Genomic DNA, 56,109 nt, shown 5'->3' with positions numbered 1-56,109 from the left:
GAGAAGGTCGTCGACGACCGGACCCTCGCCTACCTCGAGGAGTACCGGTTCACCGGGAGCATCACGGGCTATGCCGAGGGTGAGACGTTCTTCCCGTCCAGCCCGGTCCTCGTCGTCGAGGGAACGTTCGCCGAGGCGGTGCTGCTCGAGACCTACGTGCTCTCGGTGCTCAACCACGACTCCGCGATCGCGTCGGCCGCCTCCCGGATGACGAGTGCGGCCGTCGACCGCCCGTGCCTCGAGATGGGATCCCGCCGGGCCCACGAGGAGGCTGCGGTCGCGGCTGCCCGGGCGGCTGCCGTCGCTGGCTTCGCGGCGACGTCCAACCTCGAGGCCGGGCGGCGCTACGGCATCCCGACGATCGGCACCGCGGCGCACGCCTTCACTCTTCTGCACGACGACGAGGAGGAGGCGTTCGCCTCGCAGATCGCCGCCTTCGGGCCCTCGACGACGTTGCTCGTCGACACCTATGACGTCACGCGCGGCGTCGAGCGGGCCATCGCTGCCGCCGGGACGTCCTTGGGTGCCGTCCGGCTGGACTCCGGGGACCTCGGGGTGCAGGCCCTCGAGGTCCGCCGCCAGCTGGACTCGCTCGGTGCGCACGACACGCGGATCACGGTGACCTCCGACCTCGACGAGTACGCGATCGCGGCCCTCGCGGCGTCGCCGGTGGACTCGTACGGCGTCGGGACGAAGCTCGTCACCGGCTCGGGGGCACCCACGTGCGGCATGGTCTACAAGCTCGTGGCCCGGGAGGGGGCCACCGGCACGCTGGAGCCCGTCGCCAAGGCGTCGTCCGCCAAGACGAGTGTCGGTGGACGAAAGACCGCCGCCCGACAGCTCGACGACGACGGCCGAGCCGTCGCCGAGGTCATCGTGTCCGGTCCGGACGACGAGGTCGCCAGGTGGGAACCGCGGTCGTCCGACCTGCGCCCGCTGCACCACGCCCTCGTGACGGACGGGGTGGTCGACCCGCGGTGGCTCGGACACGCAGGCGTCGTCACCGGGGCGGCCCGGCACGCCGCGTCACGGGACGAGCTCCCCCGTGGGGCCCGGAGGCTGTCCACGGGGGACCTCGCGATCCCGACGACGACGCTGACTCTCGGCTGAGGACCGGCTACTTCTTCCCGACGAACCAGCCGCGGACGACCTCGACCCGGGCGGTCAGCTGGTCGATGCTCGCGAGCGGCACCTCGGGGCCGCCGCTGCGGCGCCTGAGCTCGTTGTGCACGGACCCGTGCGGCTGACCGGTGCGCCTGGCCCAGGCCGAGACGAGCTGGGAGAGCTCCTTGCGCAGCTCCGTGGCGCGTCGGTGCTCGAGCTCGGCACGTTCCGCCGACGCGCGGTGCGCGGAGCTCTTCCCGCTGAGCTGGCTGGCCTGGCGCTGCTTGAGCAGTGCCGTGACCTGGTCGGCGTCGAGCAGTCCGGGCAGGCCGAGGAAGTCGAGCTCCTCGTCGGACCCCATCTCGGCGCCGGTACCGAACTCCCCGCCGTCGAACAGGACACGGTCGAACGTCGCCTGGGCCTCGAGCATCTCGAAGGATCCTTGCTCGACGAGTCCCTCCGACGCCTTGGAGTCCCGGTTGGCCGCCGCCATGAGCGCGTCCTCGGGGTTGAACATGTCCCCGGACTCGGCCGCACTGAGCGGCTTGTCGAGCGCATGGTCCCGCTCGACCTCGAGCGTGTTCGCGAGGTCGAGCAGGTTCGGCACGCTGGGCAGGAAGACGGAGGCGGTCTCCCCACGCCGTCGGGCGCGGACGAACCGCCCGACGGCCTGGGCGAAGAACAGGGCCGTCGCCGTCGACGTCGCGTACACGCCGACCGCCAGGCGCGGGACGTCCACGCCCTCGGAGACCATGCGCACGGCGACCATCCACCGCTGCGTCCCGTCGGAGAACTCGTCGATCCGCGCGCTCGCACCGTCGTCGTCGGACAGCACGACGGTCGGCGACTCACCCGTGAGGCGGGCGAGGTGCCCCGCGTAGGCGCGCGCGTCGTTCTGGTCGGTGGCGATGACGAGGCCTCCGGCGTCGGGCACGCTGCGGCGCACCTCGCTCAGGCGCTTGTCCGCGGCCTCGAGCACCGCCGGGATCCACTGGCCGTTGGGGTCGAGCGCCGTGCGCCACGCCTGGGCGGTCATGTCCTTGGTCAGCGGCTCGCCGAGCCGTGCGCTCACCTCGTCCCCCGCCCGGGTGCGCCAGCGCATCTGCCCCGAGTAGGTGAGGAAGATCACAGGCCGGACGACGCCGTCCCGCAACGCCTCCCCGTAGCCGTACACATAGTCGGCTGCCGACCGCCGGATGCCGTCCTGCCCACGCTCGTACGTGACGAACGGGATGGCCGCGGTGTCCGACCGGAAGGGCGTCCCGGTGAGCGCGAGCCGGCGCGTCGCGCCCTCGAACGCCTCACGGACGGCATCACCCCACGACAACGCGTCGCCACCGTGGTGCACCTCGTCGAGGATGACGAGGGTCGGCCCGGCCGTCGTGCGCGCAGCGTGCAGCGCCGGGTTGGCGGCAACCTGCGCGTACGTGAGTGCCACGCCGTCGTACTGCGCGCCATGACGCCCCTGGCTGTTCTTGAAGTTGGGGTCGATCCGCACACCCACGCGCGCCGCGGCGTCAGCCCACTGGTGCTTGAGGTGCTCCGTCGGGGCGACGACGGTGATACGTCGCACGATCCCCTGCTCGAGGAGCTCGGTCGCGATGCGCAGCGCGAACGTCGTCTTGCCGGCACCGGGGGTCGCGACCGCGAGGAAGTCCCGCGACGGGTGCGTGCGGTACGCCTCGAGCGCCTCCGCCTGCCACGCCCGCAGCTTCGACGCCGTGCCCCACGGCGCGCGCCGCGGGAAGCTCGGTGACAGGTGCGACGCCGCTGCCGACGACGCGGCGTGCGGGACGGGGGTGACGGGCGGCCTCAGGGGGCTGCCGGCTGCTGTGCCGCGATGCTGGTCCAGATCCCCGCTCACTTGCCGTCGTCGCCCGGACCCGAGCCACCGGGCTCGTTGTCCTGCGGGTCGCGCAGACCGTCGTAGATCTCCTTGCAGATGGGGCACACGGGGAACTTGTTCGGGTCACGGCCCGGCACCCACACCTTGCCGCACAGCGCGATGACCGGCTTGCCGCTCAGGGCGGAGTTGAGGATCTTCTCCTTGCGGACGTAGTGCGCGAACCGCTCGTGGTCGCCAGGCTCGACCTCCTCGCGCGTCTCGGTGCGCTCGAGGGTGCTCGTCGACGTGCCGCCGCCGACGTCGCCGGGGTCGTCGGCGAAGGGATCAAGGGGGCCGGTGCTCATCGACGGGCGTGAACTCATGGCCACGAGTCTACGCGCGGCGGCGGGGACGGCTCGGCCGGATCACGTGTCCCCGCACCCGGTGCCGGGGCACCGTGGTGAGTGTCACGCCCCGGACGGGGCAACGCCTCATCGACGCGGCGGCACTTGTAGAGTCGAACGATGCCTGACGCCGCACCGACCGCCCGCGTGGACAGCTGGACATGGGCCGTCCGGCTCTTCCGCACCCGCACGCTCGCCTCGGCGGCGTGCCGGGCGGGCCACGTGCGCGTCAACGGTGACCGCGCCAAGCCGGCGACGCCCGTCCGACCCGGCGACGAGGTCCGGGTGCGCGGTGAGGGTCCGGAGCGGATCGTCGTGGTCTCCCGCGTCGTCGTGAAGCGGGTCGGCGCGTCGGTCGCGGCCGAGTGTCTCGTCGATCACACGCCTGCACCTCCCCCCCGGACCGAGGTCCCGGTCGCGGGCGTCCGGGACCGCGGTGCGGGCCGCCCCACGAAGCGGGAGCGCCGCAAGATCGACGAGATGCGGGGGCGCGGGTTGTCGCGCGAGTAAGGACGGCGGACGTGACGACCGCGGGAGGAGCGCGATGGACTGGCTCGGCTGGTTCGGGACCGGCGACTACGACGTCGCCCGGCAGATCCTGCAACGCGGCGTCGCGGCAATCTACGTCGTCGCCCTGTGGGGGGCCGTCGCGCACTTCCGCGCCTTGCTCGGTGAGCACGGCCTGCTGCCCGCGCCCGCGTTCCTCGCCCGCACGAGCTGGCGCACGGCGCCGACACTCTTCCGCTGGCACTACTCCGACCGTGCCCTCCTCGTCGCGGCCTGGACCGGCATCGCTCTCGCGCTCACGGTCGTGACCGGCTGGGCACAGAGCGGCCCCCCGTGGGTGCCGATGCTCGTGTTCCTGCTCCTGTGGGGGCTGTACTTCTCGATCGTGGCGATCGGGCAGACGTTCTACGCCTTCGGCTGGGAGATGCTCCTGCTCGAGGCAGGCTTCCTCGTCGCGTTCCTCGGGTCGGACGAGGTCGCCACGCCGATCCTCGTCATCGTGGCCTCGCGGTGGCTCGTGTTCCGGCTGGAGCTCGGCGCCGGTCTCATCAAGATGCGGGGCGACACCGCGTGGCGGGACCTCACGGCGCTCGACTACCACCACGAGACCCAGCCGATGCCTGGTCCCTTCAGCTGGCACGCGCACCACCTTCCCCGGTGGTGGCATCGCGTGGAGGTCCTCGGCAATCACGTCACCCAGCTCGTCGTACCCTTCCTCCTCTTCCTCCCCCAGCCCGTCGCGTCCGTGGCCGGTGCGATCGTCGTCCTCACCCAGGCGTGGCTCGTGGTCACAGGGAACTTCGCGTGGCTCAACGTCCTCACGATGGTCCTCGCGTGCAGTGCGATCAGTGACAGCACGTGGGACCGGCTGCTCCCCTGGTACACCGACGACGGCGCCGTCGCTCCCGTGCAGCTGCCGTTCGCCGTCGTCGTCACCGGGGTCGTCGCGGTGCTCGCGGTCCTCAGCTACCGTCCTGCGAAGAACCTGCTCTCCCGGCACCAGCTCATGAACGCGAGCTTCGACCCGTTGAAGCTCGTCAACGCCTACGGGGCGTTCGGGAGCATCACGCGGGTGCGCCACGAGGTCGTCGTGTCCGGCACGCTCAGCGACGACCCGGACGACGCCGACTGGCGGGAGTACGAGTTCCGCGGGAAGCCGGGCGACGTCGCCCGGCGACCGCGCCAGTTCGCACCGTTCCACCTGCGGCTCGACTGGCTCATGTGGTTCCTCGCGCTCGGCAGCCCCAGCGACCGGTGGTTCATGGTGCTGCTGCGCCGGCTCCTCGAGGGCGACGCCCGCACGCTGCGCCTGCTGTCGATGGACCCGTTCGACGGCACCCCGCCGCGAGCGGTCCGCGCGGTGCTCTACCGCTACCGCTACACCACACCGGCCGAGCGCCGCGCGACGGGGAACTGGTGGGTCCGCCAGGAGCTCGGCGAGGTCGTGCCGCCGGTCGGTGTACCCGACCACTGACCGGGGAGGCCGATCGCCGTTGGCTACGGGCCGGGAAGGCCCGGTTCGACGCTGGCCGGCGCCTGCCAGCGCAGCACGTACCGGTAGTACAGACCACGCCTGATCCGCACTCCCGGCAGGATCGAGCGGGCAGTCTCCCGGATGGACGACAACCCGTCCCGCGGCGCGGCGATCTGCACGTCCGGGTCCGCTGGCCGCCGCACCGCGTCGACGATCCGCACGACCGGCAGCGCCAGGCCGGAGATCATCCAGTCCGTTGCTGTGACGTTCGCGGCGAGCCCGACGACGACGAGGTGACCACCCGGCGCGACGAGCGCACGAGCCGCCTCCAGACCCGCGCGTGTGTCCATGTGGTGCAGCACGGCGACCATCGTCACGAGGTCGTACTGCTCCCGCAGCACGTCCGCGTGCTCCGCCGGCAGGGAGCCGGCTGCCTCGCTGGTCGCCTTCTCGGGCACGAGTGCACCGTGGGCCAGCCGGACGTCGGGCAGCCCGCGCGTACGGGTGCGAGCCGCTGCAAGGGCACGTGGGTCCGGCTCGAGGCCGGTGACCTCCGCGCTCACGGCAGCGAGCCGCTCCAGGAGCAGCCCGTCACCGCAGCCGATGTCGATCGCCGAACCGGGCCGGCGCTGCGCGAGGCGCAGGATCAGCGGGTGGTACGCGGTGTTGTGGTTCCAGTACTCGGGCATCGGCGCAGTCTGGCGCAGCCTGTCCGGGATGTCGAGGTTCGCGCCTCCCGCACGGCCAGGAGCGCCCGGGAACGCCACAAGGCCGCCCTCCGAGGAGGGCGGCCTTGTGGCACTGCGAGGGGATCTCTGGTGGAGGTGCGGGGAATCGAACCCCGGTCCGGTGACGCAAATCCAGGACTTCTCCGGGCGCAGTCTGCTACGGATTTTCTCGGCCCCAGCACTCACACAGACAAGCTGCTGACAGGCCCAGTCGTCTAAAAGTCCCTGCAGCGCCAACGACGAACGCTGCAAGCAGTGGCTCCCTAGATGACGCCAGGGACTGAGGCGGAAGCTACCTCAGGCTGACGGACTTCAGGACTCGCTCAGGCGGCGAGTGCGAAGTCGGTGCGCTTGGAATCGGCACCTATTGGTTTGCAGACATCGTTTACGAGATAAGTCTGCATCCTCGGCCCGCTTCTCCTCGAAACACGACCACCGTCGAAACCGATCACCCCCTGTGCAGTTGTCAACCACGTCCCGTACGCCTGTGGTGGCCGCGCGGGAAGCAGGTCCAGCATACGGTCTCAACGACCGGGGGCGCTCCTTTATTTCCGAGATCCCGGACAGGCGCTGCAGCGGGGGTCCAGCGGTCAGCGCAGCTCGCGGGCCCGGATCGCGCGGTGCGCCTCGCGGTTGTCCTGCTGCTCACGGAGCGTCTGACGCTTGTCGTACTCCTTCTTGCCGCGGGCGAGCGCGATCTCGACCTTCGCGCGGCCGTCGAGGAAGTACAGCTGCAACGGGATGACCGTGAAGCCCTTCTCCTTCGACTTCTGGTCCAGCCGGTCGATCTCGTCCCGGTGCAGCAGGAGCTTGCGCTTGCGCCGCGGCGCGTGGTTGGTCCACGTACCGTGCGCGTACTCGGAGATGTGCGCGCCCTCGAGCCACGCCTCGCCGCCCTCGATCGAGCAGTACCCGTCGACGAGCGACGCCCGACCGGCGCGCAGCGCCTTGACCTCCGTGCCGGACAGGACGAGGCCTGCCTCGAACACATCGTCGATGACGTAGTCGTGACGCGCCTTCTTGTTGCTCGCGACGAGCTTGCGCACGGGGCCCTGGTCGACCTTCTTGGGCGGCCGCTTGGAGCCGTCGGGCACCATGTACATCTTGGCCATGGCCTCACACCTCCAGGTGGTCGTCGGTTGCCGTGGGACGTCCCAGCGTAGATCACCGACCGCTGACGTCCCACGGATTTTGCTGGCGGCCGACTACCGCAGCATCGTCATGGGGTCGACGGTGCCACCGTTGACGTACACCTCGAAGTGGAGGTGGCAGGCGGTGCTCGTGCCCGTGTTGCCCGAGTAGCCCACCAGCTGCCCCTTCGACACCGACTGCCCACCCGAGACGGCGAAGCTCGTGAGGTGGTTGTAGCTCGTCATGAGGCTCGAGCCGTTGACGTACCCGTGGTCGACGAGCACCTGGTTGCCGTAGCCGCCGCGGTACTTCGCCCACTGCACAGTCCCACCCGCAGACGCGTAGATCGCCGTCCCGCAGTACGCGCGCAGGTCGGTCCCGGCGTGCAGCCTGCTGTATCCGAGCACGGGGTGCAGCCGCCAGCCGTAGCTCGACGTCACGTACGGGACGGAGGTCGGGTAGCTGAGGACCGAGCCTCCCCCGGAGCTCGGTGGGGCTGGCGCCGGCGCGGGCGCCGGTGCGGGCGCGGACGACCCGGGCTTGGGCTTGGCGGCTGCCGCCGCGGCCGCGGCCGCCTGTCGGGCCGCCTCCTGCTCCGCCGCGATGCGCGCTCGTTCTGCCTCCTGGAGGCCGATGATGTCCTGGATCTCCGTCGTCAGGGTGCTGCCCGCCGCAGCCAGCTCGTCCTGGCGCTGCTGCTCGATCGCCTTGCGGTCCTCGATGGTCTGCTTCTTGAGGGTCTGCTCCCCCACGAGCCGCTCCACCTCGGTCTTCGCGTCGGCCGCGGCCTGCTCCGCCTCGTCGGCCTCGACGACCTTCGCGTCAGCCTCCGTCTTGAGGTCGGCGATGGCGACCTCGACGGCTTCCAGCCGGACCTCGCTGTTCTTCGACACCGCCTCCGTCTGGCGGAGCTCGTCGAGCGAGGTCGTCTGGGTCCGCATCGCGGTGGACGCCATGGAGTACTCGCTGATGAACTCCTCGGTCGTCTGGGCTCCGACGACGAACTCGAGGCCGGAGAAGCCCATGTCGCCCTTGGCTGCCTGGCGGGCCATCTCAGCGACACCATTCCGGGCATCCGATGCGGCGGTGGCGTTGGTCTCGATCTCCGCTGTCAGCGTGACCTTCTCGTCCTGCGCGTCCACGAGGCGCTGCGCGAGAGCGTCGGCCTCACGCTGGGCCGTCTCGAGGGTGGCGGTGGCCTGCACCAGGACGGCCTCGGCGACGGGCAGCTGGGCCTCGACCGTCTGGAGGTCGAGGTACGCCTGCGCGAGCTCGGTGTCCGTCTCCGCGAGGTCGGCGGTCGTCTGGTCCAGCGCCGCCTTGTTCGCGTCGGCCTGACGCTGCGCCTCGGCGAGCCGGTCGTCGAGGTCGTCCGCGGAGGCGGGCAGCCCTCCGAGACCGACGAACAACCCGAGACACAGGACGGCGGCGAGGACGGAGCGGGCCTTGTTCATGTCAGACCTTCGTGTAACGGCGCAGGGTCACGATCGAGGAGATCGCGGCGAGCAGGAACGCGACGCCGATGAGGATCGGCGCGATCACGAGCACATCGCTCGTCGTGACGTAGGGGATCCACTGCACCGACTGACCGAGCCAGTCCTCGATGAGGAACCGCACACCCACCCAGAGCCCAGCGACCGCCATGAGTGCGCCGATGGTCGCGGCGATCGCGCCCTCGAGCATGAACGGCAGCTGGATGAAGAACGTCGACGCCCCCACGAGCCGCATGATCCCCGTCTCCCTGCGCCGACTGAGTGCAGACAGCCGGATCGTCGTGGTGATGAGGAGCACCGCCGCGACGAGCATGACCCCGGCGAGTCCCGCCGACAGCAGCGTCATGCGGTCGAGGACGAGGAACAGGGGCTCGAAGATCTGCCGTTGGTCACGGACCTCCTCCACGCCGGGATGCCCGGTCAGGACGTCGTTGATGACCTCGTACTGCTCCGGGTCCGTGAGCTTGATGCGGTAGGACGCGTTCATGTCGTCCTCGGTGACGCTGTTGAACCACCACCGGTCGGCGAACTGCTCCGAGAACGTCACCCAGGCCTCGGCCTTGCTCTCGAACATCACCGTGTCGACCTCGGGGGCGACCTCCGGCGACTCGAGAAGGTCGGCGACGGCCGCGATCTGGTCCTCCGTCGCCTCACCGCCGGCGCACGTCGGGACCGTCGAGCCCTGCGGGCAGAGGTAGACGCTGATCTCGACCTTGTCGTACCACTCCCCCTTGAGCTTCGCGATCTGCATCTGGGTGAGCACGGCGGCGCCGACGAAGGTCAGCGACACGAACGTCACGAGGATGACCGAGACGGTCATCGACAGGTTGCGTCGAAGACCGATGCCGATCTCGGAAAGGATGAACTGGAAACGCACGTGTGATCTCCTCAGCGGGCCGAGCCGTAGACACCGCGGGACTGGTCACGGACCAGCTCACCGCCGGACAGCTCGATCACGCGCTTGCGCATCTGGTCGACGATCTCGTCGTCGTGGGTGGCCATGACGACGGTGGTCCCCGTCCGGTTGATCCTGTCGAGCAGCCGCATGATCCCGAGGGACGTCGTCGGGTCGAGGTTCCCGGTGGGCTCGTCGCACAGGAGGATCGAGGGGCGGTTGACGAACGCGCGCGCGATCGCCACGCGCTGCTGCTCACCGCCCGAGAGCTCGTGGGGCCGGCGCTTCTCCTTGCCAGCCAGGCCGACCATCTCGAGGGTCTCGGGGACGGTCGTCACGATGTGGTGGCGCGGCTTGCCGATGACCTGGAGGGCGAACGCGACGTTCTCGAACACGGTCTTGTTCGGGAGCAGCCGGAAGTCCTGGAACACCGCCCCGATCTGGCGGCGCATCATCGGCACCTTCCAGTTCGACAGGTTCTGCAGGTCGCGCCCGGCCACGAAGACGTTCCCGGACGTGGCGCGCTCCTCACGGAGCACCAGACGCAGGAACGTCGACTTGCCGGAGCCCGACGCTCCGACGAGGAACACGAACTCGCCGCGCTCGATCTCGAGGGACACGTCGTCCAGAGCCGGCTTCGCGCCACGCGCATAGACCTTGGTGACGTTCTCGAACCGGATCACAGGGACCATCTTCTGCTCGGGGGCGCGCGGCGGATGCCACAGGGCGTATCGAGGGTAGACACGCCCACGGTGCTAATCGGCGCAGACACGCCGCCCATGAGCGAGAGCACACGGGCGAGAGCACACGAGCGAGAGCGGGGGCGCCCTCGGCGGCTGCGCGGGTCAGTCGGTCTTGGACCGGCGCCAGCGGATGCCGGCCTCGATGAAGTCGTCGATCTCGCCGTCGAACACCGCGCCGGTGTTGCTCACCTCGTGCTCGGTCCGGAGGTCCTTGACCATCTGGTACGGCTGGAGCACGTACGAGCGCATCTGGTCTCCCCAGCTCGCCTTGACGTCGCCCGCCAGCTCCTTCTTCTTGGCCTTCTCCTGCGCCTGGCGCTCGATGAGGAGCCTGGAGGCGAGGACGCGCATGGCCGCCGCGCGGTTCTGGATCTGGGACTTCTCGTTCTGCATCGACACGACGATCCCCGTGGGGATGTGGGTGAGGCGGACCGCGGAGTCGGTCGTGTTGACGGACTGTCCACCGGGGCCCGACGAGCGGAACACGTCGACCCGGATCTCGTTCTCGTCGATGTCGATGTGGTCGGTCTGCTCGATGAGCGGGATGACCTCCACCGCCGCGAAGGAGGTCTGGCGACGGCCCTGGTTGTCGAACGGCGAGATGCGCACGAGGCGGTGCGTCCCGGCCTCGACGGAGAGGTTGCCGAAGGCGTAGGGCGCCTTGATCTCGAAGGTGGCGGACTTCAGCCCTGCCTCCTCCGCGTAGGAGGTGTCGAGGACCGACGTCGGGTACCCGTGGCGCTCGGCCCAGCGCAGGTACATGCGCATGAGCATCTCTGCGAAGTCCGCGGCGTCGACGCCGCCGGCACCGGCACGGATCGTCACGACCGCCTCGCGCGCGTCGTACTCACCCGAGAGCAGCGTCTTCACCTCGAGCTCGCCGAGGTCCTTGCGGATCCCCGCGAGCTCGGCCTCGGCCTCGGCGACCGTGTCGGCGTCGTCCGCCCCGTCACCCTCGGTCGCCATCTCGACGAGGACCTCGAGGTCGTCGATCCGCGACTCCATGCTCGTGATGCGGTCGAGATCGGACTGGGCCTGCGAGAGCGCGGTCGTGACCTTCTGCGCGGCGTCGGTGTCGTCCCACAGGTCGGGTGCGGACGCCTGCTCGGACAGCTCGGAGATGCGTACGCGCAGCGCATCGGGGTCGGTCACGGCGCTGATCGTCGCGAGGGTGCCCCGCAGGGCGCTGATCGCGGAGGAGAAGTCGGTGGTAGCCACGATCGTCTAGGTTACGCGACTCGCGTGGTGCCGACCTCGCCGACCGGTCCGCTGGCGCTCACGGCGCCGCGTAGGACGCGGCGAGGCGTCGCATGCCCTCCTCGAGCGTCACACCGGGCGCCCACTGCAGGTCGGAGCGGGTGCGGCGCTGGTCGAACCAGTGCGCGGTGGACAGCTGCTCGGCGAGGAACCGCGTCATGGGCGGCTCGTCCTCGCCGGGCCGGCGACGCCACACCGCCTCCACGAGGGACCCGGCTGCGCGGGCAGCAGCGGCAGGCACGCGCCAGCGCGGCGCGGCGACGCCTCCGGCGGCGCAGATGCCGGCGATCACCTCGGCGATGGGTCGCGGCTCGCCGTTCGTCACGACATAGGCGTTCCCGCGGACGGACGGCGCACGGTCGAGCGCCGCGACGATCGCGCTCGCCGCGTTGTCGATGTACGTCGTGTCGATGAGCGCCGCCCCGTCGTCGAGGAGCGGCAGCCGGCCCGCGCGGGCGCGTTCGACGATGCGCGCCGTGAGCTGCGTGTCGCCCGGTCCCCACACGAGGTGGGGACGCACGGCGACGACGGCCATCGCGACCGAGTCGGCGTCGAGCGCGAGGAGCTCGGCGATCGCCTTCGTCCGCGCGTAGTCGCCGCGTGCGCGGGCGGGATCGGCCGGCAGGGCGTCGTCGCCCATGATCGGCTCGCCGGTGTGCGCGACGGACGGGGAGGAGACCTGGACGAACCGGTCCACGCCGTGGGTGGCGGCCGCGGCGAGGAGGGTCCTCGTCCCGCCGACGTTGACGCGGTCGAAGTCCGCGGGGTCTCCGGCGAGGGAGACCTTCGCGGCGAGGTGCACGACGGCATCGACGCCCTCGGTCGCTCGTTCGACGTCCTCCCGGCTCGTCACCGAGCCGCGGACGTCCTCGACACCGACGACCTGGCTGGGGCTGCGCTGGAACGTGCGCACGGTGTCGCCGCGGTCCCGCAGGAGCGCAGCGACGGCGCCTCCGAGCAGGCCGCTCGCGCCGGTCACGAGGACGGCGGTCATGGACGCCTCAGCCTCCCGCCGGCGAGCACCGCGGCAGCCCACGTCGCGAGGCGTGCGCGGTCGATCTTGGAGTTGTGCCGCACGTCTGTGGGCAGGGCGGGCACGACGAGCACCGCAGCGAGGGGTCGGCTCGTCGCGGCGCGGACCGCGTCCGCGAGCTCCGGTGGGGCGAGCCGGACCCGGCGTGACGTCGTCGAGGTCTCGACGACCGCGACGAGGAGCTGCGTGCCGACCGGTCCGATGCCGACGACGGCCGCTCGGCGCACGTCGGGCACCGACTCGACCTCCTGCTCGAGCCCGACGGGCGTGACGACTCCCGCCGCGGTGACGACGACGTGCGCGAGGCGGCCCTCGATCCACAGGCGTCCGGCCTCGTCGAGGTGCCCGACGTCGCCGGTCCGGTGCCAGCGTTCGTCCGTCGAGGCCGCGTCCTTGCTGGCACGGTTGGTGAGCCACAGGCGGTCGTAGTGGTCCTTGACGTGCGCCGCGCGCACGACGACCTCTCCCGTGATGCCCGGGTCGGACGCGGGGGCGCCCGTCGCGGCACCGGAGGCGTCGAGGGCACTGATGCGGATGTCGACGCCCTGCGCGGGCGAGCCGACGCACACGCCCCCCGACGCACCCGCGGGTTCGTGGTTCGACGCGTCCCGGATCTCGTCGAGGGTGACGTCCGTGAGGAGCAGGCCCTCGGTCATCCCGTAGGGGGTGTGCGGGGTCGCACCCGGCATGAGCCGTGCCGCCTCGGACAGGAGCTGCTCGGAGACGGGCGCCCCCGCGGAGAGGAACGTCCGGACGCCCGCGAGCGCCTCGTGGTCGGTGGCCGTGAGCTCACCGGCGGTCGCCACGACGTTCGTCAACGCCGCGGGCGAGAGGAACAGGACGGTCGCGTCGACGGCGGCGACCGCGTCGGCCACGGCGCGGGCGGTGAGCGTCCGCGGGGCGGTGACGTTCATGTCGGGCGTCACGGAGCAGGCGCCGAGCGCGGGGCCCAGCAGCGCGAAGGGAGCGAACCCGGCGACGAGGCCGGTTCCGACACCCATCTCGTACTGCCGGGCGAGGGCGCGTGCGACGGCGGAGAGCTGCGCGTGCGTGTAGACGACGCCCTTGGCCGGGCCGGTCGACCCGGAGGTGAAGAGGACAGCGGCGACGTCGGAGGGGGACGGAGCGGGAGGGAGCTCACCCGGGATCCGAGCGAGTCGCTCGGCGCCCCGCTCGGCGAGGTCCGGCAGGCTCCAGCACACGCCGAGGGCGCGGGCCGTGGCGCGCGGCAGGTCCGTGGTGGAGATCTTCTGGCCGGGCCAGCCGAGCGCGCGTGCCGCTGCGAGCCCCGGGACAGCGCCGATGACGTGGTCGGGCCACGCGCCGCGCACGGCGCGGGTCAGTCCACGCAGGCCGAGCCCGGCGTCAGCGACGACGACGACGGCGCCGATGCGCAGGCACGCGTAGAGGACAGCCGTGAGGTCGGCGCCCGGCTGGACGAGCAGGGAGACGCGGTCTCCCTTGCGGACGCCCGCGGAGTGGAGCCCTCCAGCGAGCTCCCGCACGCGTCGTGCGAGCAGGCGCCAGGACACGGTGCGGGGGCCTGTGCCGGTCGGCGGCGCCATCTCCACGAGAGCGGTGTCCTCGCGGTCGCTCAGCGTGTCGAGGTAGTGCCACAACGGCAGGTCGTCGGGCGCGGGCTCGTCCTGGTCCGCTGCCGGTGCGACGAGGGTGCCGCCGGACGGCAACCGGTCGCCGAGCCAGGTGAGCGCGGCGGTCGCATAGTCGACGTCTTCGGCGACGAGGTGCCCGGCATCCTCGAACCGATGGATGTCGGCGTGCGGGAGGCGGTCGGCGAGGTCGTCAAGGTACCGGTCGCTGAAGATGGGGTCCCGCGGGCCCCACAGCAGGAGCGCCGGGACCTCGAGCGTGCGGACGCCGTCGGCGATGCGGTGGAGCTCTGCGGTGCTGCGGTGGCTGGCGTCGACGGGGATGTCGGCGACGAATCCCCCGATGCCACCGCGGCGGTCCGCGGTGCGGTAGGGCGCGCGGTACGCGTCCTTCACGGCGCCGGGGAGCCCCGGGCGGGCGAGCGCGAGGGTCGTCTCGAGGAAGGCGGGGGTCGTCACTGTGGCCGGGCCGAGCACCCCGGGACGCAGTGCGAGGCGCAGCGGGGCGGGGATGGGGTCCTGCTCGGACTGGTGCACCGCCGTGTTGAGCAGCATGACGCCGAGGAGCTCGTCGGGGTGGTCCACGGCCCAGCCGAGCGACACGACGCCACCCCAGTCGTGCCCGAGGGTGACCACGGGCGTGCCGGCGAGGCCGAGGGCGTCCGTGAGGCGGCCGAGGTCCCGGACGCGCTGCTCCAGTGGACGCGCGCGGCCTGTCCGCTCCGAGAACCCCATGTCGAGCTGGTCGACGGCGACGACACGCCAGGCGTCGCGACCGTCGGCGGCGGCGTCGGTCGCGGCGGCGACGAGCCGGCGCCAGAGGTAGGACCACGTGGGGTTGCCGTGGACGCAGAGGACGGTGCCGACGGGCGCCACGCCGAGCGCAGCGAGTTGGCCGGCGTTGTCGAGGACGTGCCACGTCCGGTCCTGCTGGTCGCCCGCGGGAGCGTCCGCGTCGGACGACGACGTGGTCGTCACGAGGCGGGAGAAGCGGGGATCGAGACCGTCGAGGCCGTGCGGGGGCAGCGAGGCGGGCGCCGTGGCCGACGCCGCCCCGGGGAGGCGGTACCTCACCAGGCGATCTCCATCATCGCTGTGTTGAGGCCGGACCCGACCCCCATGAGCAGGACCCGGTCCCCTGCGGAGAGGTGCTTGGCCTCCTGGGCGAGGGTGATGGGGATCGATGCGGGCCCGACGTTGCCGAGGTGCGAGTACGTGACGGGCACCTTGGAGCGGTCGAGCTTCGCAGCCTTGACGATCGCGTCGGTGTGGACGTCGGAGACCTGGTGGAGGATGTAGCGGTCCATCGAGGACCAGTCCCAGTCCTTCTTGGCTTCCTGCCACGCGGCGACGACGAGCTCCATGCCGCCCTTGAGCAGCGCCTTGGCATCGGTGAACATGCCTTCCACGCTGCCGACGCACAGATCGTTGAACTGGGTGGCCGCACGGGTGACACCACCGAGGATCCGGTGCCCGCCGGGGTGCTTGTCCGCTGGGCCGAGCACGGCGGCGGCGGCGCCGGAGCCGAGGGTGAGGCTGGCGAACTCGCTCATGAAGTCGGCGCGGCTGACGCCGTCGCGGCCGAGCCGCTCGATGGTGTTGTCCTGGATCTCGTCGGCGTCCTCGCCGTTGATGACGACGGCGTACTGGATCTGTCCCGCGTCGATGAGCTGGGCAGCCAGGCTCATGCCGTTGACGAACCCGAGGCACGCGTTGGCGATGTCGAAGTTGATGGCCGAGGACGGCAGGCCGAGCCCGTGGTGGATGCGTACGGCGACGGACGGTTCGAGGTGCTTGCGGGTGACGGAGGTGTTGATGATGAGGCCGACCTGGCCGGCTTCGATGCCCGCCTCGGCGAGCGCCTTCTCCCCCGCCTCGACCGCGGCACCGTCGAACGTCTGACCCTCGGCCCAGTTGCGGCGCTCGTGGACGCCGGCGACCCGCTGGAGCAGGCCCGCAGGCATCCGCAGGCGCTTGAGCACCGGCTTGAGGCGCTCGTCGATCTGCGCGGACGTGGTCACGCGCTCTGCCATCGTCGTCGCGAGCGACAACAGCGCCACGTTGCGGTGCACTGCGGTTGCGTTGCCGTTCACTCCACGTCCGTTCCGTCCACGATGCCGGGCCCTCACTGCCTGACGATTCTGCCACCCGCTCCGCAGCCACGCTCCCGATGACCCATGACGCATGTCACATCAGCGATGAGCGGAATGTGGGAACCGTCCACGGGGTCTCGGCGGCGCCTGCCGCCCACTCGCACCCTTCCGTCGATTCGTCCTGAATCGTACTGTTGGAGGATGGGCTACCGATTCCAGGTCACGGTCGACGCCACGGACCCGCACACCCTCGCAGACTGGTGGGCACAGACGCTCGGGTGGCAGGTGGAGTCCACCGACCCTGCCCTCATCCGTTCGCTCGTCGAGCAGGGTGTGGCGCACGAGACCGACACCCTCGTCCACAACGGACAGCTCGTCTGGGCTGACGGTGCTGCGATCACCGACCCCGACGCGCCGGGTACCCCACGCGTGCTGTTCATGGGCGTCCCCGAGGCCAAGACCGTGAAGAACCGGATGCACCTCGACGTGCGCATCGGCGACGACGACGTCGACGAGGTGCGCGGCGCGCTCGAGGAGCGCGGTGCGCGGTTCCTCTACGTCGGTCACGAGGGCCCGAGCTCGTGGATCACCATGGCCGACCCGGAGGGCAACGAGTTCTGTCTGACGTGAACCGCGCCGCAGGACGGGCCGCGCGGTGCGGCCCACCCGTCGGTAGGCAGTGCGGAGCCAGCGTGGGTGCGTGGTGCGGAGCTCTGGGGATTCCCGGTCCAGCGGCTGCCGATCTGGCTGTTGGAGCCGTTGCCGATGCTGGTCAATATCCTTATGGTGCTGGCGTTGTTGACCACTGCGGGCTATGCATCGTTGCACCTGGTCGAGAAGCTGGCGATCGCTGTTGGCGGGCTGCTCTCGGCCCGGGTCGATCGGTCTTCGATACCCATCCCGGGCGCAACCGCGTGACTGTCAGATGCTGGTGGCAACATCGCCGGCATGAGCGCACCGCGAACTGCTGACGTCGTCCACCACCTGTACCAGCGAGCGCCGGCACTGGGTCTCATCCCCTACTGCGGCGTGGTTCCCGGCTCCGACAAGCTCACCGGCGACTGGAACACAGGCCATGACCGCGATGAGCTGCTCGAGTGCGTGGGCTTCGGCTTGCCGGTCTACATGACGTGCGCGTCGCCCGAAGCGCTGGGCGGATTCACGCCACCGATCCTCAGCGACGACGGGGACTGGCCTACCGAAGCGGCGCTCGTCGCTCCTCGCCAGTGGTGAACTGCAGCGTTGGTACGATGCCAATTCAGTACGCGCAGGCACTAGATCGTGCGCGTCAGTTATACATGAAGGACAAAGGACGGAAATGGTGACGACCGTAAGGAACCGAGACTTCCAAGACGCTAAGCAGGCGAAGAAGGACGAGTTCTACACACAGTTGTCCGACATCGAGAAGGAACTGCGGCATTATTCCGCTCACTTCAAGGACAAGGTCGTCTACCTGAATTGCGATGATCCGCGAGTCAGCAACTTCTTCCGCTACTTCGCATCGAACTTCGAGCAACTTGGGCTCAAAAAGCTGATCGCCACTTGCTATAAGACTAGGGGTCCGCACGATTTCGGCCGTGGAGGACCGAGCCAGGCAGTATGGCTGGAATACAACGGCGACCAAGACGGAAACGGTGCGCCCGATCCCGACGAGATCGGCGTACGGCACATGAAGGGCGACGGCGATTTCCGCAGCCCTGAGAGCGTCGAGCTCCTAAAGCAGGCCGACATCGTGGTTACCAATCCACCATTCTCGCTCTTCCGAGAGTACGTAGCCCAACTCATCGAGCATGATAAGAAGTTTGTCATTCTTGGCAACATGAATGCTCTGACCTACAAGGAGATCTTCCCGCTCTTCCAGAACGACCAGATGTGGTACGGCCCGAGCATCCGGAGCGGCGACCGCGAGTTTCGCGTGCCTGACGACTACCCTCTGACCGCCGCCGGCACCAGGATTGATGACCAGGGGAACAAGTATGTCCGGGTCAAAGGGGTCCGTTGGTTTACCAATCTGGACTACCCGGAACGGCACCAGGACCTCGATCTGACGAAGAACTACCGACCCTGCGACTACCCGCGTTACGCGAATTTTGACGCGATCGAAGTGGGTAAGACCGCAGACATCCCCGCAGACTACGACGGCTTGATGGGCGTTCCGATTACGTTCATCGACAAGTACAACCCTGATCAGTTCGAGATCGTCGGCTCCAGTAAGACGATGGGCAAGAAGATGTCCGACATCGCCGAAAAGGGTACCTACCAGCAGGGTGGGCCACGGTTCTATCTCCCTGTTGACCGGGGCGGTTACCGGCGCATGTACGACAGGATCGTCGTTAGAAACAAGCGTCTTGCGAGCGCTTCCGGGTCACGAAGCACGGAGGACCATGTCGTATCGCTATCTCGGTAACAAGACCAAGCTCGCAGACTGGATCGTCGGCGAGATCTCGGGCATCCTCCCGCCGGGCTCGTCCATAGCCGACCCCATGTGTGGCACCGCTTCGGTCTCCATGGCGCTTGCTCGAGCTGGCTATGACGTGACAGCTTCGGACGCGCTCACCTTCCCAGTGGTCCATGCCCGCACGCGCCTGCTGGCCAAGCAGGCACCAGCCTTCGAAGCCCTCGGCGGCTACCACATGGCGCTGGAGTGGATGCGCACCGTCAAGCCCCGACAAGGCTACTTCTACAAGGAGTTCGGCGCGCAGGGCACTCCAGCGAACGGCAGAGAGCCGAGGCTCTACTTCTCTGCGGATAACGCCGCGCACATCGACGGCGTACGCGAAGGGATCTTGGAGTTGCGATCGGCTGGCGCCTTAACCGACATCGAGCACAGCGTCCTACTGCAGCATCTGCTCCTGTCGACCAACAAGGTTGCCAACATCAGCGGCACTTACGGCTACTTCCGTAAGTCCCTTTCAGGACCGTCACTGAAGCCGCTCACGTTCGAGCCACTCGAGTTCGAGGACACGCCTGGCATCCACCGGGTTCTGCAGGGACCAGTCGAGAATCTTGCGCCCTCACTGGAAACCGATGCTGTGTATCTGGATCCGCCATACACTAAACGCCAGTATGCCGGGAACTACCACGTCCTTGAGACGCTGGCCCAGGAAGACGAGCCCGTCGCGGCCGGAGATGGAGGTCTACGCCCTTGGACCGATCAAGCGTCCGACTTCTGCTACCGACGGACTGCGGGCCGCGCCTTTAGAGAGACGCTGAAGCGTCTGAACGCACGCCACGTCTTCATCTCATACAGTGAAGATGGCCAGGTCAAGGAAGATGAGCTTCTCGCCATCCTGAGCGATTTCGGAAAAGTCGTCATCCATGAGCAACCACATGTCCGGTACCGCAGCAACGGCCGAGTGAAGGATGGAACTGTGTTAGAGCGTCTTTATCATGCGGAAGTTTCCTGATGCGGCAGCAGATGCTGAACATTGAACGCATTTGGTGGCGGAACGTACAGCCAGGCGAGTTCTACAACATCGAACGCCACCATCAGATCCGCGGTGGCGGAGGCTCGCTTTACATTGAAGTACCGAGTTCTATGGTTCCTGAGACGCTCGACTTCCTCGACATGTCGGGAAAGAATGTCGAAGCCCTGCCCGTCATCACGATCCAAGCAGGAGTCATAGGTCTGCCTGGCGCTTCAGGTCCCATCGAATTCCAGCGCAAAACCGGTGGGCGTATGCGGATCGCGAGGCAGAATCGGCAACAGCCGAATTCACAACGCCACCCTGCATGGACAGCCGCGCGAGGGTTCCCGACAGCACCCGACGATGTTCAGAGCAAAGAAGAGGCGTTGCCCTACTTCCCAGAGGGCGGTCTTCGCATCTACATCGCGAAGACTTTTGACGGCAATTACTATGCGGGTTTCAAGAAGGGGCTACGCCCTCCCGGCATGGAAAGGCACGATCCGTCATGGGATCTATTTACCCAGGGCAAGACGGTTGGCGGAGTCATCGATGCGGGTTGAGGTAGCACATGGCTGACAAGATCAATGACATCTTCGCCTCATGGGGGCAGGGAAGGAACGTGCTCCTTTACGGGCCGCCAGCAACCGGCAAGACGAGACTGATCAGCCAGTTGTTCCAAGCGCTGCAGGAGCCTCCGCCGAGCACTCGGGGAATCCTGCTCGATCCCAGCGATGCAGACACTCCTTTCAGCCGGCCGAAGCAGAAGATCACGATCCCTCAGCCCGCCAAAGTCGTTTGGACCACCTTCCACCAGTCCTACGGCTACGAGGATTTTGTCCTTGGCCTTCGACCCGCAATGTCCGGCGGGGAAACGCGCCTCGAGCCGTGGGCGGGCGTGTTCCTAGATGCCGCTCTTGAACTCTCGGACGAGGATTCCAAATATGAATCGGTCGTGATCTTCATTGACGAGATCAACCGGGGTAATGCCGCGCGGATCTTCGGAGAATTCATGACGTTCCTCGATTTTGATTACCGTGACGAAGGGGAAGTTCCTCTACCTCTTCCCCTGCGGCAGTTGGCATTCAGCGAAGGTGAAAGCGAAGAAATTCGCAGGCCGGGTGGCGCTCCGGCCAGCCTCCCCGAGGGCTTCGTTTTTCCCAAGCACGTTTATGTAGTCGCTACTATGAACAGCGTCGATCGCGCGGCGGTACCGATCGACAGTGCTCTGGCACGACGATTCGACCGCATCGAGATGCGGCCCAACCTCGACGTTCTCGCCGATCACTGGGGCATCGATGCCACCTTGATTCCAACGCCTAGTAACATCAACTGGGAGACGCTCGACCCATTCCAGACCGCTTACTTGCTGTTGGATCGACTCAACGTGGTCATTGCATCCGACCTCGGCTCAGAGTTTGAACTGGGGCACGGCCTTTTGACCCCAATCTCGGCCACGGAGACGGGTTCCGACGGGTCAGAGCATCCTGTTCCGGAACAGGATGCCTGGCGGAGTTTGGCCAAAACGTGGGACGACGTTCTATTCCCTCAGCTCGAGGATAGGTACTCGGGACGCCCGGAGCAGTTGATGGACCTCCTCCACGTCGACACTCCGCCGGCAAACGGTAAGTTTGCATGGGCTCTGCGCACCTCGAAGGCGGGTACAGCTGCCGCTCGGGCACTTGCACCGATCCGGGTCAGCGAGTTGGAAAATGATGTCATCAAGCGGTCATTCAGGTGGCTTACACGCTGAGCGCACCGCGGCGCGTGGCTCTCCAGGAGTACGGCGTGCCAGCGGTGCGCAGCATCGAAGAGATTGACCTGCAGGCACTTGCCGAGGCCAATGTGCGCTGGAAACGAGCATTGAACCTGCGTGATGACCCGATTCGCGTTGACGATCTCGGGAATGGACAGGTGAAGCTTCGGGCCGAGGCGGTCACCGGCGTCGTTCGCGTCGGGCAGACGGACATCGAGATTGCACCGAAGTTTCTCAGCACAGCCGTGGGAAGTTGGCAGACCGTGCTTTGGCGGATTCTCTCGGTCGTCGAAGGCGGTCACGTCGATGACACGATGACCACTGCGCACGAGTCCGATTCGCTCTCAATGCCTGACCTGCTCGCCGAGATATTCTTGGCCTCCTATGCGAGAGGCGGTGCCCGTGGACTGCCACGTGGCTATCTATCGGAGCAGGCATCAGGACCCGCGCTCCGTGGCGCGTTGGATCTCTCGCGCTTGAGTGAGTGGATCGCCACTCCTTGGGAGGTTCCATACGTCGCGGACTTGCTTACGGACGATACGCCGCTGGCTCGGCTCCTGCGCTGGGCCGCAGAGTGCCTTGCCGCCACCGTGAAAGCTCCAGGGCGGGCACGTGCTCTGCGGGAAATCGAAGCGGAGTTATCGCACGTTGGGCGGCAGCCGCCGCACCTCCTCGACGCGCAACGGATCGAGCTCGGGACACAGCATCGCGGATTGGAAGCGGCCAAGGTGGTTGGCCAACTGTTGCTCGAAGGCGCTGGCGTCCATCACGCTCTCGGCAAGCACGCGCTCTCCGGCTTCTTGTGGAAGTCCGACACGATCTATGAGAACTACGTTTACTGGCTTTGCGGGCGCGCGGCCAGCAAGCGGGGTGAGCACGTCAGCAAGCATTCGATCGAGTTTGGGACGCTTGTGTCTGGGCGTGGCCGCCGGCTGGAAACCATCCCCGACGTCGTGTTTCGCGACGCCGAGGGTGGCCCCGTTGCCGTAACCGACTCGAAGTACAAGGTGCTCGGGACCCGCCCGCAGTCGTCGGACACGTACCAAGTGCTGACGGCTGGGCACGTCCTGGGTTGTACTCGTGTGTCGCTCACGTACCCGGTTGCGCAGGACCGCGAACCGACAGTCTGGCGGGTTTCATCGAAACTTGGCGGTCAGGACATAGAACTGACCGCACTGCCCCTCAACTTGATGTCCTTGACTCGACCTGACGGTCAGGAGCTCCTGATCGAGAAGATCGGACAGTGGCTTGCATCGGCGACGGCTGCCTCTGGCGAAGGTGAGGCATCCATCGACGACGGCTGAATCTCCCGGCCGCGAAATCTGGAGAGTCTCCGCGAAGACCGAGGGTTCGCGCGACACAACCATTGTTTGATAGAGACGTTATACAATTCGCGACCGTGCGTTGATCCAGATCTCCTCGACCTCCGGATCGTCGGGGTACTTCTGCAACGGCCCCAACCCGCTACCGCGTCCATGACGGACTTCGTCGCCGACGATGTGTCCACCAACGTCGGCACCACACCGAGCATCGACCGCGAGTCATAGGCCGCCACGTCCCGCGGAGGATCCAACCCCTGCGGCGCACGAGTTCACGCACCTCGGACTCCAGAATCGCCACACCATCCACGCCCTGTGTCCCCCCGCCTCGTCGCTCGTCCGGGCCGTCGCGACAGCCGCTCCTGCTGGCTCGGCGGTCCCCAGCACCGACCCAAGGCGGCAATCAGCGCGAATCGGTCACCGCGCTCGCGACAGAGACTAACCGCTCCTTACCCGCCCCGAAGGGGACTGTGGATAACTCTCACCCCAGGCTCACTCGCCGGGACTCTCGGGGCTAGTGTCGCTGGGCCTCGGCAACCGCCCGTGCGTCACCGGCCGCAGCCGCGCCGGCAGCCCGAGCACGACGAGGTCATACGAGTCCTCGATGAGGTCGGCGGCGAGCTCGACGTCGAGGTCAGGCCCGAGGACCACGGACACCCAGTGCCGCTTGTCCTGGTGCCAGCCGGGCAGGATCCACTCGTGCGCCCGGACGAGGTGCGGCAGCTCGTCCGGATCGGCCTTGAGGTTGAGGATCGGGAACGGGGCGAACCGTGGCACCTCGGTGAGGAGCGCGAAGAGCTTGCGATGGATGCGGAACACCTCGGTGTCGGGCCCGAAGGGCGTGTCCGTCGTTGCGCTCGGCAACGACAGGCACACCTCACGCGCCCAGTGCACGGGCCCGCCGGGCGGTCCGGGCTCGTCCGACGTCACTGGTCGGGCGTCTCCTGCGCCGCGGCCCACGCCGCGACCCGGGCCGCGCTCTCGGCCTCAGACAGGTCGTCGACCCGGGACATGATCGACCAACGCACCCCGAACGGGTCACGGATGGAGGCGTACCGGTCGCCGGTGACGAACGTGCTCACCGGCTCGCGGACCGTCGCGCCAGCCTCCACAGCCCGCCCGACGAGGGCGTCCGTGTCGTTGCAGTACAGGGCTAGCGAGTAGCAGTCGGCGTCGCCGGCCGGAGCAGGGACGAGCCCGTAGTCGGGTGACGGTTCCCCGAGCTGCAGATGACCGTTCCCGAGGTCGAGGTCGGCATGGACCACCACCCCGCCCATCTCCGTGACGTCCACGACCCGAGCGCCGAACACCGAGCGGTAGAACTCGACCGCCCCCGCGGCATCCGCGATGGCGAGGAACGGCGTCAGACTGGTAGAGCCGTGCGGTACCCCGTCGGTAGTGTGCTGACCCGTGACACCACGCTGCGCTTCGTCGTTGTTCGTCATGGTTCGACCCTAGGGGCCGGACGGGCGCACCGCTTGAAGATTCGCGACACCTGCCGCAGGAGGCTCCGATGACGGACGACGCGCGCGGCATCCTCTACCCCACCCGGCTCCCCACGTTCCACCGCCAGCCGGCTCCCCCGGAGCTCGAGGGCCTCGTCCGGTGGTTCTGGGTCCCCCGGTGGGACGTCGCCCCCGGCAGGACGTCACGACAGGAGGTCCTGCCCTTCCCGGCGTCGAACCTCGTCGTCGAGACGAGCGGGGTCGCCCTCGCAGGCCCGACCACCTGCGCATCGCACCGCGACCTCACCGGGTCCGGGTGGGCGGTCGGCGCCCTGCTCCGCCCTGCGGGCGCCGCGCAGCTGCACGCCAGCCTCCGAGCCATCCGCGACGCGGAGCTCCCGTTCCCCGTGCCCGGGCTCTTCTCTCCCGTCACGTCCGCGATGCACGACGCCGACGAGGCGGCCGGGCGCGCCCGCGCGATCGATGCCTACGCGGCATGGGCGACGGAGCGGCTCGACCCACCTGACAGCGCCGGCGCCCTCGCCAACGCGATGGAGGACCTCGTCGCCACCGACCGCTCGATCGTCCGGGTGGACCAGGTGGCCCGGCACCTGGGGATCTCGACCCGGAGCCTGCAGCGCCTCGCGGACCGCTACGTGGGCCTGTCTCCCCTCACGGTCATCCGGCGGTACCGGCTCCAGGAAGCGGCGCAGAGGGTGCGGGACGACCCGGACGTGCCGATCGCCGAGGTCGCCGCGGAGCTCGGGTACGCCGACCAGGCGCACCTCGCCGCGGACTTCCGGCACGTCCTCGGGTTCACCGCGAGCGCGTACCGCCGCCTCTCCTCCGGCCCGCCGGATGCTGTGCCCGATCCGCCGGCAGCCGGCGCCGATCGCCGGACGGCACCACCGTCGGCCGTCAACCGACGGTGGTGACCATGAACTGCCCTTGCTGCGGCGAGCCGGTGTGCTCACGAGTGAGGAACGTGAGCACGGGCGCCTCGGTCCAGTCGAGCTGCTCACCGCTGTACATGTAGAGCTGGCCGGTCTGCCAGTTCCACTGGTACTGGCTGGGCAGGCGCGACAGGTCCACGGTCACCCGCGCCTGCCGCCCGGGCTCGGGCGTGTACCCGATGAGGTCGACCTCGAACTGCATGCTTCCCTCGGTGACATAGCCGTCCTCGAAGAGGGACGCCCACTCGGTGAGGATGCGCACGTCGCCGACCCCGCAGCTGTCGACCACGGCACCGGTCGCGATGTCGAGGACCTCGCACCCTTCAGCCTTCTTCCACGTACCACTGCTCACCTGCGCGGCGAAGGTCGACGGGTCTGCCCACTGTGCGGTCGTGGTTCTCGCAGCGGCACCGACCACGAGCGCGACCGTCAGGAGCAGCCCCATGGTGGCGACGATGCGTCGTCGCATCACGGCGCGGATCATGCGCTCCCCCCTTCCTGTGTCGAGTCGTGGTCATGGCGTCGCCGGGCAGCGGTGACGAGCCACGCACCGGTCGCCGTCACGGCGAGCGCGAGGGCGAGCACGGACAACAGCTCCGACCCGGTCATGGCAAGGTCGGACCGACGGGCGGGCGCGGACGCGCCGGCGCTCTCGCCAGCACGTTTGCCGGCACGTTCACCGGCGCTCTCGCCGGCACGTTCGCCGGCACGTTCGCCGACAGTCACCTCGCCTGCTGCTGCCGAGCTGCCCCCGACGCCCCCGGCATCGGCCCCCGGCCGGGAACCCGGCGAGGCACCACCGTCGTCGACGGACACGTCCCCGCCCTGCAGGACGACGTGGCCGGACACCGTCGACCTGTCCCCCGGCTGCAGGTCGGGCGCGGCCGTCACGGTCACGGTCACGGTCCAGTCCCCGCGGGGCATGGCGGTGCCGACGAGGGTGGTGTCGAGCGGGCGGCACCCCCCGTCCGGGCCGCACAGCTGCGCGGCCCACGGCAGGGTGGGGGCGCCGTCGCTGTCGAGCCGGACGGACGTGATCGTCGCGTCATCGAGCACATGCACGACGATGTCCCGGGACCGGATCTCACCGGGGACGAGGTCGACGAGGTCGAACGTCACGGGAACGACCTCGACGGACGCGGGGTCCGTGCCCGGAGCTGCGTCGGTGAGCGCGGCGGTGGCCGGCACGGCCGCACTCATGACGGTCGTCGCGGCTACGAGGCCGGACGTGACGACGCGACGGGTGCGTCGCGTTCGGCGTCCTCCTGTGGAGGTTCGCATGCGGCATCCTCCTGCGTTCTCGGAGGGTCAAGATGGTGGTCAGGGTCGCGGCCCGGGGCTGGCAGCAGGCTCAGCGCGAGGAGCGAGACGAGCGCGACTGCCAGCGGCACCGCGGTGCCGGGTGCTGTCAGCCGCTCGATCGCCTCCCCGGCACCGGCGATCCGCCAGCGCGGGGCCAGGACGGTGTCGTCGGTGACGACGTAGGCGCCGCTGTCCGGGCTGTCGTTGGCGTCCCCCTGCATGTGGACGTGCCACGAGCCGTCGGACTGCTGCGCGACGTCGATCACGCGGTGGGTGACGGTGACCCCCGTCGACGGGCTCGGCAGGGACAGCACGTCCCCCACCTCGACCTCGTCGATCGGGACGCGTGTCGCGACGAGCAGGTCGCCCGTCATGATGCCCGGCTCCATGGAGCCGGAGATGACGACGAGCGGCTTGATGAGCCCGAGCGACGTCGCCCCCCACACGCTCAGGCTGACGACCCCGAGGACCGCGAGGGTCCAGACGAGGACGTCGGCAGCGGTGCGCAGGATGCGCACTGGGCATCACCCCCGGGGGTGGTGGCGCCGCAGGGGGCTGCGGCGCCACCGTCGTCGGGTACCGGTCAGGAAACTCCGGTGAACTGGACCGTCACCGTCCCGGTCTTGCCCTGGTAGTCGGCGGGCCAGTCGTCCGGCGTGGTGACCTGCAGCGTCACGGTGGCGGTGGCGTCGGGCGCCATCTCGCCGACCGCAGGCTCGATGATCGTGGCCGTCGCGGGCGCGGAGCCACCGAAGATGCCCTCGGCGGCGGTGTCTCCGTCCGTCGTCACGGTTGCGTCGCCGAGCGTCAGCGGCACGCTGCTGGCGTTCCTCAGGTGCAGCGTGACCTGCTCGACCGCACCCTGGTTGAGGTCGGCGAACTCGGTCACGGGAATCTGCACGGCGTCACCGACGACGTCGGCGTCGACCCACGAGGCCCCGTCGAGGCTCGCCTGCAGCTCGACCTTCTCGACGGCGCTGGCGCTCCCGGCGAACCACGCGTCGTCGGTCCACGTCGCGCTCGTGAGGGCAGCGCCGACACCCAGTACCGCGACACCCGCGAAGCCGAAGCGGACAAGAGCCGCGCGCCGGCGGCGCTTCTCGCGCTCCTGCTCGGGGGTGGTCGAGGGGGTCGGGTTCATGTCCTGCTCCTTCCTTCGGTGGGCGTGCGTCATCCGACGCACGTCGTTGGTCAGGGGCGCGACCACGATCCGCTCGGAGCACCGCTCACGGCGCATTTCCGTCGGAGCGACCGCTGGAAGGGGTCGGGGACGGCGCGGGTGGTCGACTCACACCCACGATCAGGTCCGCGACCCTCGCGCACCAGTACCACGATTTTAGCAATTCGCCACTAGAGAGCCACCGTCGGTTGCGTGACGTACGTCACGTCCTCAGGATCCTCCCTGGACCTAGAGGTCGAAGCGGCGCGCCATCGTGTCGAGGATGTCCGACACCGCACGGGGATGGCTGAGCGCCACGTAGTGCCCACCGGGGATCTCGTCAGGCTCCACCCGCACCCTCTCCCTCACCTGCCGCGCCATGAAGTCCGCAGGGAAGAGCCGATCGTCGCGACAGACGACTCCTGCGGTTGCGACGTCCGCCGGCCAGGGACCCGGCCAGGGCCGTGAGAGCCACGCCCCCCGCTGGTCCCTCCCGCGCGCCCGCGCCTCCACGACCAGCTTCTCGGGGACGCCGGCGTAGAAGGTGTCATCCGCGTCAAGGTCGACATTCTCGCTGCCATGACCCGTCGCCGCCCACCACTCCTCCACGGTCTCCCCCACCCGCGGGATCATCGCCGCGAGGAAGACGAGCCCCACCGCACCCACGAGGTCGCACACGAGCGGCGCGGTGAACCCGCCGAGCGAGTGGCCGACCACGACGACGTCGTCGCACCCCGCCACGGCGTCGGCGACAACCCGCGCACAGTCGCCCAGCTCGGCCGCGTCATCCTCGGTGGGGAGGTCGACGGCCACCGGCCGGTGGCCGCGCTCCTCGAGCAACGGGACGACGAGATGCCAGTCCCACGCCGTCGAGCCAGCACCGTGGACCAACGCGAACGTCGCCACGGGCACCCCCTTGCCGTCCTCGCAGGGCGAGGACCGCCTCAGCTTGCGATGAACTCCAGGACAGATACGCAGCAGTTGCCGACGAAGCGGAAGACGTTGCGGACGGGCTGCCTGCGGCGGCGCTGGAATCTCCTCGTCATAGCGGCACCCTAGGGCACCGGCGGGGGCTGCGGGAGGGGGAGTCCTCACCATCCCCGTTCCCTCGGCCCGGTCGCCCGTCACCCATCGGTACGACCGGCAGACGACGAGCTCCCCCGGGTCGTGGCCTTCGCCCCGAGGTAGAGGACGATGCCCACCGCGACGAGCACCAACCCGTAGAGCCACACCTCCCAGCTCTGCTTCGCAAGCAGCAGGATGCACGACGCCACCCCGAGGTACGGCACGACCGTCCACACCTGGTAGTGCTCGTGGTCGACGCGGTCCTTGCGCAGGACGAGCACCGCGACGTTGACGGAGATGAAGACGAACAGCAGCAGGAGCACGACCGTCTCGGCGAGCGTCCCCACGTCGCCGAGGAGCGTGAGGAGCATCGCGACGACCGTCGTCGAGACGATCGCCGTCCACGGGGTGCGCCGGTTCGGCAGCACCTTGCCCAGGACGCTCGGCAGGAGGTGCTGCTCCGCCATCCCGTAGGTCACGCGGGAGGACATGATCATCGTCAGCAGAGCGCCGTTGGCGACGGCGATGAGGGCGATGAGGCTGAACAACCAGCTCGGCAGGCCGACCCCGGTGGCCTCGACGACCGCGAGGAGTGGCCCGGTCGACTCCGCCAGCTCCTCGGGTGGCAGGGCGATCGAGCTGGCGAGCCCGACGAGGATGTACACGACGCCGGCCGTGGCCAGGGACCCGAACAGCGCCATCGGGTAGACCTTGCTCGGGTGCCGGACCTCCTCGGCGACGTTCGCCGAGGTCTCGAAGCCGACGAACGAGTAGTAGGCGATGATCGCGCCGCTCAACGTCGCCACCGCCGGGTTCACGCCTTGCGGGAACTCACCGATCCGGGAGACGTCACCACCGCCGTCGGACAGCATGATCGCGACCACGACGACGACGATGACGAGGCCCGACACCTCGATGATCGTCATGACGACGTTGCTCTTCACGGACTCGCTGATACCCCGCGCGTTGAGGCACGCCACGAGGACGAGGAAGACCATCGCCGCGGGGATCGTCGGGACGTCGACGAACGTCGAGAGGTACTCGCCCGCGAAGGCCAGCGAGAGCGCGGCGGCGCTCACCACGCCCGCGGCGAGCATGACGAACCCGACGAGGAAGGAGATGATCGACGGCTTGAAGGCACGCTCCGCGAACACGGCTGCACCCCCGGCCTTCGGGTACTTCGTCACCAGCTCGGCATAGGAGCCCGCCGTGAGCAGCGCGAGGAACAGCGCGAAGAGCAGGGGCGCCCACAGCGCTCCACCGGACTCGGCGGCCAGGGTGCCCATGAGCGCGTAGATGCCCGCTCCGAGGACGTCCCCGAGGATGAACAGGTAGAGCAGGGGGCCGGTGATCTTGCGCTTGAGCTTCGTCTCACCGCCCCCGTCCCGGTCAGCGGTGGACGCATCACCATCGGTCGCTGTCGAGGGGCTGGCTGAGTCAGTCATGGAAGGAAAATAGACCCGCACGCGCGATCGCGAGAGGTGAAGCGTCAAGTACCTGGGAGGGCCGGGGATCACGCGCCTGAGCCCGCCCCGAGACTCCCGGTCACCCCTCCCCCGGCGGATCACAGCGACCGCGAGGATACTGAGCGGATGTCCGCTCCCCCGGCACCGGCGCCGACCGCCCCTCCCCGTCACGACTCACCGTCGACGCGCGGTCCTGCGGCTCTCGCCGGCATCCTCTCCTGCGCGCTGACGATCGCCGTCGCGGCGCTCGCCTCGGTGGCGTTCAGCCCGGCGTCCAACCCCGTCGTCGCGGTCGGCGGAGCGTTCGTCGACCGCACGCCCGCGTGGCTCAAGAACGCGGCGATCTCCGTTTTCGGGACCGCCGACAAGCTCGCGCTGTTCGTCGGGATGGCTCTCGTCGGCGTCGCCGCAGGCGCAGCGATCGGCCTCGTCGCACGGCGCCGCCTGCCCGTCGCGCTCGGGCTCGTCGTCACGCTGGGAGCCATCGGACTTGCCGCGGTGCTCAGCCGTCCGGGCGCGAGCGCGACGGACGCCCTGCCCACGCTCGTCGGGACCGTGTGCGGGATGCTCGCCCTCCGCGCGCTCGTCACCCGGCTGCCCACGTCCCCTCCTGCGTCAGACGGCGCGTCGCGGCGGAGCTTCCTGCGGGCCGCCGTGCTGACAGGTGCTGTCGCGGTCCTCGCCGGCGCAGCCAGCCAGGTGGTCGGCCGGACCCGCCGGGCCGTCGACTCGGCGCGGACGGCCCTGCGTCTGCCTGCGGCGACGCGCCCCGCCGCCCCGCTGCCCGCGGGCGTGCAGTCGACCGCCCCCGGCGTGGCGCCCTTCACGACACCGAACGGCGAGTTCTACCGCATCGACACGGCGCTCGTCGTCCCCCAGGTCGACCCCGCGACGTGGACCCTGCGCGTGCACGGCATGGTCGAGAACGAGGTCGAGATCACCTTCGACGAGCTCCTCGCCGCCGACCTCGTCGAGGCGTGGGTGACGCTCGCCTGCGTGTCCAACACGGTCGGCGGCGACCTCGTCGGCAACGCCAAGTGGCTCGGGCTGCCGATCCGCGAGGTGCTCGCGCGGGCCGTACCGCTGCCCGGCGCAGACATGGTGCTGTCCCGCAGCATCGACGGCTTCACGGCCGGCACGCCGCTCGAGGTCCTCACGGACGACCGGGACGCCCTGCTCGCCGTCGGCATGAACGACGAGCCGCTCCCCGTCCAGCACGGGTTCCCCGTGCGGATGGTCGTTCCCGGCCTGTACGGCTACGTCTCGGCGACGAAGTGGGTCACGGAGCTCAAGGTGACGACGTTCGCCGAGGACATGGGCTACTGGACGCCGCGGGGCTGGACGGCCCTGGGCCCCGTGAAGACGGCGTCACGCATCGACGTGCCCCGCAGGACCAGCGAGCTCACTGCCGGGCCCGTCGCCGTCGGAGGCATCGCTTTTGCTCAGCACCGGGGCATCACCGGCGTGGAGGTCCAGGTGGACGACGGCGACTGGACGCCCGCGACCCTCGCGGACGAGGCAGGCATCGACACCTGGCGGCAGTGGACCTACGCGTGGGAGGCCCCAGCGGGCGAGCACACGCTGCGCGTCCGGGCCACGGACGGCACCGGTGAGGTGCAGACCCGGACGACCGCCCCTCCTGCACCGGACGGTGCGAGCGGGTGGCACGAGGTCACGGTGCGCGTCGCGCAGGCCTGACCTGTCTGCCGGCATCCTCCCGCCCGACGGACGGGTGACGGACGACCCCGCCGTCAGACAGACACAGTCTTGCCCTCGCCCCGTGCCTCCAACGCGTGCCATCCACCTTTGCGGTACGCAGGTGTCGCGGCCGCGAGGACGAGCACGGTGAGCACGACGCTGCCGATCATCACGGTCACCATCGCGGGTCCGTCGCCCCCGAGGACACCGACGAGAGGGCTCACGGCCCCGGCGACGCCGGCCTGGAGCGCACCGAGCATCGCGGCCGCGGTCCCGGCCATGTGGCCGTACCCGCCCAGGGCGAGCACGGACGCGTTCGCGGGGATGAGTCCCTGCGTGCCCAGGACGAGCCACAGCGCGGCCACCATCCCCCACAGTCCCCCGGCGCCCGTGAGCACGACGGCGAGAAGGACCAGCGCCAGGACGAGCTGCACGATCACGGCGACACGCAGGATCCGGATGGGCGCGACCTTGCGCACGAGCGACGCGTTGAGCTGCGCCGAGAGCACGAGCGCGACGCCGTTGAAGGCGAACACCCGAGCGAACTCCCCCTCGCTCAGCCCGAACCCGTCCTGGAAGACGAAGGGTGACCCCACGACGTAGCTCATGATCACGGCCATGCCGAGCCCGGGGATGACGGCGAGCGCCATGAAGTGCCGGTCCCGGAGCAGCGTCCAGTAGCCACCGGCGATGCCACGGGGCCCGGCGATACGGCGGCGTTCGGTCGGCAGGCTCTCCGGCATGAATCGCCAGACGATGAGCACGAGCACCACACCGATGATGGCGAGTGCGTAGAAGACGGCCCGCCACTGCCACGTGTTGGCGATGGCACCACCGATGGTCGGCGCGAACAGGGGCGCCACACCGATGACGAGCATGAGGCGGGACAGCAGGCGCGCGGCGTCCGACCCGACGAACCGGTCGCGGATGACCGCGATGGCCACGACGCCGGCCGCGGCGTTGAAGAATCCCTGGGCGATGCGCAGCGCGATGAGGGTGTCGATGTTCTGCGCGACCGAGCACAGGAGCGACGTGAGCACGTGCAGCGAGATCCCGATGAAGAGCGGGAGCCTGCGCCCGTACCTGTCCGAGAACGGTCCGATGACGAGCTGCCCGAACGCCCCGCCGATGAGCATCCCGGAGAGGGTGAACTGCGTGGCGGACTGGCTGGCTCCGAGGTCGGCGGCGACTGCCGGGAGCGACGGCAGATACATGTCGGTGGTGATCGCGGGGAGCGCGGCGAGCGCACCGAGCATGAGGACGTACTTGATGCCCGGGCGGTGCCTCGGGGTCTGCTCAGGGGTCCTGGCGGCTTCTGTCACCGAAAGATCATAACGATTCGATCGGGCACCGCGCGCGCGCTGGGACGATCGGGAAAGTGATCTTCGTCAACCCGGGAGGATGACCTCGAACGTCTCGGCGTTCGGCTGTCTGTCGATCCACGCCTGCAGCCGCTCCGACACAGCCCTGATGTCCGACGACGCGACGACGTCCGCCTCGCCCTCGCGCGTGTGCTGCCACGTCACCGCGTCCCCCGGCTGCTCGCCGGAACGGAAGACGATGATGACGTTCTTGCCCGTCTCGTCGCTCACCCGGTCCGCGAGGTCCTCCGCCTCCGCCCGGGCCTGGGAGTCCGCGGGCAGCTCCGCGAGGCGCGCCGCCTGCTCGCTCACCTCCTCGCTGACGACCTCCGGCAACCGCTCGTCCGCTCGGACGAGGACGGTCGCCCCGTCGTCCAGCTCGTAGGCCATCTCACCCTGCGGGAGCACCCCCGCCTGCTCGGGGCTCAGGACGGCGCCCGGCTCGGAGGGCAGCTCGAGGGTCCGCGTCGCGCCCTCCACATACCCCCCGGCGGGCTGCCGCGCGAGGCTGCCGATCGCAGCCCACGACGTCAGCGGGGCGACGAGGACGAACACGACGGCTGCCGTCACACAGACGGACCGCATCCCATGCTTGCTCACGGCTGCCTCCTTACGCGGGGGTGTTCTGCACCTCTCATCGGCAGCACGGCCGCCGACGTGACCGTGTGGCGCGGGCGATCCTGTGCGGGCAGTCTGGAGGGATGTGCGGACGCTACGCCTCCTTCCGACAGGCCCAGGACCTTGCCGACGCGTTCGCGGTCCGGCGCGGCATCCAGGACGTCCTGCCTGTCGTCGACGAGGACGTCGCTGCGCTCCCCCCGTCGTGGAACGTCGCCCCCACCGACCCGGTCCGGATCGTCGTCGAACGCGACACAGCATCCGACGCGCCGGTGCGGTCGCTGCGGCTGGCCCGCTGGGGGCTCGTCCCGTCATGGTCGAAGGACCCTTCCGGGGGCGCACGCCTCATCAACGCCCGGTCCGAGTCCCTCCTCGACAAGCCGTCGTTCGCACGTGCGGCCGAGAGGCGCCGCTGCCTCGTCGTGGCCGACGGCTACTACGAGTGGCACCGGGCGCAACCGGGTTCGGCGCGTCGGCAGGTCAAGCAGCCCTTCTACATCCATCCGCCCGACGACGAGGTCCTCGCGTTCGCCGGACTCTACGAGTTCTGGCGCGACCACTCCCTGCCCGACGACGACCCTGCCCGGTGGCTCGTCACGACGACCATCATCACGGGAGCAGCCTCCGGCACGCTCGCAGCGCTGCACGAGCGCCGCCCGCTGGCCCTCGCGCCCGAGGAGTGGGACGAGTGGCTCGACCCCGCCGTATCGGCCCGCGACGCCGTCGCCGCGCTGCAGGGCCCCTCGCCCGAGCTCGAGCTCCGCCCGGTGAGCACAGAGGTCAACCGGGTCGGCACCCAGGGGCCCCACCTCATCGATCCAGTGCCGCTCCCGGGCTGATCCGGGCGAGCGGTCAGGCGGGGGCGAGGGCGGTCGTCGCGCGGACGACGAGCCGCGCCGGGAGCCGCACGTGCTGCTCGCGGTCGCGCCCTCCGAGCAGGTCGAGAAGCATGCTCACCGCCTCCGCGCCCATCTGCTGGAGCGGCTGCGCGACGGTCGTCAGGGGCGGCGAGCAGTTGGCCGCCTCCGGGATGTTGTCGAACCCGATGACCGACACGTCCTGGGGCACCCGTAGTCCGAGCTGCTGCGCGACCTCCACCGTCCTGATCGCCGACAGGTCGTTCGCCGCGAACAGGGCCGTCGGTCGGTCACGGAGCGTGAGGAGCTCCCGGGCGGCCTCGGTCGTCATCGCGGGGCTGTACCCGCCGTGGCGCACGAGATCAGGGTCGAACGCGATCCCCGCTCCCGCCAGGGCCTCCCGGTACCCGGACTCACGAAGCACGGCCGATGCGAGGTCGGCACGGCCCTGGACATGTCCGATGCGCCGGTGACCGAGGTCGATGAGGTGCTGCGTCGCGGCCCGGCCGCCCCCGGCGTTGTCGGAGTCGATGGTCGTGTGGCCCGTCGGGCCGGTGTGCGGGTCGATGGCGACCACGGGGATCGAGGCCGCGGGCGAGAGCACGGTGGGTGTGACGATGACCGCAGCGTCGATGAGGGTCCCCGCCAGGCGGGAGAGCGACCGCCTCTCCCAACCGACCTGGTTGTCCGAGAGCGAGCCCGCATAGGCCAGGAGCTCGTAGCCCGTACCGAGCAGTGCCCCGGACACACCCTTGAGCAGCTCGGTGGAGAAGGGCTCGAACTCCGCCACGAGGATGCCGATGACGTTGGTGGTGCGCCGCCGCAGCGAGCTGGCGACGAGCGAAGACTCGTACCCGAGCTCTGCGACGACCCCCAGGACACGCTCAGACGTGGCCGGGGCCACCCCGTACCGGCTGTTGATGACCTTCGACACCGTCGCCACGGACACCCCTGCGGCGCGCGCGACGTCGTTGATCGTCACGCGCCCTCCGAGCACACTCGGAGGCGCGGTGGAGCCGGCGTCGGGATTCACGTGATGAGACTATCCCCTCGACCAGGCAGCGCCGTGCCTGTCGACGCGTCGTCGTGCGGGAGCTGGATCCACGACGTGACCTGTCTCGGACAGGCGCGAGCTGCTCATCGGGCCCTGTGACGAAAACGTTATCGAAAACGGTTTGACTTCGTCTCACCGCCGAGCGAACCTTGCTTCGGCAGACTTCTGTCGCGACGTCAACGATGACGAAGGGATTCACGATGACGAGGAAATTTCTGGGCGCGGCGGTTGCGCTCGGCACGAGCGTTGCTCTCCTGGCCTCCGGATGTTCGGGCGGTGACGAGGGTGGATCGGGCGATGGTGACGGCGTCACCATGACGTTCTGGCACAACTCCACCACCGGCCCCGGCAAGGAGTACTGGGAGAAGACCGCCAAGGCCTTCGAGGCCGAGAACGACGGTGTGACCATCAAGATCCAGTCCATCCAGAACGAGGAGATGGACGGCAAGCTCCAGACCGCCCTCAACTCGGGCGATGCGCCGGACATCTTCATGGCACGCGGCGGCGGCAAGCTCGCCGACGTGGTCGAGGCCGGACAGGTCATGGACCTCACGGGCCTCATCGACGACACGGTGAGCTCCGAGGTCCCCGAGACCGCGTTCTCCGCGTTCACGGTCGACGAGAAGATCTACGGCATGCCGATGGCGATCCTCCCGGGTGGCATGTACTACACGCAGAAGCTCTACGACCAGGCCGGCGTCACGGCCGCACCCACGACCATCGACGAGCTCGTCACGGTCACCGACGCACTCGACACGGCGGGCATCGAGCCCATCGCCCTCGGTGCCAAGGACGCATGGCCCGCCGCGCACTGGTACTACTTCTTCGCGCTGCGCGCCTGCTCGCAGGACACCTTCGAAGCGGCCGGCGAGCTCGACTTCTCGGACCCGTGCTGGACCACGGCCGGCGAGAACCTCGAGGCATTCGCCGAGACGGAGCCCTTCAACTCCGGCTTCCTCACGACGTCCGCCCAGGGCGACGCAGGTTCGTCGGCAGGCCTCCTCGCCAACTACCAGGCCGGCATGGAGCTCATGGGCGCCTGGAACATCGGTGTGACCGCCGACCTGACGCCGGAGAAGCAGCCGCTCCCCGACCTCAAGTGGTTCCCGTTCCCCGCGGTCGAGGGTGGCGAGGGTGACCCCAAGGCCCTCATGGGCGGCGTCGACGGGTTCTCCTGCTCCGCGCAGGCCCCGAAGGAGTGCGCTGACTTCCTCAACTTCGCGATGTCGAAGGAGAACCAGGAGGGCTACGCCACGGCGTTCCACACCGTGCCCGCCAACACCGCGGCGCAGGGCGTCGTCCAGGACCCGGCTCTCGTCTCGATCCTCGAGGCGTACAACGAGGCTCCGTACGTCGCGCTGTGGCTCGACTCGGCTCTCGGCCAGAACGTCGGCAACGCGCTCAACCAGGCTGTCGTCGAGATGCTCGCTGGTGACGGTGACGCTGCCGGCATCGTCACGGCTCTCAACGACGCCGCGGCCAAGGGATAGTCGACGACCATGAGCGACTCCCTGGGCGAGAACTCACAAGCATCACTGACCATCCCGCCTGGGGGTCGTTCGGTGGTGGGGGACGGTGCGAAGACCACTCCGGCCCCCGCCACCGCGCCACGGCGGCGCAAGAAGACCGACTGGCGCAAGCACGCCGAGATCGCACTGCTCTCGGGCCCCGCCATCATCGTCTTCCTCGCGTTCGTCATCTTCCCCGTGGTGATGGCCGCCTACTACGGCTTCTACAAGTGGAAGGGTTTCGGAGCTCCGACGGACTTCGTCGGGTTCGACAACTACCTCATCATCTTCAAGGACTCCGCCTTCCACGAGGCAGTCCTCAACAACGGCTTCATCGTCATCGCGTCCCTGGTGATCCAGGGACCCGTCGCGATCGCGCTGGCACTGCTCATCAACCAGAAGATGCGCGGACGCTCCATCATCCGGGTGCTCATCTTCGTCCCCTACGTGATCTCCGAGGTCATCGTCGGGACCGGCTGGGGCCTCATGCTCCAGACCAACGGTGCGATCAACGACCTGCTCATCAAGATGGGGCTCGAAGACAGCACCGTCGAGTGGCTCTCTGACCCCAAGGTGGCCATCTGGTCGCTCATGCTCATCATCTCGTGGAAGTACATCGGCTTCGCCGTGATCCTCTTCCTCGCAGGTCTGCAGAGCATCCCCGAAGAGCTCTTCGAGGCCGCCGCGATCGACGGCGCGTCCTACTGGCAGATGCAGCGGAGCATCACGATCCCCCTGCTCGGCCCGACGATCCGCATCTGGGCGTTCCTGTCGATCATCGGATCGCTCCAGCTGTTCGACCTCGTCTACATCATCTGGGGCCAGTACGTCTCGGCCACGGCCGGCACGTCGACGATGGCCATCTACATGGTCGCCGAGGGACGCATGTCCGGGAACTACGGGTACGGCAACGCCGTCGCCGTCGTCCTGTTCCTCATCTCCCTCGTCATCGCGCTCGTCTACCAGCGCTTCGTGCTCCGCCGCGACATGGCCGGCGCGCTGACCGAAAGGAAGAAGTGATGGCAGCGATCGCGGTCTCTCCCCCGCCGACCAAGCAACCCGTCAAGCTCCGGAAGAAGAACTCCGGCCTGAGCAACGCCCGCTGGTACACCTACCTCGTGGCCTACGTGTTCGTCGGCGTGTGCCTCGCGCCCGTCCTGTTCATCGTCCTCGGTGGCTTCCGGACGAACTCGCAGATCACGCTCGACCCGTCGGGATTCCCCAGCCCCTGGCAGTTCGGCAACTACGCCGACGTGCTCGCCAACTCGATCTTCTGGCAGCAGATGGGCAACTCGGCGTTCGTCGGGATCCTCACGACGCTCGGCGTCGTCGTCCTGGGTGTCATGGCGAGCTACGTCATCGCCCGGTACGACTTCAAGGCCAGCGGCGCGATGTACTCGCTGTTCGCCGCGGGACTCATGTTCCCGATGACCGTCGCGATCACCCCGCTCTACATCCTCATCCGTGAGCTGGGCCTCATGAACACCCTCTGGGGCATCATCCTGCCGCAGATCGCGTTCGCGCTGCCGACGACGATCATCATCCTCGTGCCGTTCCTCCGGGCGATCCCCAAGGAGCTGGAAGAGGCTGCAGCGATCGACGGAGCGAGTCGGCTCGGGTTCTTCTTCCGCATGGTCATCCCGCTGTCGCTCCCCGGCGTGGTGACCGTCGGCATCCTCGCGTTCGTGGCGAGCTGGAACAGCTACATGCTGCCCCTGTTCATCCTCAACGACGAGGCCATGTACACCGTGCCCCTCGGTGTCCAGTCGTTCGCCTCGCAGTACTCGGTCGACACCGCGTCGGTCCTCGCGTTCACGTCCTTGTCGATGATCCCCGCGCTCGTGTTCTTCTCGCTGTTCGAGCGTCGCATCGTCGGTGGACTCACCGGCGCCGTCAAGGGCTGACACCAGCCCGGACGTCCAGCACCACCCCCGTGAGCGGCGCTCCTCCCCGGGAGGGGCGCCGCTCGCTGCATTCCCCTGCCTCCACCAGCTTTCCCAGTCCCGTCGAAGGAGACGAAACCGTGACCATCCCCGCAATGCCCGAGGTGTCCCAACGTGTGCACGACCTGCACGCACAGATGACCCTCGAGGAGAAGCTCGCCCAGATCGTCGGCTACTGGCTCGACCAGGGTGGCAACGTCGTCGCCCCGATGCAGGGTGAGATGGCCAGCGGCAAGGGCGGGAGCGAGGAGATCCTCGAGGTCACGCGCCACGGGCTCGGCCACTACACCCGCGTCTACGGCACCCGTCCCGTCGAGCCCGCGGACCGCGCCGCGTGGCTCTGGGGCGAGCAGCGCCGGCTCAAGCGTGAGACCCGGCTCGGCATCCCCGCGCTCGTCCACGAGGAGTGCCTCACCGGGCTCGCCGCCTGGAAGGCCGCCACGTTCCCGACCCCCCTCGCCTGGGGGGCGTCGTTCGACCCCGACCTCGTCGAGGAGACCGGCAAGGCCATCGGCGAGTCGATGCGTCAGCTCGGCATCCACCAGGGCCTGGCTCCCGTGCTCGACGTCGTCCGTGACCCCCGCTGGGGCCGCGTCGACGAGTGCATCGGCGAGGACCCGTACCTCGTCGGCACGATCGGCACCTCCTACGTCCGCGGCCTCCAGTCCACCGGCGTCCACGCGACCCTCAAGCACTTCCTCGGCTACTCCTCCTCCAAGGCCGGACGCAACCACGCCCCCGTCTCCGCCGGACCGCGTGAGATCGCCGACGTGTTCCTGCCCCCGTTCGAGATGGCCATCCTCGACGGCGGCGCACGTTCCGTCATGAACTCCTACGCCGACGTCGACGGCGTGCCCATGGCCGCGAGCCCCGAGTACTTCACGACCGTCCTGCGCGAGAAGCTCGGGTTCGAGGGCGTCGTCGTCGCCGACTACTTCGCTGTCGCGTTCCTCGAGGTCATGCACGCCGTCGCCAAGGACCGCGGCGAGGCCGCAGCCCTCGCGCTCGAGGCGGGCATCGACATCGAGCTCCCCACGGGCGACGCGTACCTCGCGCCGCTCGCTGAGCGCATCCGCGCCGGAGAGTTCGACGAGGGCTACGTCGACCGCGCGGTCCTGCGCGCCCTGCGCCAGAAGGAAGAGCTCGGACTCCTCGACGCCGACGCGTTCGAGGACGAGCCGCCCACCGCGGACGAGATCGACCTCGACTCCCCCCGTCACCGCGCGCTCGCACGCAGCCTCGCCGAGGAGTCCGTCGTCCTGCTGAGCAACGACGGCGTGCTCCCGCTCGCCGCCCGTGCCACCCCGCTGCGCCGCGTCGCCGTGATCGGCCCGAACGCCGCCCGCGCCGAAGCCCTCCAGGGGTGCTACTCGTTCGCCAACCACGTCCTGGCGCACTACCCGGACCACGAGCTCGGGTTCGAGATCCCGACGGTTCTCGAGGCCCTGCCCGGTGCGTTCGAGACCGCAGGCCTCACGGGTGTCGAGATCGTCCACGCCGAGGGCTGCACCGTCGCCGACGCGGACACCTCGCGCATCCCGGCCGCCGTCGAGGCCGCGACCGGTGCTGACGTGGCGATCGTCGTCGTCGGTGACCAGGCCGGGCTCTTCGGACGCGGCACCGTCGGGGAGGGCAACGACTCCGAGTCGCTCGAGCTCCCCGGCGTGCAGCGCGAGCTCGTCGAGAGCGTCCTGGCGACCGGCACGCCCGTCGTCATGGTCATGCTCACCGGCCGGCCGTACGCGGTCGACTGGGCGCTCGAAGGCACCGGCGCCCTCCCGGCAGCCGTGCTCCAGGCGTTCTTCCCCGGTGAGGGCGGCGGGCTCGCCATCGCCGACGTGCTCACCGGAACGGTGAACCCGTCAGGCCGGCTCCCCGTGTCCCTGCCCCGCTCGACCGGGTCGCAGCCCTTCTCCTACCTGCACCCCATCCTCGGCGGACCGTCCGACGTCACGGCGACGGACTCCACGCCGCTGCGCCCGTTCGGCTTCGGCCTGTCCTACACGACGTTCCGGTACGACGACCTCGTCGTCGACGACGCCGTCGCCACGGACGGCACGCTCACCGCGGCCGTCACGGTGACGAACACGGGCGAGGTGGCGGGCGCCGACGTCGTCCAGCTGTACGGGCACGACGTCCACGGATCGATCACGCGGCCCACCGTGCAGCTGCTCGGGTACGCCCGCGTCGAGCTCGCTCCGGGCGACTCGCGCCGGGTGACCTTCAGCGTCCCCACGAGCAGGTTCGCGTTCACGGACCGTCGCATGGTGAAGATCGTCGAGCCCGGCGATGTCGAGATCTGGGTCGCCGCGCACGCTGCGGCCTCCTCGGTGGAGCTGCCCGACGACGCTGCGACCGGTGGGATCAACAGCGAGGTCGAGACTGCTCGTCGCGAGGTCCCCGGTGCGGCCACGTCGCGGGCGACCGTCGAGCTCGTCGGTGCGGTCCACGCCGTGACGACGGCCGACCCGCGGTGGGTCGGCATCTCGGTGGAGGCGCTGTGACCGTCGTCCACAACCCCATCCTGCCGGGGTGCTACCCCGACCCGACGATCTGCCGGGTGGACGACACGTACTACCTCGTGACGTCGACGTTCGAGTACTTCCCGGGTCTGCCTGTGTTCCGCAGCACGGACCTCACGAGCTGGGAGCAGATCGGCCACGTCGTCGACCGCGCCGACCAGCTGGCGTACGAGGGCATCCGGTCGTCCGGTGGCCTCTACGCGCCGACGCTGCGGCACCACGACGGGGTGTTCTGGCTCGTGTGCACCCTCATCGACCAGGTGGCGCCCGGAGGTGGTGGGAACTTCATCATGACCGCCACCGACCCGGCCGGGCCGTGGTCCGACCCGGTGTGGCTCGGGGTCGCGGGGATCGACCCGTCGATCTTCTTCGACGACGACGGTCGTGTCTGGGTGCACGGCACCCGCCTGGTCCGCGAGCCGCAGTGGCACGACCAGACAGAGGTGTGGCTGCGCGAGCTCGACCCCGCAACCATGACACTCGTCGGGCCGGAGCACGTGCTCTGGACCGGGGCGCTCATCGGCGCTGTGTGGGCCGAGGGTCCGCACCTCTACAAGGTCGACGGCCGGTACTACCTCCTCGCCGCGGAGGGCGGGACGGACGTCCACCACGCCATCTCGGTGGCGCGGGCGGACACGGTCACCGGACCGTACGAGGGGAACAGGGGAAACCCCGTCCTCACGCACCGGCACCTCGGAAAGGGCTCCACGGTGACAGGGGTCGGCCACGCCGACCTCGTCGAAGCACCCGACGGCTCCTGGTGGGCGGTTCTGCTGGGCATGCGCCCGTACGGCGGGTACCACTACAACCTCGGACGCGAGACGTTCCTCGTGCCCGTCGTGTGGGAGGACGGCTGGCCCGTCTTCGCTCCCGGTGTCGGCCGGGTGCCCGACGAGGTCGAGGTCCGGACCTCCGGCGTCTCGATCCCCGGAGCGGCGCAGGGCACGACGAGCGGGGTGGTGCGGCCCGACGACCTGCGGTGGACGACGCTGCGCGGTCCGGCGTCCGGGTTCGCGACGCCCGCTGGCGACGGCTGGGACGTGCGGCTGCTGCCGGCGACACTGACGGAACGGACCACCCCGGCCTTCCTCGGTCTGCGCCAGCAGCACCAGGACGTGGACGTGCACGTCGTCCTGCGGGCGGACCTCGAAGACGGTGAGGTGGCCGGTCTCGCGGTCCGCCAGTCCGAGCAGGACCATGTCCGGCTCGTGCTCGGCTCGTCGGGCACCGTCACCGCGGTGCACCGCCGGGGGGACACGGACACCGTCGTCGGAGAGGTCACCCTCGATGGTGGGCGCGACGGCGTCCAGCTCAGCGTCAGTGCGCGTGGGCAGGACTACACCCTGCTCGCAGGGGCGCAGGGCCAGGCCCCGGTGGAGGTCGCCGTCGTGGACGGCCGCACGCTGGACAGCGTGTCCGCCGGCGGGTTCCTCGGTCTGTGGATCGGTCCGTACGCATCGAGCAACGGACAACCCACGACCACCGTCGCCCGCATCGAGCGCGTCGAGTACGTGCCCGTGGCGCCCGTCAACGCCTGACCCCACAGGAGGACCGCGCTGCTCCCCGGCGGCGCGGTCCCGTGGGTTCGGCCCCCGGCTCCGTCAGGCTCGGTCCCCGGCTCGGTCCCCCGGCCCGGTCAGGCAGGGCCGGGGGTGTACGCCCACTGCAGGCGCACGGGCGCGACGGCGCCTACCCCCTGGACCTCGCGCGGAGGTTGGCCGGTGAGCGCGAACCTCATGTCACCCGCGAGAAGCGCCGCGGTCGCCGGGTCGAGCAGGACCGTCCCCGGCTCCGCTTCGTCCGTGAGCCGCGCAGCCAGGTTCACCGATGGTCCGAACACGTCTCCGAACCGTGAGAGCACCCTGCCCCACACGAGGCTCACGCGGACCGGCGGCACACCGTCCGTCCGTCCGTCGCCCCCCGCCTGCGCCAGGCCCAGCGCGACCTCGGCACCGGCCTCGACGTCGTCGGCGATGAAGAGCACGGCGTCGCCGATCGTCTTGACCACCCGGCCCCCGGCGGCCGTCACCACGTCACGTGCGCCGGCCTCGAAGTCGGACACGAAGTCCGAGAGCTCCGACGAGCGCATGCTCGCGGTACGCGTCGTGAAGGAGACGATGTCCGCGAAGCCCACCGCCCGGGGCAGCGGGAGCTCGCCCTCGCCGGTCTCGTCGACCGCGCGAGCGCCCGAGAACTCCACGGCCCACCGACCGGCGAGCGCGGCCAGCTGTCGCCGCCAGGCGTGGACGAGCTGCGCCTCGAGGACCGGCGCGAGGCTCGGCAGGCGGTCGAGCACGAGCAGTCGTGCGCTCGTGTCGTCGAGCCTGTGGCGCTGGGCCATGTGCTCGACGAGCGCCTCCGCCTGCCAGAGCGCGAGCCGCTCGGTCGTGTGACCGACGGACCGCACGAGAGTCGTGAGCGACCGCCGGGAGAGCTCTTCCTGCTCCGCCATCTCCGCCGTGTCGTGCAGCGCTCGCGCGTCGTCCTCGGTGAACGTCGTCTCGTTCTCGATGACCGGCAGCCCGAGCACGCGCCAGTAGCTGCGCAGGGAGTCGAGGTCGAGGCCGGTGCGCTCGATGAGCTCGTCGAGCGGCAGATCACGGGGCCCACCGAGGATCGCCTCGTCGAGGATCCGGCCCCGGTCGCGCGCCTCGTCGGCAGGAGCGGCGGGCGCGCCCGCGTCTTCGGGTTCCTGCGGGCGGGGATCGGTGGACTCGATGGACACTCAGTCAGTTTAGGCGAAGGTGATGCACGTCACCGCTATGCACCGTTCGCTGGGCTTGTCCCGTACGCACGAGGAGGCCACCGTCGGCGGCGAACCCGGTCGCCCGCCCCGTGAGGATCTCCCCGTCCGCGAGCTCCACGCGCACGTCGGACCCGATCGTGGCCGACACCTCCGCGAGCTCGCGGACGAGCCCCGTCCCCACGACGTCACCCCCCGCGGCCGCCCACCGCCCGAAGACGTCGACCATGGCGGCGCCCAGCGCGGCGAGGATCACCGTGCGGTCCGTCGTCGCAGCGCCGGCCAGTGCGAGCGACGTCGCGGTCGGCACCGGCAGCTCCTCGGGGACCTGCGACACGTTGAGACCGATCCCCACGACTGCCTTCCCGTCCGGCAGGAGCTCCGCAAGGATGCCGGCGACCTTGCGGAGGGCGCCCCACCCCTCCAGCTCCGGGACGTCGAGGGGGACGAGGACGTCGTTGGGCCACTTGACGACGGCCCGCACCCCGAGCGTCGACCGCAGCGCGGTGACGGCGGCGAGGCCGGCGAGCAGCGGCAACCAGCTCAGCGCTGCAGCGGGCACGTCCGGGCGCAGGAGCAGCGAGCAGGTCAGGGCCGCTCGGTCCGGTGTCTGCCACCCCCGGCCCGAACGACCGCGGCCCGCGACCTGGTGCTCGGCGACGAGCAACGACGGCACCGGCCACGCGTCCGCGTCAGCGAAGACAGCGGCGGCGAGCTCGCTGTTGGTCGAGGCGGACCGCTCCACGACCTCCAGCCGGGCCAGCGGTCCGGCTGGCTGGAGAAGCAGCCCGCGCAGGAGGTCGGCGTCGACGGGGGCGCGGGAAGGTGTCTCCATCTCCCCATCATGCCGCAGGTGTTGTAGGGACCCGCCAAGCCGTCGGGGGCAAGCACTGGCCGCCCGTGCAGGTGATTCGTCGTTCTGCACCAACTAGGCTCGCTCCGTGACCGACGCACACGCACCGACCAGCGCCCCGGCGACCGCTCCCCCGACCCCGGCCGGTCCGGTGGGCACGGCAGCAAAGCTCACGGACCTCGCCCGCCGGTACACCGAGGCCGTGGCGGTGCCCGAGGAGGCCGCCGCCGCCAAGCAGCACGCCCGCAAGAAGAAGACCGCGCGCGAACGCATCGACGCGTTGCTCGACCCGGGGAGCTTCGTCGAGCTCGACGCGTTCGCCAAGCACCGCTCCGTGAACTTCGGGCTCGAGAAGAAGCGCCTCGCCGGTGACGGCGTCGTCGTCGGGCACGGCACCGTCGACGGACGCCAGGTGTGCATCTACTCCCAGGACTTCACCGTGTTCGGGGGCAGTCTCGGCGAGGTCCACGGACAGAAGATCACGAAGGTCATGGACCTCGCGCTGCGCACCGGGGTGCCGCTCGTCGGGATCTCCGACGGCGGCGGCGCACGCATCCAGGAAGGTGTCGCGGCGCTCACCCAGTTCGCTGAGATCTTCCGCCGCAACGTGGCCGCGTCCGGCGTCATCCCGCAGATCTCCCTCATCCTCGGCCCGAGTGCCGGTGGCGCGGTGTACTCCCCCGCGCTCACCGACTTCATCGTCATGGCCGACGGCACGTCGAACATGTTCATCACCGGCCCGGACGTCATCCGCGCGGTGACGGGCGAGGACGTCGGGTTCGAGGAGCTCGGCGGCGCCCAGACGCACAACGAACGCTCGGGCGTCGCGCACTACATGGGAGCGGACGAGGACGACGCGATCGACTACGTCCGACACCTCCTCGAGTACCTGCCCCAGAACAACCTCAGCGATCCGCCGAGCTTCGCTGCAGGAGGCGCAGACCTCGAGGTGACGGACTCCGACCTCGAGCTGGACACGCTCGTGCCCGACTCCGACTCGCAGCCGTACGACATGCGCGCCGTCATCGAGCACGTCGTCGACGAGGGCGTGTTCCTCGAGGTGCAGCCGCTCTACGCACGCAACGTGCTCGTGGGTTTCGCGCACGTCGAGGGGCGGTCCGTGGGGATCGTCGCCAACCAGCCGCTGTCGATGGCCGGGACGCTCGACATCAACGCCGCGGAGAAGGCCGCCCGGTTCGTCCGCACGTGCGACGCCTTCAACATCCCGGTGATCACGCTCGTCGACGTCCCCGGGTTCCTGCCCGGCACGGACCAGGAGTGGAACGGCATCATCCGACGTGGCGCGAAGCTCATCTACGCCTATGCGGAGGCGACGGTCCCGCTCGTCACCCTCATCACCCGCAAGGCCTACGGAGGGGCGTACATCGTCATGGGCTCCAAGCAGCTCGGCGCCGACATCAACCTGGCGTGGCCGACGGCGCAGATCGCGGTCATGGGCGCCGGGGGTGCCGTGAACATCCTGCAGCGCGGAGCCCTCAAGGCTGCCGCGGACGCGGGTCTCGACGTCGACGCGGAGCGCAAGCGTCTGACCGACGAGTACGAGGAGGCGATCGTCAACCCGTGGGACGCCGCCGAGCGCGGGTACGTCGACGCGGTCATCGCGCCGCACGAGACCCGTGGGCAGGTCATCCGTGCGCTGCGGGCCCTGCGCACGAAACGGGCGAGCCTCCCGGCCAAGAAGCACGGGAACATCCCACTGTGAGCCGGGACGAGATCCACCCGGGCGGGGGCGCCGACGGGTCGCACGACGGCGAGCACGACCACCCGGCGCACGGACCGATGCCGTTGGCCGGCATCGACGCGACGGACCTGCTCAGCACCGTCGATGCACTGGCCGCGGCGTTGCGCGAGTACGTCGGCACCGCCGTGGGCGTCCGGGCGGAGTTCGGGGCGCACGAGGCGGACGAGGACCCCCGGATCCTCGCCATCGAGTCGCAGGTGAACAGTCTCAATGCCGAGCTCTACGACCTCGTCCACGAGCGCCTGGGCATGCACTCGGACCTCACAGGCATGACGTGGGAGGGCACCGAGGCCGACGACGACGACCTCCCGCCGTACGCCACCGAGGTCGAGACGTTCCACCTCGGCTTCCTCGTGGGTCCGCACACGGGCACCTCCGACCTCTCCATGGACTCGGTGCTCGGCATCATCGACGACGAGGGAGCGGCCGTCGCCCGGCGCCTGCTGGAGCGTGGCTTCGAGGTCGCGGAGTGGGGTGCGGCACGGGGCGCGCCCGTGCTGTTCGGCGACGAGGACGACGAGGACGACGCACTGTGACCGCGGACGCCGTGAACGTGCCCCCCGGGAGCGCGCCCGTCGGGAACGCGCCGGTAGCGCTCGTCGGTCCGGCTCTCGTCCGGGTCGTGCGGGGCGCGCCGGACGAGATGGAACTCGCGGCGCTCGTGGCGGGCATCGTCGCCGTGTCCGAGGGGAACGACGCACCCGCCCCTACGGACAGCAGCCCGTGGACGGACCGTCGCATCGGCCTGCGTGGCGCTCCTCGCGCCACGGGTGCGGACATGTGGCGCTGGAGCCTGCGCTGACCGTCGGGGGTGCGCGCTGACCCGTCAGGCGAAGAGGCTGGAGCCGTACTTCGTCAGGACGAGCGTCGCGAGGACGACGATGATCGCGATCCCCGCGTAGAGGTCGTAGTCGTTCCGCACCCACCGGCGTGCCCTCGCCTGCCACGTCGGCGGGAGGTAGAGGTTGTCCTCACGGATGTTGTAGTGCAGGAGCGTGAGGAACACGAGCGACGTCGAGACCGTGACGAGCATGCACCACGGGCACAGCGATCCGATGACCCACATGGACTGGCTGAACAGCCAGAGCGCGAAGGCGAGACCGAGCAGGTAGATGCCCTGCGCCGTCGCCATGAACCACCGCGGGAAGCGGACACCGGCGAGTCCGGCGACGGCGATCGTCAGCACGACGGGTTCAGTGATGAGCCCGAGGAATGCGTTGGGGAAGCCGAAGAGGCTCGCCTGCCAGGACAGGGCGACGGACCCGCAGTTGATGATGGCGTTGACGTTGCAGCTCAGGGCCGACGTCGGGTCGGCGGCAAGCTTGACGGCGTCGTAGGACAGCACGAACGCGGCGACGAGGCTGATGGCCGCAGACAGTGCCATGGTGCCGAAGATCCACCGGTTGCTGTGCCGGAACCCGGACAGCTCGTCTGCCTGGAGCGTCGCCAGAAGGTCCTCCTCGAGCTGGTCGTCCTCGAGTGCGTCGTCGTGCGTGACGTCCGCCATCTGCCTCACCGCCTCCTGCATCGCTCGGTGGTCGGTCGACCACCGGTACCGATCATGCCGTGCCCGCATGCGCCGCGTACGGGACATTCGTCCCGCGAGGTCGTGCGTCCGGCTGCACCGGACGAGTAGCGTCGGGGCATGGACCACGTCACCCAGCCCGTGCCCGTGCCCGACCCGGAGGTCCGGCCCCCCTCCCCCATCGACGACGTCGCGAACGCGTTCGTCCGCAGGTCGGCGCGGCTCGACCCGTTCGGTGCGACGGCGATCGGAGTGCGCGGGTACGACCACCTCGTGACCGACCTCTCGCCGGACGGGATCGACGCGCGGGCGGAGCTCGTCCGCGCGACGTTGGAGAACGTCCGTGCGATCGCACCCCGCGACGAGGTGGACCGGGTCACGCTGCTGGCGATGTCCGAGCGCCTGGGCCTGGACCTCGAGATGTACGGTTCCGGTGAGCAGCACGCGACGCTCAACGTCATCGCGTCTCCGCTGCAGGAGATGCGGGACGTGTTCGACATCTGCGACCAGGACTCGCCCGAGGACTGGGAGAACATCGCCGCCCGCCTGGGCGGTCTGCCCGCCGCCGTCGACGGGTACATCGCGTCCTTGCGGCTGGCTGCCCAGCGCGGGCAGGTCGCCGCGGCGCTGCAGGTCGAGGAGTGTGCGAAGCAGGCGGCGGAGCTCGCCGACCCGACCTCCTCGTTCTTCTCCCAGTTCGTCTCCGGGCCTGCTGTGGAGCGCGCGCTCGACGGCTCGTCCTCGTGCGCCGCGACCCGCAAGGAGCTGGAGCACGGGGCCCGGGAGGCCAGACGCGCCTACTCGGACCTCGCCGACTTCCTCCGGCGGGATCTCGCGCCCCTGGCGCCCGACCACGACGCGGTCGGCCACGACCGCTACGCGCTCGCGTCGCGGTACTTCCTCGGCGCGGAGGTCGACCTCGACGAGACGTACGCGTGGGGGCTCGAGGAGCTGCGGAAGGTGGTCGCCGAGCAGGAGCGGGTCGCCGAGCAGGTTGCTGGTCGGGGCGCCACGGTGGACGAGGCGGTCGCTCGCCTCGACGCCGACCCCGCGCGGCGGTTGTCGGGCTCCGAGGCTCTGCGCCGGTGGATGCAGGAGACGTCCGACGCCGCGATCGAAGCGCTCGACGGCACCCACTTCGACATCCCGGAGCCGGTCCGGCTCCTCGAGTGCCGGATCGCGCCCACGCAGACCGGCGGGATCTACTACACGCCGCCGAGCGACGACTTCTCCCGACCCGGACGGATGTGGTGGTCGGTGCCGCCGGAGGTCACGGAGTTCAGCACGTGGCGCGAGAAGACGACCGTCTACCACGAGGGTGTCCCCGGCCATCATCTCCAGTGCGGCCAGGCCGTCCACGAGCGGCACGTCCTCAACGACTGGCGGCGGCTCGCGTGCTGGGTCTCCGGGCACGGCGAGGGCTGGGCCCTCTACGCGGAGCGGCTCATGGCCGAGCTCGGCTTCCTCGACGACCCGGGCGACCGCCTCGGGATGCTCGACGCGCAGCGGATGAGGTCGGCCCGCGTCGTCCTCGACATCGGCGTGCACCTGCGCAAGCGCGCCCCGGAGGAGTGGGGCGGTGGCGTCTGGGACCGTGCCACGGCGTGGCGCTTCCTCACGGCGAACGTCAACATGCCGGAGGCCTTCCTGCGGTTCGAGCTCAACCGCTATCTCGGGTGGCCGGGCCAGGCGCCGTCCTACAAGGTGGGCCAGCGCCTGTGGGAGCAGGTGCGCGACGACGCCGCAGCATCAGCGCGCGCTGCCGGTGGCGAGCTCGACCTCAGGGAGTTTCACCGGCGCGCGCTGAGCGTCGGCTCCGTCGGCCTGGACGTGCTGAAAGAGGCGATCCGCTGACTGTGGACGAGCGCCCGCTGCACAGCGCGCCCGTGCGGGCCTGATCCCGACAGACAGCGCGGACACGCTGATGGCTCCTGCACCGAGAGAAAGCAGCAGCCATGTCCGTCGCACGCCCCCAGCTCACCACCCGCCGACGAGAGCAGCGCACCACCCGTCCGGTCCGCGTCGTCGGGGCTGGCACCCTCAGCGCTGGCACCCTCGCGATCGCGCTCCTCACCGGGTGCGCCACGCAGGAGCCCGCCGCTCCCGCACCCACGACCGACGCGAGCTTCCGGGAGTGGGCGGCCGGCGCCCGCAGCACGCTCGAGGAGAGCCGGGGAGACGTCCTGGAGAAGCTCGCCGACACGTCGCAGGAGACAGACTCGGATGACCCCGTGGCTGGTCAGGACGCCCCCGGAGGGAGCGACCCCCTCCCCGCGTGGGGCGTCCCGGTCGGCCTCGAGGGCTGGACGGTCGCCCAACTCGACGTCGACGGCGTGACGAAGCTCGCGTCCGACGAGGGGTGCGTCCTGGGCACCCAGCAGATTCATGCCGACTTCGGTACGGATGACGACCGGGCAGCGAGCGAGGACCTGCTCGTCCAGCTCGTCGGGGCCGAGAGCTACCTGCCCGTGGAGAGGCCGGTCATGACCGTGGTCGGGCCCGCTGGACCGCTCGAGATGGTGCAGTACCAGACGACGTACGCCACGCCGGACGCAGCCGTCGAGTACCGCTACCTCGCTCGCGCCATCACGGCGCAGGACAGCGGCCTGCTGCTCGCCTACTCGTGCCCGGTCGGGGTCTTCGACGAAGCTGCGTGGCTCGCGACGCTCGCGCTGACGAGCGTCGCGCACACGGAGGCGACCACGCTGTGAGCGCATCCCGTCCCGGGCGCCTGCGACGTGCCCGCGCGCGGGTCTAGGCTGATCCGTCGTGACCACCCTCGTCCTCGCCTCCGCGTCCCCTGCCCGCCTCGCCACCCTCACCGCCGCCGGAGTCGTCCCCGTCGTCCGGGTCTCCGCGGTCGACGAGGATGCGGTGATCGCCGACGCGAGGCAGCGGTACGGCGCGATCGAGCCCGCGGACGTGGTGCTGCTCCTGGCCCAGGCCAAGGCGCAGGACGTGACACGGGCCATCGAGGACGCCGATCCCGGGCAGGACGAGGGTGCCGGACCCCTCGACGTCGTCGTGGGGTGCGACTCGATGCTCGAGATCGAGGGCGAGGTGTACGGCAAGCCCGCCACCGCCGACGTCGCTCGAGAGCGGTGGCGGCTCATGCGCGGCCGCAGCGCCGTCCTGCACACGGGCCACTGGGTCGTCGACCTGCGCGACACCGACGAGGGTGGCACCGGCGGGACGCTCGGCGCGACGAGCTCGACGACCGTGCACTTCGCGGACGTCTCCGACGAGGAGATCGACGCGTACATCAGCACGGGTGAGCCGCTGCGCGTTGCCGGAGCGTTCACGATCGACGGGCTCGGCGGCGCATTCGTCGAGCGGATCGAGGGCGACCACCACGGCGTCGTCGGGATCAGCCTGCCGCTGCTCCGAGCGCTGCTCACGGAGGTGGGCGTCCGGTGGACCGACCTGTGGAATCGGCAAGCAGACTGACCACGTCCGCCCCGCGCTGGACCACTTGTGGCGTTTTGCCGCTCTGGCTCGCACTCCACCATGCCGGATCCCTACAAGGCCGTCGGAGCAGGCTTGGCTTTCTCCTCAATCTTGCCCGTGGCGGCCGCGCATCGCGCGGAACTGGGCGCCGCACGCGTTACCGTGAGCCGTGCCCCTCATCTCTAAGGTCCTCATCGCCAACCGCGGCGAGATCGCCGTCCGCATCGCCCGTGCCTGCGCCGATGCCGGGATCAGGTCGGTCGCGGTCTACGCCGACCCCGACCGCGAGTCCCTCCACGTCCGCCTGGCCGACGAGGCGTTCGCCCTCAACGGTGCGCGTGCGGCCGAGACGTACCTCGACATCGCGAAGCTCCTCGACGTCGCCCGCCGGGCAGGAGCCGACGCGGTCCACCCCGGCTACGGCTTCCTCGCGGAGAACGCCGACTTCGCGCGTGCGGTGATCGACGCCGGGCTCGTGTGGATCGGTCCGCCGCCCGCAGCCATCGACGCCCTCGGGGACAAGGTCAGTGCGCGCCACATCGCCCAGCGCGCGGGCGCGCCCCTCGTCCCGGGCACGCCCGACCCGGTCGCGGACGTCAGCGAGGTCCACGCGTTCGCCGCAGCGTACGGTCTGCCCGTCGCCATCAAGGCGGCCTTCGGCGGTGGCGGTCGCGGCCTCAAGGTGGCTCGCACCGTCGACGAGATCGACGAGGCCTTCGACTCCGCGGTCCGCGAGGCCGTCGCCGCGTTCGGCCGCGGCGAGTGCTTCGTCGAGCGCTACCTCGACAAGCCGCGCCACGTCGAGACCCAGTGCCTCGCCGACGAGCACGGCACCGTCGTCGTCGTCTCGACGCGCGACTGCTCCCTGCAACGACGTCACCAGAAGCTCGTCGAGGAAGCGCCGGCGCCGTTCCTCACCGACGCCCAGCGCGACGAGCTCTACGCGTCCTCGGAGGCGATCCTGCGCGAGGCAGGCTACGTCGGGGCGGGCACGTGCGAGTTCCTCATCGGCGTCGACGGCACCCTGTCGTTCCTCGAGGTCAACACACGTCTCCAGGTGGAGCACCCGGTGTCCGAGGAGGTCACGGGCATCGACCTCGTCAGGGAACAGCTGCGCATCGCCGCCGGGGAGCCGCTGGGCTACTCCTCGGTCGAGGTCCGCGGCCACTCGCTCGAGTTCCGGATCAACGGCGAGGACCCCGCAGCGAACTTCCTCCCGGCCCCCGGCCGCATCACCGGGCTGCGGCTGCCGAGCGGCCCCGGCGTGCGCGTCGACACCGGCGTGGTCGAGGGAGACACGATCTCCGGCGCGTTCGACTCCCTGCTCGCCAAGGTGATCGTCACCGGCGCCACCCGGCGACAGGCCGTCGAGAGAGCCCGCCGTGCACTGCGCGAGCTCGAGATCACGGGGATCCCGACCGTCGTGCCGTTCCACCGCGCGGTGCTCGACGCCGAGGCGTTCGTCCCCGCCGGGGACGAGCCCTTCAGCGTCCACACCCGGTGGATCGAGACGGAGTTCGCGGACGTGTGCGCGAACCTCGGCGCTGCGCAGCCATCCACGGACACGGAGTCCGAGGCCGCCGCCACCGAACGCGTGATCGTCGAGGTCGGGGGCAAGCGCCTGGAGGTGGTCATCCCGGCAGGGCTCGGTATCGGAGGTGGACGTGGCCGTCAGCCGGTGCGGCGCCCCGCGCGCCGCACCGTGACCAAGTCGTCCGGCAGCAACGGCGCCACCCTCGCGTCGCCGATGCAGGGCACGATCGTCAAGGTCGCTGTCGCCGACGGTGCGCTCGTCGCCGAGGGCGACCTCGTCGTCGTGCTCGAGGCGATGAAGATGGAGCAGCCGCTCCTCGCCCACCGTGCCGGCACGGTGGCGGGGCTGTCCGCCGTCGTCGGAGCCGGAGTGAGCTCGGGTACCGCGATCTGCCAGATCGTCGACTGATCGACCCGTTCGCCGCTCGCACCGCATGGCTCGGGTCCGGCCCGTGTGGCAGGCTCGTCCGGTGACCCGTCCCGCACCGCAGAGCCCGCGCCAGCCCGGGGACGGGTGGGTGGACTGCGCCTGCGGCCGCAAGCACTGGGGCCGGTTCGGGGCGGCAGGCCTGCTTCTCGCCAGACGCGACCACGCAGGTCGCGTCTCCCACATCGTCCTCCAGCACCGCGCGCTGTGGAGCGACCAGGGCGGCACCTGGGGGATCCCCGGCGGCGCCGTGGGACCCGACGAGACCCCTGAGCAGGGTGCGCTCCGGGAGGCTCAGGAAGAAGCGGGGATCACGCCGGACCTCGTGCACGTCGTCGGCGAGCACGTGCTCGACCACGGCGACTGGCGCTACACGACGATCCTCGCCGTCGTGGACGACGGGACGTCCCCCGAGGTCCGTGCGACGGACCCCGAGAGCCTCGAGATGGTGTGGGTCGCGGTCGACGAGGTCGAGGACCATCCGCTGCTCCCGGCGTTCGGCTCGGTCTGGCGCTCTCTCGTCGATCGGATCTCCCAGGAGTCCTGAGCAGGTCGTCCCGGCCGCGTGGTCCCACAATGGGACTGCCACCCGACGCCCCCCACCGGCGAGGCGTCGCAGGTCCACGAGTACCCCGCGAGGAGAGCCATGCAGATCACGTTCCCCATCAGCGAAGCGATGACGGTCGCCACGTCCCAGCAACCGTTGCCACCGATGGTCACCTCCGTCCTCGGCAAGGGCAACGCCGTGTTCGCCGAGATCGACCTGCGGCTCATCCCCGACCCGCCGATGGCGCTGCGCCTCGCGGCCGCAGCCGTGGGCACCGTCTCGGTCGTCGCCGTGTTCACCGGCTACACCGGAGGCGTCGCGACGTTCGAGATCGGCGCCCAGGCGCGGTCGCTCCCGGCTCACAAGCTCGTCAACCACCTCACCGCGCCGATCAACTCCGCGCTGCGCAGCCGGGGCCTGCCCGACGGCCTCGTCGAGGTCCGCCGGGGCACGGACGAGCCCGTGCTCGCGCTGCGCCTGCAGGACGCGATCGCGGCCAAGGTCGCCGGGGTCACGCTCGTCGCGCTCGACGTCCGCGAGGGAGCGATCCACGCGACCCTCGACCTCGGCGCGGTCCGCCCACTCTGACGCGATCGCGCCGCGGCGGTCAGTCGATCCTGTGGTGCCCCATCCGGGCGACCTCCGCGATGGAGCCCGACAGGGACGGGTACACCGTGAACGCCTCAGCGACGTCGTCGACCGTCAGGCGGTGGGCGACCGCAAGAGTGATCGGGAAGATGAGCTCGCTCGCACGTGGCGCCACGACGACACCTCCCAGGACGACGCCGGCATCGGGGTGCGCGAACATCTTGACGAACCCTTCACGGATGCCGAGCATCTTGGCCCGCGGGTTGCGGCGCAGCGGCAGGATCGTCGTGGAGTACTTCGAGCTCTGGTCCTTGAGTGCCTGCTCGCTGTAGCCGACGGTCGCGATCTCCGGTGCGGTGAAGATGTTCGCCGCGACGCTGCGCAGGCGCAACGGCTGCACGGCGTCGCCCAGGGCGTGCGACATCGCCACGCGGCCTTGCATCGCGGCGACGGACGCCAGCGGGAAGACCCCGGTGCAGTCGCCGGCGGCGTAGACCCCCCGCACGCTCGTCCGGGACACCTTGTCGACCTCGATGTGACCGGTCGTCGTCAGCCGGACACCCGCCTCCTCGAGGCCCAGGCCTTGCGTGTTGGGGATGGAGCCGACCGCCACGAGGACGTGGGAACCGGTGACGACCCTCCCGTCGGAGAGGGTGACCTCCACGTGCGCCGAGGGCCCCTCCCCCACGACGACCGCAGACTCGGCGCGCGACTTCGACATCACGGTCATGCCGCGGTCCGTGAAGACCTGCTCGATGAGGTTCGCGGCGTCAGCGTCCTCGCCGGGCAGGACCCGGTCACGACTGGACACGAGCACGACGTCGGAGCCGAGCGCGTTGTACGCGCCGGCGAACTCGGCACCGGTGACCCCCGAGCCGACGACGATGAGGCGCTCGGGGAGCTCGGTGAGCTGATAGAGCTGCGTCCACGTGAGGATCCGCTCGCCGTCCGGCTGTG

General features: G+C 69.8%; 54 protein-coding genes and 1 other RNA gene (2 of these 55 running past the window's edge). 28 read left to right on the top strand and 27 right to left on the bottom strand.

The window, feature by feature from the left end:
* Positions 1-1,110, top strand: partial view of a nicotinate phosphoribosyltransferase gene (locus AC2AXK_RS09685; protein ID WP_484345159.1) — the 3' portion only. Its footprint begins 213 nt before the window's first position; 1,110 of the gene's 1,323 nt are visible here — the last part of the coding sequence; its start codon lies beyond the left edge, outside the window; the stop codon is at positions 1,108-1,110.
* A 7-nt stretch (positions 1,111-1,117) separates the two neighbouring features.
* Here AC2AXK_RS09685 and AC2AXK_RS09680 read toward each other — a convergent pair whose 3' ends face one another.
* Together AC2AXK_RS09680 and AC2AXK_RS09675 are read right to left on the bottom strand one after the other, a co-directional pair.
* Entirely contained in the window at positions 1,118-2,920 is a 1,803-nt protein-coding gene (locus AC2AXK_RS09680) for a DEAD/DEAH box helicase (protein ID WP_484345410.1), read from the bottom strand.
* Positions 2,921-2,964: 44 nt separating this feature from the next.
* On the bottom strand, positions 2,965-3,312 hold the full coding sequence (locus AC2AXK_RS09675; protein WP_484345158.1) for a DUF3039 domain-containing protein: 348 nt from the start codon (positions 3,310-3,312) through the stop codon (positions 2,965-2,967).
* Between the two features lie 141 nt (positions 3,313-3,453).
* On the opposite strand from AC2AXK_RS09675, the gene AC2AXK_RS09670 reads away from it, so the two are divergent.
* Together AC2AXK_RS09670 and AC2AXK_RS09665 are read left to right on the top strand one after the other, a co-directional pair.
* Positions 3,454-3,843 (top strand): RNA-binding S4 domain-containing protein, encoded by a 390-nt coding sequence (locus AC2AXK_RS09670; RefSeq protein ID WP_484345157.1) that lies wholly within the window; start codon positions 3,454-3,456, stop codon positions 3,841-3,843.
* Positions 3,844-3,877: 34 nt separating this feature from the next.
* Positions 3,878-5,314, top strand: a complete 1,437-nt coding sequence (locus AC2AXK_RS09665) for a lipase maturation factor family protein (RefSeq protein ID WP_484345156.1) — start codon at positions 3,878-3,880, stop codon at positions 5,312-5,314.
* 23 nt (positions 5,315-5,337) lie between these two features.
* Here AC2AXK_RS09665 and AC2AXK_RS09660 read toward each other — a convergent pair whose 3' ends face one another.
* From AC2AXK_RS09660 to AC2AXK_RS09615, 10 genes are all read right to left on the bottom strand, one after another.
* Positions 5,338-6,003 carry a class I SAM-dependent methyltransferase gene (locus tag AC2AXK_RS09660; RefSeq protein WP_484345155.1) on the bottom strand — a complete coding sequence of 222 codons (666 nt, stop codon included), beginning with the start codon at positions 6,001-6,003 and terminating at the stop codon, positions 5,338-5,340.
* Between the two features lie 127 nt (positions 6,004-6,130).
* Positions 6,131-6,498, bottom strand: a transfer-messenger RNA (tmRNA) gene (gene ssrA, locus AC2AXK_RS09655).
* A gap of 134 nt (positions 6,499-6,632) precedes the next feature.
* Positions 6,633-7,145: an SsrA-binding protein SmpB gene (gene smpB / locus AC2AXK_RS09650; RefSeq protein ID WP_484345409.1), complete on the bottom strand. Its 513-nt coding sequence runs from the start codon at positions 7,143-7,145 to the stop codon at positions 6,633-6,635.
* A 102-nt stretch (positions 7,146-7,247) separates the two neighbouring features.
* Positions 7,248-8,627 (bottom strand): peptidoglycan DD-metalloendopeptidase family protein, encoded by a 1,380-nt coding sequence (locus AC2AXK_RS09645; protein WP_484345154.1) that lies wholly within the window; start codon positions 8,625-8,627, stop codon positions 7,248-7,250.
* Position 8,628: 1 nt separating this feature from the next.
* The gene (ftsX, locus tag AC2AXK_RS09640) at positions 8,629-9,543 is read right to left on the bottom strand and encodes a permease-like cell division protein FtsX (protein ID WP_484345153.1); all 915 of its coding nucleotides are present in this window, start codon (positions 9,541-9,543) and stop codon (positions 8,629-8,631) included.
* 11 nt (positions 9,544-9,554) lie between these two features.
* Positions 9,555-10,244, bottom strand: a complete 690-nt coding sequence (gene ftsE, locus AC2AXK_RS09635; protein ID WP_484345152.1) for a cell division ATP-binding protein FtsE — start codon at positions 10,242-10,244, stop codon at positions 9,555-9,557.
* Positions 10,245-10,406: 162 nt separating this feature from the next.
* Positions 10,407-11,522: a peptide chain release factor 2 gene (prfB, locus tag AC2AXK_RS09630; protein ID WP_484345151.1), complete on the bottom strand. Its 1,116-nt coding sequence runs from the start codon at positions 11,520-11,522 to the stop codon at positions 10,407-10,409.
* 58 nt (positions 11,523-11,580) lie between these two features.
* The gene (locus AC2AXK_RS09625) at positions 11,581-12,555 is read right to left on the bottom strand and encodes an NAD-dependent epimerase/dehydratase family protein (protein ID WP_484345150.1); all 975 of its coding nucleotides are present in this window, start codon (positions 12,553-12,555) and stop codon (positions 11,581-11,583) included.
* Entirely contained in the window at positions 12,552-15,278 is a 2,727-nt protein-coding gene (locus AC2AXK_RS09620) for an alpha/beta fold hydrolase (RefSeq protein WP_484345149.1), read from the bottom strand. The genes AC2AXK_RS09625 and AC2AXK_RS09620 overlap by 4 nt, the downstream gene beginning before the upstream one ends.
* The gene (locus AC2AXK_RS09615; RefSeq protein WP_484345148.1) at positions 15,275-16,297 is read right to left on the bottom strand and encodes a 3-oxoacyl-ACP synthase III; all 1,023 of its coding nucleotides are present in this window, start codon (positions 16,295-16,297) and stop codon (positions 15,275-15,277) included. Before AC2AXK_RS09615 ends, AC2AXK_RS09620 begins: the two co-directional genes overlap by 4 nt.
* 201 nt (positions 16,298-16,498) lie before the next feature.
* Between AC2AXK_RS09615 and AC2AXK_RS09610 the strand changes: the two genes are divergently transcribed.
* The 8 genes from AC2AXK_RS09610 (at position 16,499) to AC2AXK_RS09575 (ending at position 22,761) form a co-directional block, all read left to right on the top strand.
* Positions 16,499-16,927 (top strand): VOC family protein, encoded by a 429-nt coding sequence (locus AC2AXK_RS09610; RefSeq protein ID WP_484345147.1) that lies wholly within the window; start codon positions 16,499-16,501, stop codon positions 16,925-16,927.
* A 66-nt stretch (positions 16,928-16,993) separates the two neighbouring features.
* Positions 16,994-17,215: a hypothetical protein gene (locus AC2AXK_RS09605; protein WP_484345146.1), complete on the top strand. Its 222-nt coding sequence runs from the start codon at positions 16,994-16,996 to the stop codon at positions 17,213-17,215.
* A gap of 30 nt (positions 17,216-17,245) precedes the next feature.
* The gene (locus AC2AXK_RS09600) at positions 17,246-17,530 is read left to right on the top strand and encodes a hypothetical protein (protein WP_484345145.1); all 285 of its coding nucleotides are present in this window, start codon (positions 17,246-17,248) and stop codon (positions 17,528-17,530) included.
* Between the two features lie 85 nt (positions 17,531-17,615).
* Positions 17,616-18,704: an adenine-specific methyltransferase EcoRI family protein gene (locus tag AC2AXK_RS09595; protein ID WP_484345144.1), complete on the top strand. Its 1,089-nt coding sequence runs from the start codon at positions 17,616-17,618 to the stop codon at positions 18,702-18,704.
* Positions 18,682-19,704: a DNA adenine methylase gene (locus tag AC2AXK_RS09590; protein ID WP_484345143.1), complete on the top strand. Its 1,023-nt coding sequence runs from the start codon at positions 18,682-18,684 to the stop codon at positions 19,702-19,704. Before AC2AXK_RS09595 ends, AC2AXK_RS09590 begins: the two co-directional genes overlap by 23 nt.
* Positions 19,704-20,264 carry a hypothetical protein gene (locus AC2AXK_RS09585; protein ID WP_484345142.1) on the top strand — a complete coding sequence of 187 codons (561 nt, stop codon included), beginning with the start codon at positions 19,704-19,706 and terminating at the stop codon, positions 20,262-20,264. Before AC2AXK_RS09590 ends, AC2AXK_RS09585 begins: the two co-directional genes overlap by 1 nt.
* 8 nt (positions 20,265-20,272) lie before the next feature.
* Positions 20,273-21,454 carry an AAA family ATPase gene (locus tag AC2AXK_RS09580; protein ID WP_484345141.1) on the top strand — a complete coding sequence of 394 codons (1,182 nt, stop codon included), beginning with the start codon at positions 20,273-20,275 and terminating at the stop codon, positions 21,452-21,454.
* 35 nt (positions 21,455-21,489) lie between these two features.
* On the top strand, positions 21,490-22,761 hold the full coding sequence (locus AC2AXK_RS09575) for a 5-methylcytosine restriction system specificity protein McrC (RefSeq protein WP_484345140.1): 1,272 nt from the start codon (positions 21,490-21,492) through the stop codon (positions 22,759-22,761).
* A 507-nt stretch (positions 22,762-23,268) separates the two neighbouring features.
* Here the strand turns inward: AC2AXK_RS09575 and AC2AXK_RS09570 are convergent.
* Positions 23,269-23,706, bottom strand: coding sequence for an MmcQ/YjbR family DNA-binding protein (locus AC2AXK_RS09570; protein ID WP_484345139.1), 438 nt, complete (start codon positions 23,704-23,706; stop codon positions 23,269-23,271).
* The gene (locus tag AC2AXK_RS09565) at positions 23,703-24,221 is read right to left on the bottom strand and encodes a VOC family protein (RefSeq protein WP_484345138.1); all 519 of its coding nucleotides are present in this window, start codon (positions 24,219-24,221) and stop codon (positions 23,703-23,705) included. Before AC2AXK_RS09565 ends, AC2AXK_RS09570 begins: the two co-directional genes overlap by 4 nt.
* 68 nt (positions 24,222-24,289) lie before the next feature.
* On the opposite strand from AC2AXK_RS09565, the gene AC2AXK_RS09560 reads away from it, so the two are divergent.
* Complete coding sequence (locus AC2AXK_RS09560) at positions 24,290-25,156, top strand: helix-turn-helix domain-containing protein (RefSeq protein ID WP_484345137.1); 867 nt, start codon at positions 24,290-24,292, stop codon at positions 25,154-25,156.
* Here the strand turns inward: AC2AXK_RS09560 and AC2AXK_RS09555 are convergent.
* The 6 genes from AC2AXK_RS09555 to AC2AXK_RS09530 form a co-directional block, all read right to left on the bottom strand.
* Positions 25,140-25,658, bottom strand: coding sequence for a hypothetical protein (locus AC2AXK_RS09555; RefSeq protein ID WP_484345136.1), 519 nt, complete (start codon positions 25,656-25,658; stop codon positions 25,140-25,142). The genes AC2AXK_RS09560 and AC2AXK_RS09555 overlap by 17 nt on opposite strands.
* Complete coding sequence (locus AC2AXK_RS09550; RefSeq protein WP_484345135.1) at positions 25,655-26,455, bottom strand: hypothetical protein; 801 nt, start codon at positions 26,453-26,455, stop codon at positions 25,655-25,657. The genes AC2AXK_RS09555 and AC2AXK_RS09550 overlap by 4 nt, the downstream gene beginning before the upstream one ends.
* A complete protein-coding gene (locus AC2AXK_RS09545) occupies positions 26,389-26,994 on the bottom strand; it encodes a signal peptidase I (RefSeq protein ID WP_484345134.1) in 606 nt (201 codons plus the stop codon). The genes AC2AXK_RS09550 and AC2AXK_RS09545 overlap by 67 nt, the downstream gene beginning before the upstream one ends.
* Before the next feature lie 65 nt (positions 26,995-27,059).
* The gene (locus tag AC2AXK_RS09540) at positions 27,060-27,617 is read right to left on the bottom strand and encodes a hypothetical protein (protein WP_484345133.1); all 558 of its coding nucleotides are present in this window, start codon (positions 27,615-27,617) and stop codon (positions 27,060-27,062) included.
* Positions 27,618-27,884: 267 nt separating this feature from the next.
* Positions 27,885-28,541 (bottom strand): alpha/beta fold hydrolase, encoded by a 657-nt coding sequence (locus tag AC2AXK_RS09535; protein WP_484345132.1) that lies wholly within the window; start codon positions 28,539-28,541, stop codon positions 27,885-27,887.
* Positions 28,542-28,759: 218 nt separating this feature from the next.
* Positions 28,760-30,145, bottom strand: a complete 1,386-nt coding sequence (locus AC2AXK_RS09530) for an APC family permease (RefSeq protein ID WP_484345131.1) — start codon at positions 30,143-30,145, stop codon at positions 28,760-28,762.
* Positions 30,146-30,292: 147 nt separating this feature from the next.
* Between AC2AXK_RS09530 and AC2AXK_RS09525 the strand changes: the two genes are divergently transcribed.
* Positions 30,293-31,864 carry a molybdopterin-dependent oxidoreductase gene (locus AC2AXK_RS09525; RefSeq protein ID WP_484345130.1) on the top strand — a complete coding sequence of 524 codons (1,572 nt, stop codon included), beginning with the start codon at positions 30,293-30,295 and terminating at the stop codon, positions 31,862-31,864.
* Between the two features lie 53 nt (positions 31,865-31,917).
* Here the strand turns inward: AC2AXK_RS09525 and AC2AXK_RS09520 are convergent, their stop codons facing one another.
* Positions 31,918-33,186, bottom strand: coding sequence for a multidrug effflux MFS transporter (locus tag AC2AXK_RS09520; RefSeq protein WP_484345129.1), 1,269 nt, complete (start codon positions 33,184-33,186; stop codon positions 31,918-31,920).
* Positions 33,187-33,252: 66 nt separating this feature from the next.
* Positions 33,253-33,825, bottom strand: coding sequence for a hypothetical protein (locus tag AC2AXK_RS09515; RefSeq protein WP_484345128.1), 573 nt, complete (start codon positions 33,823-33,825; stop codon positions 33,253-33,255).
* A gap of 101 nt (positions 33,826-33,926) precedes the next feature.
* On the opposite strand from AC2AXK_RS09515, the gene AC2AXK_RS09510 reads away from it, so the two are divergent.
* Positions 33,927-34,682 carry an SOS response-associated peptidase gene (locus AC2AXK_RS09510; protein WP_484345127.1) on the top strand — a complete coding sequence of 252 codons (756 nt, stop codon included), beginning with the start codon at positions 33,927-33,929 and terminating at the stop codon, positions 34,680-34,682.
* Positions 34,683-34,695: 13 nt separating this feature from the next.
* On the opposite strand, the gene AC2AXK_RS09505 is transcribed toward AC2AXK_RS09510, so the two are convergent.
* Complete coding sequence (locus tag AC2AXK_RS09505) at positions 34,696-35,733, bottom strand: LacI family DNA-binding transcriptional regulator (RefSeq protein ID WP_484345126.1); 1,038 nt, start codon at positions 35,731-35,733, stop codon at positions 34,696-34,698.
* A 221-nt stretch (positions 35,734-35,954) separates the two neighbouring features.
* Between AC2AXK_RS09505 and AC2AXK_RS09500 the strand changes: the two genes are divergently transcribed.
* The 5 genes from AC2AXK_RS09500 to AC2AXK_RS09480 all read left to right on the top strand — a co-directional run bounded on the left by AC2AXK_RS09500 (position 35,955) and on the right by AC2AXK_RS09480 (position 43,265).
* A complete protein-coding gene (locus AC2AXK_RS09500) occupies positions 35,955-37,244 on the top strand; it encodes an ABC transporter substrate-binding protein (RefSeq protein ID WP_484345125.1) in 1,290 nt (429 codons plus the stop codon).
* A gap of 9 nt (positions 37,245-37,253) precedes the next feature.
* Positions 37,254-38,282, top strand: a complete 1,029-nt coding sequence (locus AC2AXK_RS09495; protein ID WP_484345124.1) for a carbohydrate ABC transporter permease — start codon at positions 37,254-37,256, stop codon at positions 38,280-38,282.
* Positions 38,282-39,166: a carbohydrate ABC transporter permease gene (locus tag AC2AXK_RS09490; RefSeq protein WP_484345123.1), complete on the top strand. Its 885-nt coding sequence runs from the start codon at positions 38,282-38,284 to the stop codon at positions 39,164-39,166. The genes AC2AXK_RS09495 and AC2AXK_RS09490 overlap by 1 nt, the downstream gene beginning before the upstream one ends.
* 134 nt (positions 39,167-39,300) lie before the next feature.
* Positions 39,301-41,709 carry a beta-xylosidase/alpha-l-arabinosidase gene (locus tag AC2AXK_RS09485; protein ID WP_484345408.1) on the top strand — a complete coding sequence of 803 codons (2,409 nt, stop codon included), beginning with the start codon at positions 39,301-39,303 and terminating at the stop codon, positions 41,707-41,709.
* Complete coding sequence (locus AC2AXK_RS09480; protein ID WP_484345122.1) at positions 41,706-43,265, top strand: glycoside hydrolase family 43 protein; 1,560 nt, start codon at positions 41,706-41,708, stop codon at positions 43,263-43,265. The genes AC2AXK_RS09485 and AC2AXK_RS09480 overlap by 4 nt, the downstream gene beginning before the upstream one ends.
* A gap of 98 nt (positions 43,266-43,363) precedes the next feature.
* Here AC2AXK_RS09480 and AC2AXK_RS09475 read toward each other — a convergent pair whose 3' ends face one another.
* Together AC2AXK_RS09475 and AC2AXK_RS09470 are read right to left on the bottom strand one after the other, a co-directional pair.
* On the bottom strand, positions 43,364-44,452 hold the full coding sequence (locus AC2AXK_RS09475) for an adenylate/guanylate cyclase domain-containing protein (protein ID WP_484345121.1): 1,089 nt from the start codon (positions 44,450-44,452) through the stop codon (positions 43,364-43,366).
* 4 nt (positions 44,453-44,456) lie between these two features.
* The gene (locus AC2AXK_RS09470; RefSeq protein WP_484345120.1) at positions 44,457-45,305 is read right to left on the bottom strand and encodes a biotin--[acetyl-CoA-carboxylase] ligase; all 849 of its coding nucleotides are present in this window, start codon (positions 45,303-45,305) and stop codon (positions 44,457-44,459) included.
* A gap of 169 nt (positions 45,306-45,474) precedes the next feature.
* On the opposite strand from AC2AXK_RS09470, the gene AC2AXK_RS09465 reads away from it, so the two are divergent.
* From AC2AXK_RS09465 to AC2AXK_RS09455, 3 genes are read left to right on the top strand one after another with little or no spacing between them, the layout of a single operon-like run.
* Positions 45,475-47,046, top strand: a complete 1,572-nt coding sequence (locus tag AC2AXK_RS09465; protein ID WP_484345407.1) for an acyl-CoA carboxylase subunit beta — start codon at positions 45,475-45,477, stop codon at positions 47,044-47,046.
* Entirely contained in the window at positions 47,043-47,621 is a 579-nt protein-coding gene (locus AC2AXK_RS09460; RefSeq protein WP_484345119.1) for a hypothetical protein, read from the top strand. Before AC2AXK_RS09465 ends, AC2AXK_RS09460 begins: the two co-directional genes overlap by 4 nt.
* Complete coding sequence (locus AC2AXK_RS09455) at positions 47,618-47,887, top strand: acyl-CoA carboxylase subunit epsilon (protein ID WP_484345118.1); 270 nt, start codon at positions 47,618-47,620, stop codon at positions 47,885-47,887. The genes AC2AXK_RS09460 and AC2AXK_RS09455 overlap by 4 nt, the downstream gene beginning before the upstream one ends.
* Positions 47,888-47,911: 24 nt before the next feature.
* On the opposite strand, the gene AC2AXK_RS09450 is transcribed toward AC2AXK_RS09455, so the two are convergent.
* On the bottom strand, positions 47,912-48,592 hold the full coding sequence (locus AC2AXK_RS09450) for a vitamin K epoxide reductase family protein (RefSeq protein WP_484345117.1): 681 nt from the start codon (positions 48,590-48,592) through the stop codon (positions 47,912-47,914).
* Between the two features lie 138 nt (positions 48,593-48,730).
* Here AC2AXK_RS09450 and AC2AXK_RS09445 point away from each other — a divergent pair, with 138 nt between their 5' ends.
* The 6 genes from AC2AXK_RS09445 to AC2AXK_RS09420 all read left to right on the top strand — a co-directional run bounded on the left by AC2AXK_RS09445 (position 48,731) and on the right by AC2AXK_RS09420 (position 55,152).
* Positions 48,731-50,464: a DUF885 domain-containing protein gene (locus tag AC2AXK_RS09445; RefSeq protein WP_484345116.1), complete on the top strand. Its 1,734-nt coding sequence runs from the start codon at positions 48,731-48,733 to the stop codon at positions 50,462-50,464.
* Positions 50,465-50,565: 101 nt separating this feature from the next.
* Positions 50,566-51,321: a hypothetical protein gene (locus AC2AXK_RS09440; RefSeq protein ID WP_484345115.1), complete on the top strand. Its 756-nt coding sequence runs from the start codon at positions 50,566-50,568 to the stop codon at positions 51,319-51,321.
* 58 nt (positions 51,322-51,379) lie between these two features.
* Positions 51,380-52,057: a Maf family protein gene (locus tag AC2AXK_RS09435; RefSeq protein WP_484345114.1), complete on the top strand. Its 678-nt coding sequence runs from the start codon at positions 51,380-51,382 to the stop codon at positions 52,055-52,057.
* 169 nt (positions 52,058-52,226) lie between these two features.
* Positions 52,227-53,999: an acetyl/propionyl/methylcrotonyl-CoA carboxylase subunit alpha gene (locus tag AC2AXK_RS09430; RefSeq protein ID WP_484345113.1), complete on the top strand. Its 1,773-nt coding sequence runs from the start codon at positions 52,227-52,229 to the stop codon at positions 53,997-53,999.
* A 61-nt stretch (positions 54,000-54,060) separates the two neighbouring features.
* Entirely contained in the window at positions 54,061-54,564 is a 504-nt protein-coding gene (locus tag AC2AXK_RS09425; protein ID WP_484345112.1) for an NUDIX hydrolase, read from the top strand.
* Between the two features lie 99 nt (positions 54,565-54,663).
* A complete protein-coding gene (locus AC2AXK_RS09420) occupies positions 54,664-55,152 on the top strand; it encodes a hypothetical protein (protein WP_484345111.1) in 489 nt (162 codons plus the stop codon).
* Between the two features lie 19 nt (positions 55,153-55,171).
* Here AC2AXK_RS09420 and AC2AXK_RS09415 read toward each other — a convergent pair whose 3' ends face one another.
* A protein-coding gene (locus AC2AXK_RS09415; protein ID WP_484345110.1) for an NAD(P)H-quinone dehydrogenase crosses the window boundary here: on the bottom strand, positions 55,172-56,109 show its 3' portion. 541 nt of this gene lie beyond the right edge of the window; the window shows 938 of its 1,479 coding nt (coding positions 542-1,479); the start codon falls outside the window, past its right edge; the stop codon is at positions 55,172-55,174.

Source organism: Sanguibacter sp. Z6_81, from assembly GCF_057180625.1.
This window is presented reverse-complemented; position numbering and strand designations above follow the sequence as displayed.

Excerpts from the sequence above, each read along its gene's own strand:
- AC2AXK_RS09675 (WP_484345158.1), bottom strand. The coding sequence starts at position 3,312 with ATGAGTTCACGCCCGTCGATGAGCACCGGCCCCCTTGATCCCTTCGCC.
- AC2AXK_RS09670 (WP_484345157.1), top strand. The coding sequence starts at position 3,454 with ATGCCTGACGCCGCACCGACCGCCCGCGTGGACAGCTGGACATGGGCC.
- AC2AXK_RS09665 (WP_484345156.1), top strand. The coding sequence starts at position 3,878 with ATGGACTGGCTCGGCTGGTTCGGGACCGGCGACTACGACGTCGCCCGG.
- AC2AXK_RS09660 (WP_484345155.1), bottom strand. The coding sequence starts at position 6,003 with ATGCCCGAGTACTGGAACCACAACACCGCGTACCACCCGCTGATCCTG.
- smpB (WP_484345409.1), bottom strand. The coding sequence starts at position 7,145 with ATGTACATGGTGCCCGACGGCTCCAAGCGGCCGCCCAAGAAGGTCGAC.
- AC2AXK_RS09645 (WP_484345154.1), bottom strand. The coding sequence starts at position 8,627 with ATGAACAAGGCCCGCTCCGTCCTCGCCGCCGTCCTGTGTCTCGGGTTG.
- AC2AXK_RS09625 (WP_484345150.1), bottom strand. The coding sequence starts at position 12,555 with ATGACCGCCGTCCTCGTGACCGGCGCGAGCGGCCTGCTCGGAGGCGCC.
- AC2AXK_RS09610 (WP_484345147.1), top strand. The coding sequence starts at position 16,499 with ATGGGCTACCGATTCCAGGTCACGGTCGACGCCACGGACCCGCACACC.
- AC2AXK_RS09600 (WP_484345145.1), top strand. The coding sequence starts at position 17,246 with ATGAGCGCACCGCGAACTGCTGACGTCGTCCACCACCTGTACCAGCGA.
- AC2AXK_RS09595 (WP_484345144.1), top strand. The coding sequence starts at position 17,616 with ATGGTGACGACCGTAAGGAACCGAGACTTCCAAGACGCTAAGCAGGCG.
- AC2AXK_RS09590 (WP_484345143.1), top strand. The coding sequence starts at position 18,682 with ATGTCGTATCGCTATCTCGGTAACAAGACCAAGCTCGCAGACTGGATC.
- AC2AXK_RS09585 (WP_484345142.1), top strand. The coding sequence starts at position 19,704 with ATGCGGCAGCAGATGCTGAACATTGAACGCATTTGGTGGCGGAACGTA.
- AC2AXK_RS09580 (WP_484345141.1), top strand. The coding sequence starts at position 20,273 with ATGGCTGACAAGATCAATGACATCTTCGCCTCATGGGGGCAGGGAAGG.
- AC2AXK_RS09565 (WP_484345138.1), bottom strand. The coding sequence starts at position 24,221 with ATGACGAACAACGACGAAGCGCAGCGTGGTGTCACGGGTCAGCACACT.
- AC2AXK_RS09560 (WP_484345137.1), top strand. The coding sequence starts at position 24,290 with ATGACGGACGACGCGCGCGGCATCCTCTACCCCACCCGGCTCCCCACG.
- AC2AXK_RS09555 (WP_484345136.1), bottom strand. The coding sequence starts at position 25,658 with ATGATCCGCGCCGTGATGCGACGACGCATCGTCGCCACCATGGGGCTG.
- AC2AXK_RS09550 (WP_484345135.1), bottom strand. The coding sequence starts at position 26,455 with ATGCGAACCTCCACAGGAGGACGCCGAACGCGACGCACCCGTCGCGTC.
- AC2AXK_RS09540 (WP_484345133.1), bottom strand. The coding sequence starts at position 27,617 with ATGAACCCGACCCCCTCGACCACCCCCGAGCAGGAGCGCGAGAAGCGC.
- AC2AXK_RS09530 (WP_484345131.1), bottom strand. The coding sequence starts at position 30,145 with ATGACTGACTCAGCCAGCCCCTCGACAGCGACCGATGGTGATGCGTCC.
- AC2AXK_RS09525 (WP_484345130.1), top strand. The coding sequence starts at position 30,293 with ATGTCCGCTCCCCCGGCACCGGCGCCGACCGCCCCTCCCCGTCACGAC.
- AC2AXK_RS09510 (WP_484345127.1), top strand. The coding sequence starts at position 33,927 with ATGTGCGGACGCTACGCCTCCTTCCGACAGGCCCAGGACCTTGCCGAC.
- AC2AXK_RS09500 (WP_484345125.1), top strand. The coding sequence starts at position 35,955 with ATGACGAGGAAATTTCTGGGCGCGGCGGTTGCGCTCGGCACGAGCGTT.
- AC2AXK_RS09495 (WP_484345124.1), top strand. The coding sequence starts at position 37,254 with ATGAGCGACTCCCTGGGCGAGAACTCACAAGCATCACTGACCATCCCG.
- AC2AXK_RS09490 (WP_484345123.1), top strand. The coding sequence starts at position 38,282 with ATGGCAGCGATCGCGGTCTCTCCCCCGCCGACCAAGCAACCCGTCAAG.
- AC2AXK_RS09485 (WP_484345408.1), top strand. The coding sequence starts at position 39,301 with ATGCCCGAGGTGTCCCAACGTGTGCACGACCTGCACGCACAGATGACC.
- AC2AXK_RS09470 (WP_484345120.1), bottom strand. The coding sequence starts at position 45,305 with ATGGAGACACCTTCCCGCGCCCCCGTCGACGCCGACCTCCTGCGCGGG.
- AC2AXK_RS09450 (WP_484345117.1), bottom strand. The coding sequence starts at position 48,592 with ATGGCGGACGTCACGCACGACGACGCACTCGAGGACGACCAGCTCGAG.
- AC2AXK_RS09445 (WP_484345116.1), top strand. The coding sequence starts at position 48,731 with ATGGACCACGTCACCCAGCCCGTGCCCGTGCCCGACCCGGAGGTCCGG.
- AC2AXK_RS09440 (WP_484345115.1), top strand. The coding sequence starts at position 50,566 with ATGTCCGTCGCACGCCCCCAGCTCACCACCCGCCGACGAGAGCAGCGC.
- AC2AXK_RS09420 (WP_484345111.1), top strand. The coding sequence starts at position 54,664 with ATGCAGATCACGTTCCCCATCAGCGAAGCGATGACGGTCGCCACGTCC.